Origin of the sequence: Kribbella sp. NPDC049227 (assembly GCF_043197265.1) — a bacterium.
In the GTDB taxonomy this organism is placed as follows: Bacteria; Actinomycetota; Actinomycetes; order Propionibacteriales; family Kribbellaceae; genus Kribbella.
The window spans coordinates 1-57,671 of record NZ_JBICST010000011.1 but is presented as its reverse complement, the minus strand read 5'-3'; the positions used below and the strand labels follow the sequence as shown (position 1 = coordinate 57,671).

50 protein-coding genes (1 of these 50 running past the window's edge) are annotated in these 57,671 nt (G+C 68.5%); 24 read left to right on the top strand and 26 right to left on the bottom strand.

Annotated elements, in window-relative coordinates:
• The 3 genes from ACGFH6_RS41195 to ACGFH6_RS41185 all read left to right on the top strand — a co-directional run.
• A protein-coding gene (locus ACGFH6_RS41195; protein ID WP_393396120.1) for a zinc-dependent metalloprotease crosses the window boundary here: on the top strand, positions 1-791 show its 3' portion. Its footprint begins 526 nt before the window's first position; 791 of the gene's 1,317 nt are visible here — the last part of the coding sequence; the start codon falls outside the window, past its left edge; the stop codon is at positions 789-791.
• Between the two features lie 141 nt (positions 792-932).
• A complete protein-coding gene (locus ACGFH6_RS41190; protein WP_393396117.1) occupies positions 933-1,514 on the top strand; it encodes an NUDIX hydrolase in 582 nt (193 codons plus the stop codon).
• A gap of 168 nt (positions 1,515-1,682) precedes the next feature.
• Positions 1,683-2,480: a ferritin-like domain-containing protein gene (locus tag ACGFH6_RS41185; protein ID WP_393396114.1), complete on the top strand. Its 798-nt coding sequence runs from the start codon at positions 1,683-1,685 to the stop codon at positions 2,478-2,480.
• A 1,756-nt stretch (positions 2,481-4,236) separates the two neighbouring features.
• Here ACGFH6_RS41185 and ACGFH6_RS41180 read toward each other — a convergent pair.
• Complete coding sequence (locus tag ACGFH6_RS41180) at positions 4,237-4,764, bottom strand: DUF2064 domain-containing protein (RefSeq protein WP_393396111.1); 528 nt, start codon at positions 4,762-4,764, stop codon at positions 4,237-4,239.
• An 80-nt stretch (positions 4,765-4,844) separates the two neighbouring features.
• Positions 4,845-5,252, bottom strand: a complete 408-nt coding sequence (locus ACGFH6_RS41175) for a winged helix-turn-helix transcriptional regulator (RefSeq protein ID WP_393396108.1) — start codon at positions 5,250-5,252, stop codon at positions 4,845-4,847.
• Positions 5,253-5,366: 114 nt separating this feature from the next.
• On the opposite strand from ACGFH6_RS41175, the gene ACGFH6_RS41170 reads away from it, so the two are divergent.
• The gene (locus tag ACGFH6_RS41170; RefSeq protein WP_393396105.1) at positions 5,367-6,299 is read left to right on the top strand and encodes an NADP-dependent oxidoreductase; all 933 of its coding nucleotides are present in this window, start codon (positions 5,367-5,369) and stop codon (positions 6,297-6,299) included.
• Between the two features lie 71 nt (positions 6,300-6,370).
• Here ACGFH6_RS41170 and ACGFH6_RS41165 read toward each other — a convergent pair whose 3' ends face one another.
• Genes ACGFH6_RS41165 through ACGFH6_RS41155 form a run of 3 tightly spaced genes read right to left on the bottom strand, consistent with a single transcriptional unit; the run spans position 6,371 to position 10,234 of the window.
• Positions 6,371-8,140 carry a helix-turn-helix domain-containing protein gene (locus ACGFH6_RS41165; RefSeq protein ID WP_393396102.1) on the bottom strand — a complete coding sequence of 590 codons (1,770 nt, stop codon included), beginning with the start codon at positions 8,138-8,140 and terminating at the stop codon, positions 6,371-6,373.
• 17 nt (positions 8,141-8,157) lie between these two features.
• Positions 8,158-9,459, bottom strand: a complete 1,302-nt coding sequence (locus tag ACGFH6_RS41160) for an MFS transporter (RefSeq protein WP_393396099.1) — start codon at positions 9,457-9,459, stop codon at positions 8,158-8,160.
• A gap of 40 nt (positions 9,460-9,499) precedes the next feature.
• On the bottom strand, positions 9,500-10,234 hold the full coding sequence (locus ACGFH6_RS41155) for a 3-hydroxybutyrate dehydrogenase (protein ID WP_393396096.1): 735 nt from the start codon (positions 10,232-10,234) through the stop codon (positions 9,500-9,502).
• A gap of 146 nt (positions 10,235-10,380) precedes the next feature.
• Between ACGFH6_RS41155 and ACGFH6_RS41150 the strand changes: the two genes are divergently transcribed.
• Positions 10,381-12,642, top strand: a complete 2,262-nt coding sequence (locus tag ACGFH6_RS41150; protein ID WP_393396093.1) for an FdhF/YdeP family oxidoreductase — start codon at positions 10,381-10,383, stop codon at positions 12,640-12,642.
• Here ACGFH6_RS41150 and ACGFH6_RS41145 read toward each other — a convergent pair.
• Entirely contained in the window at positions 12,611-13,786 is a 1,176-nt protein-coding gene (locus ACGFH6_RS41145) for an MFS transporter (protein WP_393396090.1), read from the bottom strand. The two genes, ACGFH6_RS41150 and ACGFH6_RS41145, sit on opposite strands and share 32 nt — an antisense overlap.
• A 67-nt stretch (positions 13,787-13,853) precedes the next feature.
• On the opposite strand from ACGFH6_RS41145, the gene ACGFH6_RS41140 reads away from it, so the two are divergent.
• Positions 13,854-14,435 carry a CGNR zinc finger domain-containing protein gene (locus tag ACGFH6_RS41140; protein ID WP_393396087.1) on the top strand — a complete coding sequence of 194 codons (582 nt, stop codon included), beginning with the start codon at positions 13,854-13,856 and terminating at the stop codon, positions 14,433-14,435.
• Here the strand turns inward: ACGFH6_RS41140 and ACGFH6_RS41135 are convergent.
• The 3 genes from ACGFH6_RS41135 to ACGFH6_RS41125 all read right to left on the bottom strand — a co-directional run bounded on the left by ACGFH6_RS41135 (position 14,428) and on the right by ACGFH6_RS41125 (position 18,109).
• Positions 14,428-15,090: a uridine kinase gene (locus tag ACGFH6_RS41135; RefSeq protein ID WP_393396084.1), complete on the bottom strand. Its 663-nt coding sequence runs from the start codon at positions 15,088-15,090 to the stop codon at positions 14,428-14,430. The genes ACGFH6_RS41140 and ACGFH6_RS41135 overlap by 8 nt on opposite strands.
• Before the next feature lie 69 nt (positions 15,091-15,159).
• Positions 15,160-17,352 carry an MMPL family transporter gene (locus ACGFH6_RS41130; protein WP_393396081.1) on the bottom strand — a complete coding sequence of 731 codons (2,193 nt, stop codon included), beginning with the start codon at positions 17,350-17,352 and terminating at the stop codon, positions 15,160-15,162.
• A 208-nt stretch (positions 17,353-17,560) separates the two neighbouring features.
• Positions 17,561-18,109 carry a YgjP-like metallopeptidase domain-containing protein gene (locus ACGFH6_RS41125; RefSeq protein WP_393396078.1) on the bottom strand — a complete coding sequence of 183 codons (549 nt, stop codon included), beginning with the start codon at positions 18,107-18,109 and terminating at the stop codon, positions 17,561-17,563.
• Between the two features lie 522 nt (positions 18,110-18,631).
• On the opposite strand from ACGFH6_RS41125, the gene ACGFH6_RS41120 reads away from it, so the two are divergent.
• Complete coding sequence (locus tag ACGFH6_RS41120; protein WP_012922897.1) at positions 18,632-18,790, top strand: DUF5679 domain-containing protein; 159 nt, start codon at positions 18,632-18,634, stop codon at positions 18,788-18,790.
• Between the two features lie 93 nt (positions 18,791-18,883).
• Positions 18,884-20,197, top strand: coding sequence for an ABC1 kinase family protein (locus ACGFH6_RS41115; RefSeq protein WP_393396075.1), 1,314 nt, complete (start codon positions 18,884-18,886; stop codon positions 20,195-20,197).
• 1 nt (position 20,198) lies between these two features.
• Here the strand turns inward: ACGFH6_RS41115 and ACGFH6_RS41110 are convergent, their stop codons facing one another.
• The 5 genes from ACGFH6_RS41110 to ACGFH6_RS41090 form a co-directional block, all read right to left on the bottom strand.
• Entirely contained in the window at positions 20,199-21,674 is a 1,476-nt protein-coding gene (locus tag ACGFH6_RS41110) for an MFS transporter (RefSeq protein ID WP_393396073.1), read from the bottom strand.
• 82 nt (positions 21,675-21,756) lie between these two features.
• Positions 21,757-21,924: a hypothetical protein gene (locus tag ACGFH6_RS41105; protein ID WP_393396070.1), complete on the bottom strand. Its 168-nt coding sequence runs from the start codon at positions 21,922-21,924 to the stop codon at positions 21,757-21,759.
• A 402-nt stretch (positions 21,925-22,326) separates the two neighbouring features.
• Positions 22,327-22,614, bottom strand: a complete 288-nt coding sequence (locus ACGFH6_RS41100) for a WhiB family transcriptional regulator (protein ID WP_131285495.1) — start codon at positions 22,612-22,614, stop codon at positions 22,327-22,329.
• 160 nt (positions 22,615-22,774) lie between these two features.
• Positions 22,775-22,975 (bottom strand): hypothetical protein, encoded by a 201-nt coding sequence (locus ACGFH6_RS41095; RefSeq protein ID WP_393396066.1) that lies wholly within the window; start codon positions 22,973-22,975, stop codon positions 22,775-22,777.
• 386 nt (positions 22,976-23,361) lie between these two features.
• Positions 23,362-25,482 carry an ATP-dependent DNA helicase UvrD2 gene (locus tag ACGFH6_RS41090; protein WP_393396063.1) on the bottom strand — a complete coding sequence of 707 codons (2,121 nt, stop codon included), beginning with the start codon at positions 25,480-25,482 and terminating at the stop codon, positions 23,362-23,364.
• A 101-nt stretch (positions 25,483-25,583) separates the two neighbouring features.
• Here ACGFH6_RS41090 and ACGFH6_RS41085 point away from each other — a divergent pair, with 101 nt between their 5' ends.
• Entirely contained in the window at positions 25,584-25,823 is a 240-nt protein-coding gene (locus ACGFH6_RS41085) for a mycoredoxin (RefSeq protein WP_131516319.1), read from the top strand.
• 134 nt (positions 25,824-25,957) lie between these two features.
• On the top strand, positions 25,958-28,333 hold the full coding sequence (locus ACGFH6_RS41080) for a PQQ-binding-like beta-propeller repeat protein (protein ID WP_393396059.1): 2,376 nt from the start codon (positions 25,958-25,960) through the stop codon (positions 28,331-28,333).
• On the opposite strand, the gene nudC is transcribed toward ACGFH6_RS41080, so the two are convergent.
• On the bottom strand, positions 28,334-29,257 hold the full coding sequence (gene nudC, locus ACGFH6_RS41075; protein WP_393396056.1) for an NAD(+) diphosphatase: 924 nt from the start codon (positions 29,255-29,257) through the stop codon (positions 28,334-28,336).
• Positions 29,258-29,297: 40 nt separating this feature from the next.
• Between nudC and deoD the strand changes: the two genes are divergently transcribed.
• A complete protein-coding gene (deoD, locus tag ACGFH6_RS41070) occupies positions 29,298-30,011 on the top strand; it encodes a purine-nucleoside phosphorylase (protein WP_393396053.1) in 714 nt (237 codons plus the stop codon).
• A 137-nt stretch (positions 30,012-30,148) separates the two neighbouring features.
• The gene (locus ACGFH6_RS41065; RefSeq protein ID WP_393396050.1) at positions 30,149-30,553 is read left to right on the top strand and encodes a hypothetical protein; all 405 of its coding nucleotides are present in this window, start codon (positions 30,149-30,151) and stop codon (positions 30,551-30,553) included.
• Between the two features lie 7 nt (positions 30,554-30,560).
• Here the strand turns inward: ACGFH6_RS41065 and ACGFH6_RS41060 are convergent, their stop codons facing one another.
• A complete protein-coding gene (locus tag ACGFH6_RS41060) occupies positions 30,561-31,199 on the bottom strand; it encodes a TetR/AcrR family transcriptional regulator (protein ID WP_393396047.1) in 639 nt (212 codons plus the stop codon).
• 173 nt (positions 31,200-31,372) lie between these two features.
• Between ACGFH6_RS41060 and ACGFH6_RS41055 the strand changes: the two genes are divergently transcribed.
• Genes ACGFH6_RS41055 through ACGFH6_RS41045 form a run of 3 tightly spaced genes read left to right on the top strand, consistent with a single transcriptional unit; the run spans position 31,373 to position 34,892 of the window.
• On the top strand, positions 31,373-32,179 hold the full coding sequence (locus ACGFH6_RS41055; protein ID WP_393396044.1) for an SDR family NAD(P)-dependent oxidoreductase: 807 nt from the start codon (positions 31,373-31,375) through the stop codon (positions 32,177-32,179).
• A gap of 6 nt (positions 32,180-32,185) precedes the next feature.
• Positions 32,186-33,310 (top strand): DUF5938 domain-containing protein, encoded by a 1,125-nt coding sequence (locus ACGFH6_RS41050; protein WP_393396041.1) that lies wholly within the window; start codon positions 32,186-32,188, stop codon positions 33,308-33,310.
• A gap of 10 nt (positions 33,311-33,320) precedes the next feature.
• Positions 33,321-34,892 (top strand): long-chain fatty acid--CoA ligase, encoded by a 1,572-nt coding sequence (locus tag ACGFH6_RS41045; protein ID WP_393396038.1) that lies wholly within the window; start codon positions 33,321-33,323, stop codon positions 34,890-34,892.
• Here ACGFH6_RS41045 and ACGFH6_RS41040 read toward each other — a convergent pair.
• Positions 34,889-35,563 (bottom strand): GPP34 family phosphoprotein, encoded by a 675-nt coding sequence (locus ACGFH6_RS41040; protein WP_393396035.1) that lies wholly within the window; start codon positions 35,561-35,563, stop codon positions 34,889-34,891. The two genes, ACGFH6_RS41045 and ACGFH6_RS41040, sit on opposite strands and share 4 nt — an antisense overlap.
• Positions 35,564-35,630: 67 nt before the next feature.
• Complete coding sequence (locus ACGFH6_RS41035; protein WP_393396032.1) at positions 35,631-36,560, bottom strand: sigma-70 family RNA polymerase sigma factor; 930 nt, start codon at positions 36,558-36,560, stop codon at positions 35,631-35,633.
• A 124-nt stretch (positions 36,561-36,684) separates the two neighbouring features.
• Between ACGFH6_RS41035 and ACGFH6_RS41030 the strand changes: the two genes are divergently transcribed.
• From ACGFH6_RS41030 to ACGFH6_RS41015, 4 genes are all read left to right on the top strand, one after another.
• On the top strand, positions 36,685-37,272 hold the full coding sequence (locus ACGFH6_RS41030; RefSeq protein WP_393396029.1) for a GNAT family N-acetyltransferase: 588 nt from the start codon (positions 36,685-36,687) through the stop codon (positions 37,270-37,272).
• A gap of 1 nt (position 37,273) precedes the next feature.
• Complete coding sequence (locus ACGFH6_RS41025) at positions 37,274-38,995, top strand: IucA/IucC family protein (RefSeq protein WP_393396026.1); 1,722 nt, start codon at positions 37,274-37,276, stop codon at positions 38,993-38,995.
• Between the two features lie 50 nt (positions 38,996-39,045).
• Complete coding sequence (locus tag ACGFH6_RS41020) at positions 39,046-39,546, top strand: Uma2 family endonuclease (RefSeq protein ID WP_393396023.1); 501 nt, start codon at positions 39,046-39,048, stop codon at positions 39,544-39,546.
• Between the two features lie 97 nt (positions 39,547-39,643).
• Positions 39,644-40,189, top strand: a complete 546-nt coding sequence (locus ACGFH6_RS41015; protein WP_393396020.1) for a Uma2 family endonuclease — start codon at positions 39,644-39,646, stop codon at positions 40,187-40,189.
• Here ACGFH6_RS41015 and ACGFH6_RS41010 read toward each other — a convergent pair.
• From ACGFH6_RS41010 to ACGFH6_RS40990, 5 genes are all read right to left on the bottom strand, one after another.
• On the bottom strand, positions 40,186-43,449 hold the full coding sequence (locus ACGFH6_RS41010) for a UvrD-helicase domain-containing protein (protein ID WP_393396017.1): 3,264 nt from the start codon (positions 43,447-43,449) through the stop codon (positions 40,186-40,188). The two genes, ACGFH6_RS41015 and ACGFH6_RS41010, sit on opposite strands and share 4 nt — an antisense overlap.
• 28 nt (positions 43,450-43,477) lie before the next feature.
• Entirely contained in the window at positions 43,478-46,600 is a 3,123-nt protein-coding gene (locus ACGFH6_RS41005) for an ATP-dependent helicase (protein WP_393396014.1), read from the bottom strand.
• Positions 46,601-46,852: 252 nt separating this feature from the next.
• On the bottom strand, positions 46,853-47,149 hold the full coding sequence (locus ACGFH6_RS41000) for an MGMT family protein (RefSeq protein WP_393396011.1): 297 nt from the start codon (positions 47,147-47,149) through the stop codon (positions 46,853-46,855).
• A 31-nt stretch (positions 47,150-47,180) separates the two neighbouring features.
• The gene (locus ACGFH6_RS40995; protein ID WP_393396007.1) at positions 47,181-48,020 is read right to left on the bottom strand and encodes a TIGR03560 family F420-dependent LLM class oxidoreductase; all 840 of its coding nucleotides are present in this window, start codon (positions 48,018-48,020) and stop codon (positions 47,181-47,183) included.
• A gap of 79 nt (positions 48,021-48,099) precedes the next feature.
• Positions 48,100-48,366: a DUF2277 domain-containing protein gene (locus ACGFH6_RS40990; protein ID WP_131516337.1), complete on the bottom strand. Its 267-nt coding sequence runs from the start codon at positions 48,364-48,366 to the stop codon at positions 48,100-48,102.
• 88 nt (positions 48,367-48,454) lie between these two features.
• Between ACGFH6_RS40990 and ACGFH6_RS40985 the strand changes: the two genes are divergently transcribed.
• Together ACGFH6_RS40985 and ACGFH6_RS40980 are read left to right on the top strand one after the other, a co-directional pair.
• Positions 48,455-49,096, top strand: coding sequence for a TetR/AcrR family transcriptional regulator (locus ACGFH6_RS40985; RefSeq protein ID WP_393396003.1), 642 nt, complete (start codon positions 48,455-48,457; stop codon positions 49,094-49,096).
• Positions 49,093-49,884: a maleylpyruvate isomerase family mycothiol-dependent enzyme gene (locus ACGFH6_RS40980; protein ID WP_393396000.1), complete on the top strand. Its 792-nt coding sequence runs from the start codon at positions 49,093-49,095 to the stop codon at positions 49,882-49,884. Before ACGFH6_RS40985 ends, ACGFH6_RS40980 begins: the two co-directional genes overlap by 4 nt.
• Here ACGFH6_RS40980 and moeZ read toward each other — a convergent pair.
• The 3 genes from moeZ to ACGFH6_RS40965 form a co-directional block, all read right to left on the bottom strand.
• Complete coding sequence (gene moeZ, locus ACGFH6_RS40975) at positions 49,881-51,071, bottom strand: adenylyltransferase/sulfurtransferase MoeZ (protein ID WP_131516340.1); 1,191 nt, start codon at positions 51,069-51,071, stop codon at positions 49,881-49,883. The two genes, ACGFH6_RS40980 and moeZ, sit on opposite strands and share 4 nt — an antisense overlap.
• A gap of 438 nt (positions 51,072-51,509) precedes the next feature.
• Entirely contained in the window at positions 51,510-54,260 is a 2,751-nt protein-coding gene (locus ACGFH6_RS40970; protein ID WP_393395996.1) for a Calx-beta domain-containing protein, read from the bottom strand.
• 191 nt (positions 54,261-54,451) lie between these two features.
• Positions 54,452-55,366 (bottom strand): alpha/beta fold hydrolase, encoded by a 915-nt coding sequence (locus tag ACGFH6_RS40965; protein WP_393395993.1) that lies wholly within the window; start codon positions 55,364-55,366, stop codon positions 54,452-54,454.
• A 120-nt stretch (positions 55,367-55,486) separates the two neighbouring features.
• Between ACGFH6_RS40965 and ligD the strand changes: the two genes are divergently transcribed.
• From ligD to ACGFH6_RS40950, 3 genes are all read left to right on the top strand, one after another.
• Positions 55,487-56,422 (top strand): non-homologous end-joining DNA ligase, encoded by a 936-nt coding sequence (ligD, locus tag ACGFH6_RS40960; protein WP_393395990.1) that lies wholly within the window; start codon positions 55,487-55,489, stop codon positions 56,420-56,422.
• Positions 56,423-56,452: 30 nt separating this feature from the next.
• On the top strand, positions 56,453-56,659 hold the full coding sequence (locus tag ACGFH6_RS40955; protein ID WP_393395988.1) for a hypothetical protein: 207 nt from the start codon (positions 56,453-56,455) through the stop codon (positions 56,657-56,659).
• 126 nt (positions 56,660-56,785) lie between these two features.
• Positions 56,786-57,415: a TetR/AcrR family transcriptional regulator gene (locus ACGFH6_RS40950; RefSeq protein WP_393395985.1), complete on the top strand. Its 630-nt coding sequence runs from the start codon at positions 56,786-56,788 to the stop codon at positions 57,413-57,415.
• Positions 57,416-57,671 lie beyond the last annotated feature (256 nt).

The following is a 57,671-nucleotide window of genomic DNA, read 5'->3' as shown; positions in this document are numbered from 1 at the left end:
CCGGCGAGGTCGTGAGCTCGTCCGACATCGGACTGCCGCTCGGACCGACCGGCCAGGCTGTATTACTACCGGACAACGTCGCCAAGTTCGCTGAGGGCCTCGGACTGACCGACGAGGACGTCCGGCTGTACCTCGCGCTCCGCGAGGTCGCGCACCAGCGGCTGTACGCCGGCGTCCCGTGGCTGCGGCAGCATCTGCTGGCCGCGGTGGCGGATTACGCGGCGGGCATCGAGGTCGACACTGGCAAGATCGAGCGAGCCATGGCGGACATTGACCCGCAGAATCCCGAGGCCATGCAGGAAGCGCTCGCGGGCGGCCTGTTCGAGCCGGAGGACTCGGAGCAGCAGAAGGCCGCGCTCGTCCGGCTCGAGACTGCGCTCGCGCTCGTCGAGGGCTGGGTCGACGACGTTGTACGGCAGGCGACCAAGGAGCGGATGCCGGCCGCGGTTCAGCTCGCGGAGACGGTACGCCGGCGTCGGGCGGCCGGTGGACCGGCAGAGCAGACGTTCGCCACGCTGGTCGGTCTCCAGCTTCGCCCGCGGCGGCTGCGCGACGCGGCGAACCTGTGGGCGGCTGTCCGCGACGCTCGTGGCGTCGACGGCCGTGACGAACTCTGGTCGCATCCGGACCTGCTTCCGAGTGCCGGCGACCTGGACGACCCGATCGGGTTCGCTCAGCACGCAGGCGAGCTGGCCGACATCGACATCACCGATTTCCTTCCCGACGACGACTCGTCGGACACGCCGAAGCAAGAAGGTGACGAGGGCAACGACCCCGGCACCACCAAGTAGTCCGCACCGAACGGCATACGACAGCACGACCCCGCGGGACGAAGCCACTCGGCACGCTCCAGCGGGGTCGCGTTGTGTCTGCCTGTCCGAGTACGGCGCTGTGATGATCTGGGGCGCGCGATGAGTATTGGGGGTGGCGTCATGGAGACTGACCGGGTGCTTCACGACGATGCGGTGATGACGTTGGACGGGTGGAGTGCGCCCGACGGTACGCAGGCAGAGCTCCGGGAGCACTACCTGCGATGGCTGGCAGAGCATCCGGACGCGATGTGGCGCAGTTGCCGGCCGGAGCACCTGACAGCGAGCGCACTGGTGGTGGACGCGACGGGCAGCCGGGCGCTGCTCACGCTGCACAAGACTGTCGGGCGATGGCTGCAACTCGGCGGACACTGCGAGAACGGCGACAGCACACTGGCCGGAGCCGCGCTGCGCGAGGCCACGGAAGAGTCTGGGCTGACGGACCTGTCGATCGATCCGTCACCGCTTCAACTGTCCCGTCACGAGATCCTCGCCGGCGGGTATGCGGGGACGTTCCATCTGGACGTGCAGTTCCTCGTGACCGCGACTGTTGGTACTGACTACGTGGTCAGCGAGGAGTCCCACGACCTCGCGTGGTTCCCGATCGACGCGCTTCCCGAGAGCGCGGATCACGTGGTCGAAGAGCTCGCAGCGAGAGCGACGCGGCGAGTTGCTCACTGCGCTGGGAGCGCTTCCTCCGGGTGATTTCTGGAACTGCCTGGGGGGCGCGAATCAGGTGTGTCCGACGGGTGGTGTGAATGGCAGGACGCTGCCGGGCAACTTTGATGGCGGACTGTCGGGCGGAGATCGTACGCTCGTTGTCATTCGTCGGATCGCGGCCATCCGGTCGCCCGAGTGTGCCGAAGGACGTCCGTGAGCTTCGACATCGATCACTACGCCCAGACTTCGACCCGCATCCGCTGGGACGACCTCGACATGTCCACATTCGAGACCCAGCCGCTGTCCGATGACGCGCTGCGTTGCCTCAGCTATATGAGCGATGTGGAGACGCACACCGTCTGCTACCTGCGCGATCTGCTCGTCACACCGTCGCACGCCGATCCCGAGGTCACCGTCTTCCTGACGATGTGGAACCTCGAGGAGTACTGGCACGGCGAAGTACTGGACGAGGTGCTCAGGCGGCACGGCGTCCCGACCGGGCCCGACCACACCCGCGCGGTTCGCTCCCGGCTCGGTTGGCGTGACCGGCTCGCGCCGATTCGGCAGTCGTTGCTGGCGAACATCATCGGCGAGGACTTCATCGCCACGCACATGGCGTGGGGCGCGATCAACGAGTGGTGCGCACATTCGGCGTACACACGGCTGATCCAGTCCGAGGATCACCCGGTCCTGACCGAGATCCTCAGGCGGATCGCGAAGCAGGAGACCCGGCACGTCGCGTTCTACAACAGCCAGGCACGCGACCGCCTGCTCCGCAGCAAGAAGGCTCAGAAGATCGCCCGCTTCGCACTCTCCAAGGGATGGGGCATCGTCGGCTCGACGATCATGCCGCCGGCCGAGGTGAAGCACATGCTCACCTACCTGTACGGCGGCGAACACGGCCTGGCCGAAGTCCGCAAAGTAGACGCCAAGATCGACGCCCTCCCCGGCCAGCACTCCCTCCACCTAGTAGAAAAAGAACTAACCAAATACAACATCCACCCCGGCTAACCCGCGCCTTCCCCACCCGTCCCCAGCCGCCCGCCCGCCGACCTATGGGCCGCCTACCAAACTCATCCACCCACCACCCACGACGCATCTGGATCCCCCGGGCTCCCCCAACCGCCCACCGCAACCCCACAGCCGTGCGCCGAATCCCCCACCACCAGATGCTCTCCGCGCCTCCGCCCACCCGCGTGCGATTCCCGTCCTACACGTTGGCAGTCCTCCACTGTCCTTCCTTCGCACACTCCCCCGACCGCACCCCGCGCAGCCCCGATCCCGCTACCCCGTGCGACCCGCGCCCCGCTCACCCGCAGCCGATCCCCCACGACCGGGTGTTCTCCGCCTCCCTACCCGCGCGCGATTCCGTCCTGCACGCTGGCAGGCCGCCGCTGTGCTTCCTTCACATATTCCCGCCGACCGCACCCCGCGAAGACGGTCCGGTCCCGCCATCCACTGCGATCCGCGCCCCCGCTTACCCGCACGCGGTCCCGTCCCCGCCGCCGCGCGATCCGCACATCCGGCTTACCCGCGCGCGATTCCACCCGCACCTCTGCGAGCCCCGCAGTCCCCTCCGCGTACTCTCGCCGACTGCTCCCCCGAGCAGTCCCCGTCGAGCTCCCCCCGTGCGATCCGTGTCCAGCTTGCCTGCACGCGATCCCCGTCCTCGCCACCGCGTGATCCGCACCTCGCTTTACCCGCGTGAGATTCCATCCCGCACCTCTGCGAGCCCCGCAGTCCCGCCTCGTACACTCGACGACCGCTCCCCTGAGCAGTCTCCGTCCCGCTACCCCGTGCGATCCCCGCTCCTGCATTTCCGTAAGTTCATCGCTGTCCTGCCCCCGGCGTACGTCCGCTGGCCGGCTTCCCGATGCACTTGCTGTTCCTGCGTTGCCCCGTGCGTCCGCGCGTCCGCACGATGCCTCGGTCATCCACCTAAGTGCGCAGATGCCCCTCAGCTGCCGCAATCCTGCTTCCCGCGAACGCAGTGCCCCGCTGTCGTGCTCCGCTGCTCTCTCGTGCTTCCCGTGCATTCCCGCAATCTGCGACCCCTCCCCCGTGGAACCCCCCGATTCCCCGCTCCCTCATACGAACCAGTTCGCTGCACTCCCCCGAGGAGTCCCTGCTCTCCCACGCGATCCCCCGTCGTCTGACCCGCGTGCGTGCAGGTCTCGCCGTCGCACGTTCCCGGTGCATCCCCACAGCCGTACTTCCCCCGCTACCCCGTTCCCCCGCTCGCCCCGTTCCCGCGACCCCCGTTGATCTCAACCGCGGACAGCCCCACGGTCGTACTTCCCCCGTGCATCCCCACAGCCGCACATCCCCGTGGAACCCCCGGATCCCTGCTACCCCACGCGTTCCCGTTGAGCTCAGGCGCGAACAGCCCTCAGCCGCCGTGCCTCGCTCGTGTATGTCCCCGCCCTGCATTCGCCGTGGGCCCCCCGTTCCCCGCTAACCCGGGCGATCCCCTTGATCTCGCCCCGGTACAGGTCCCTTGCACAGCCCCCGCTGTTGTGCATCCGTGCAGTCCCCCGCTGGTAGGCGCCCCGCTTCAGTCCTGCCACCGTGCAGGACCTACGTCCCCCGTGATCCCCCGGCTTCCATCGGTCGTGCGCCGCACCCCCCGGTGCGGTGGTGGTGCGTCACTTGCTGGTGGTCGATGACCGCCCCTGAACGGCATCGACGGGGCCAGCGGGTGACGGCCGGGCTTCCCCCCAGAAGCCCTGCTGCATGGTGAACGAGCCGGGAGCAAGAAGGTGACGGGTCAGGCGTGACGAAGTAGGGAACGAGTTGCATCCCAGCCCTCGAGGCCCGGATCCAGTCGCGCAATGTCAGCATTCGATCGCAGACGGTGCCATCCAGGACCGATTCCGACCGCATGCCGGCGGGGCTTCACCGCCTCGAGCTCGGCGAGAGGCGTGTCGAACGTCGGAGCGGCGGCGGAGACCCAATCGGCGGTCGGCAGACGTACGCCGATGGCCGCGAGCGTGCCGTCCTCGGAGGGAGTGACGGCGATGTCCGCGGTGCTAAGGGATCGGAAGAGCTTCCCGATCAGCAGACCGGGGAGATCAGGTACGTCGTGGCTAACGGCGACCACAGCGGCAGCCGGACCGGCGAGTTCCACCGCATCGAGTACGGGTCGCGCGGCGTCGACGGCGTACACCGGTGTGCCGGGCCAGGTCAGCGCACTCACCGACTCCAGCGCGGACTCGTCAGCGCCGACCACCGCCACGGCGACCTCCACCCGGTCCAGCGCGGCCAGGACCTCGTAGGTGTCCTCAGCCAACGCCATGCGCCACGCCTCGGGATCACGACCCGGCGGGGCCCAACTACCAGTGGCAGGTACGACGAGAACCACCACACGCCGGTCGGTCATGCGGATGCGCTCACGTCGTCGTACTGGGACCGGGCGGCGTTGACCTCGGTCATGTGGGTCTCGGCCCAGCCCTTGATCGAGGCGATGAGCGGCATCAGCGTCTCGCCGAGCGTCGTGAGTTCGTAGTCGACGCGGACCGGTACGGACGGAGTCACCGAGCGGCTGAGCAGACCGTCACGTTCGAGCGAGCGCAGCGTCTGCGTGAGCATCTTCTGACTGACGCCGGCGATGCGACGGGACAGGTCCGAGTAACGCAGCGGGCCGTCAGCCAGAGCGGACAGGATGAGCGTCACCCACTTGTCGCTGATGCGGTCCAGCAGTTGTCGCGCCGGGCAGGTCGCCAGGAACGCGTCGTACTCGCGGGCGGCTTCTTCGCGGAGCTGAGCGGCGGTGCGGGTCGGCATGGCTCTCCTCGTCGTGCGATACGCACTACGAAGTGCGTACTTCCCGGCAGAGAGTAACTCTCCGAAAGTGGTGTTCGCCAACGAAAAACGCAGCACCACAAGGAGAGAGACGATATGCGCGCATTGGTCGCCCGCCGGCTCGACGGGCCGGACGCACTCGAGCTGATCGAGACCCCGGTACCCGAACCGGGCCACGGTCAGGTCCGGATCAAAGTGGCAGCCGCCGCGGTCAACCCGGTCGACCTCGCGGTCAGCACCGGCGGAGCGGTTCAGTACGGCGTCACCGCGGCGCGGGAACAGTTCGGCCTCGGGTGGGACGTCGCCGGCACGATCGACGCGGCGGGACCGGGGGTCGACCTGGTTGAAGGTACGGCGGTGATCGGGCTGGCAGACCTGCTCGGGCGGCCGCTCAAGACACATGCGGAGTACGTCGTACTCAACGCCGACGCGGTCGCGCCGGCTCCAAGGAATCTGGATCTGACGGCGGCGTCGACGATCCCGTTGAACGCGCTGACCGCGTTGCAGGCTCTGAAAACCGTCCGACTTACTCTCGGTAAGTTCGTGCTCGTCACCGGCGCGGCAGGCGGGGTCGGTGGGTACGCCGTCGAGATCGCTAAGCACTTCGGGCTGACGGTGATCGCCAGCGCTGCTGCGGAGGACGAGGAGCTGGTACGACGCCTTGGCGCGGACCACTTTGTGTCGCGGACGGAGGATCTGACTGCCGGGGTGCAGGCGATCGTTCCGGCCGGTGTGGACGGTCTGGTGGATGCGGCGGTCATTGGCGTCGGGGCGCAGGAGGCGGTTCGCAACGGTGGTCAGCACGCGCATGTCCAGGCAGGTCCGACGCCGCCTCATCTCCGCGACATCACGGTGCATCAGATCTTCAACCACGCGAATCGCGCAGACCTGACGGAGCTCGTGGTGTTGGCCGAAGCGGGGGCCATCACCACCCGGGTAGCGGACACCTATCCACTGCAAGAGGCCGCACAGGCTTACAAGCGCCTCGCCAACGGCGGCGTCCGAGGAAGGCTCGTCCTCATCCCCTAAGGCAACGAGACGTCCCTAAAGCAACAAGGCGTCCCTAAGGCAGCGAGGCGTTCCCCAAAGCAGCGAGGTGTTCAGCCCTTGATGGCTTGGTGGAGTCGGAGTGCGACCTGGATGTCCAGGGCGCGCTCCGGCGCCTGCCACCCATCGGCCAGCAATGCCCCGATCCGGTCCAAGCGCTGCTGCACTGTGTTCGGGTGGATGTGCAACGCGGTGGCGGCTCGGGTCGGGCTCTGGCCTGCCGCGAAGTACGCCCGGAGCGTCCCGATCAGGTCGGTACCGCGCTGGGCGTCGTACTCGAGTACGGCGCCCAGGACGTGCTGCACATGGGCCTGCACGTCGACGTCCGCCGCGCCGACCAGGCCGGCGACACCAAGGTCGTCCGGAGTCGCAGCCTCACCAGTGCGGCCGAGCCGCAGCATCGTCCCGACCAGACGGACCGCTTGGCGATGCGAGTCGACGAGCGGATCGCCCCACGCTGCCGGACCAGTCACCCCGATCGTGGCGCCGGTGCGCTTCGCGACCTCAACCAACTCCCGCGCAGCAGCCGTAGCGTCCGCACGGGAGAACAGCAGCACCAAGTCGCCGCCGTAGGGGCCAGAGAGCACCAGCTTGTCCTCCAGCGGCGCCGACAGCCGAGCGCGTACGGCGGCCTGGTCGCCACGGCAGACAGCCACCACCAGACGGTCGTGCCGGCGATTCGGCGCAAGCAGTCGGAGTCGGTCGGTCAGCGTCCTCGGGTCGGCGGCGCCACTGAGTACATCTGCCAGCAGATCAGCTTGAGCACGCTGCGACTGCTCCGCAGCCTGCCGACGGAACAGCAGAACGAGAGCAGTGACAACGGCGGCCCGCTCCACGATCCGCTGGTCCGCGCCAGAGAGCTCATCGACGCCGCCGATCACGAGCGCACCGAGCCGCTCCCCCTTCGCCGTTGCTGCAACCACCCAGCAGTCACCGACCCTCGTCAACCGCCCGGACTCGGACTCCTGCCACCGCACCACAGCACCGTGCGTGTCCCCGGCCACGGCCAACTCATTGCCCACGGCATCGACCAGCACGACCCACACGTCCAGCAGCTCGGCCAGCGCAGCGGCGATCGCATCCACATCGCCACCAGACAACACGATCCCGGCGAACCGGTCGTGCGCCGCGGCGGCATGCTCCGTACCGGCGTGCGCGGCAGACAGTTGATCCAGAGCGGCAGCAGTCTCGGCGGCCGCCCGCACCTGCACGATGGTCACAGCCGCCAGCGCTGCCAGCGACCCCAGCAACGACACTTCGTCCTGGCCGAACGGCCGCCGTGTGCGGTTGGAGGCGAACAGCACCCCGACGAACGCTCCGTCGACGACGAGCGGCGTACCGCAGATGGCGACCAGTCCCTCCTCTCCGACCGCGTGGTCGATCGAAGAGGTGTGCCGGAAGCGCCGGTCCGACGGGTAGTCGGCAGTCCAATAGGGCTTGTACGTCTTCGCGACCAGACCGCCGAGGCCGGCGCCCAGAGGAAGCCGGACCTGCTGGAAAGCCGCCGACACGGACCCGTCGGTCGCCCGCATGTACGTGTCGCCGCGGGCGTCGTCGTACAAGGTCAGATAGGCGACGTCCGCACCGAGGAGGGTGCGCGCACGGTGCACGATGGTGTCGAGTACGCCGCCCGGGTCGCGGGCCGAGGCGAGTTCGCGGGCGACGTCGACCAGGGCGGACAGTTCGGCCTCACGCTTCTTGCTGGCGTCGATGCCGGCCCGGATCCGCAGGGCGAGGTCGCGCGCCACGGCGTCCTCGCCTGCCGCCCGGGCCAACTCGCTCCCGGACGCATCCTCGGCCAGCAGCCGCAGAAGCTCCTCCATCTTCGCGATGATGCCACCTACAGAGCAGTGAGGTCCCGCTTGCGGGTTTCGGAGTACGACGTGACCGCGACGATCGAGATGACCGCGCACACTGCGACGTACACGGCGATCGCATAGCCGGAGTCGTACGCCTTCAGCAGTGCCACCGCGATGAAGGGCGCCAGACCGCCCGCGATGATCGACGCCAACTGATAGCCCACCGACACACCGGAGTACCGGACGCGAGTGCCGAACAGCTCGGTGAAGAAGGATGCCTGCGGCCCGTACATCGCACCGTGCAACACCAGCCCGACAGTCACCGCCAGCGTCGCCAGAGCGAAGTTCTTGGTATCGACCAGCGCCACGAACAAGAAACCCCAGACACCGACCCCAACCGCACCGATCAGATACACCGGCTTGCGACCGACACGGTCGGACAGCGCACCCCACATCGGGATCGCGAAGAAGTGCACCGCGGCACCGATGAGTACGGCGTTCAGCGCGAACGACTTGTCCATCCCCAGGTGTTCCTTGGCGTACGTCGCGATCACGATCGTGAAGATGTAGTAGCTGACGTTCTCCGCCATCCGGGCGCCCATCGCGGTCAGCACCTCACGCGGGTAGCGGGTGAGCACCTCGACCAGCGGCAGCTTGTCCTCCGGCTGCTGCTTGGCCCGCGCCTCCTTGAACACCGGCGACTCCTCGATCCGCAGCCGCACCCACAGTCCGACGAGCACCAGTACGGCGGACAGCAGGAACGGAATGCGCCAGCCCCACGAGTCGAAGGCGGAGTCCGACTGGAACGCCGCCAGCCCAGCCAGTACGCCGTTCGCGATCAGCTGACCCGCCGGCGCGCCCGCCTGCGGCCAGGAGGCCCAGAAGCCACGCCGCGCGGGGTCACCGTGTTCGGACACGATCAGTACGGCGCCGCCCCACTCACCACCCAGCGCGAAGCCCTGGATGAGCCGCAGCACGGTCAGCAGGATCGGAGCGAGCGCACCGACCTGTGCGTACGTCGGCAGCAGGCCGATGGCGAAGGTGGCGAGGCCCATCATCAACAGTGACAGCACCAGCAGGTTCTTGCGGCCCAAGCGGTCGCCGTAGTGGCCGAACACCACTCCGCCGATCGGGCGGGCGAAGAACCCGACCGCGAAGGTGGCGAAGCTCAGCAGCGTGCCGGTGAGTTCCTCACCCTTGGGGAAGAACAGATCGCCGAACACCACCGACGCGGCCACGCCGTAGAGGAAGAAGTCGTACCACTCGACGGTGGTGCCGACGAGACTCGCGCCGACCACCCGGGCGATCGGCGTCCGGGTGCGGACCGGTTCTGTTGCTGTCATGGCGGGCTCCAACACTGCTAGTGGGCGGTCCAGAACACTGCTAGTGGGCGGTCCAGCCGCCGTCGAGTACGAATGAGCTCCCCGTGATGGAGGCGGAGGCCGGACCGCACAGCAGCGCGACCAGCTCCGCCACTTCGGCCGGCTCGATCAGCCGCTTCACCGCGACCGGCTCGAGCATGACCTTCTCCAGCACCTCTGCCTCGGACAGTCCGTGGGTCGCCGCCTGGTCCGCGAGCTGCGCGGTGACGAGCGGCGTACGCACGTAGGCCGGGTTCACACAGTTGCTGGTGACCCCATGGGCCGCACCTTCCAGTGCGACGACCTTGCTGAGTCCTTCCAGTCCGTGCTTGGCAGCGACGTACGCCGCCTTGAACGGGCTGGCCCGGAGTCCGTGCACCGAGCTGATGTTGATGACCCGCCCCCAGCCGGCGCCGTACATGTGCGGAAGGGTCTGGCGGATCAAACGGAACGGCGACTCGAGCATGAGCCGCAGGATGTAGCTGAACCGCTCCGGTGGGAACTGCTCGACCGGAGCGACCTGCTGGACCCCGGCGTTGTTGACCAGGATGTCCACGTCCGTCGGGAGATCGGCCAGACGGTCCAGCTCGGCCAGATCGGCGACCACCGGCTCCACACCGTCGGAGGCGAGCTTGTCCAGTGCGCTAGCGTCGTAGTCGACTGCCAGTACGTGTACTCCGTCGGCCGCGAGCCGCCGTGCACAGGCGGCGCCGATGCCGGACGCGGCTCCGGTGATCAGGGCTCGACGGGTCTCCATGGCCGATGACTGTAGGAATCCGCCCCCGGCCGCACTATGGGATCGCGCCACACAACATTGCGGATCGATGTGGATTCAGGCGCTACTTGTCCACAGTCACAGCTATCAAACCTGCCGATAGTGATAGATCGAACTATCGTGGAAGCATGGTCGATATCGAACAGCCGAAGAAGAAGGCCGCCGGCGTTCCGGCCGTGCTGTCGTCGTTCAAGTTCGGCTTCCGCGAGATGGGCCCGGCCCGGACCGGCAAGGTCTTCCTGAAGATGAACCAGGACGGCGGCTTCGACTGCCCGTCCTGCGCCTGGCCGGATCCCGACCACAAACGCAAGCACGCGGCCGAGTTCTGCGAGAACGGCGCCAAGGCGGTCGCGTGGGAGGCGACCCGCAAGCGGGTGCCGCGCAGCTTCTTCGCCGAGCACTCGATCGAGGCGCTGAACGAGATCTCCGAGTTCGATCTCGGCAAGCTCGGCCGGATCACCGAGCCGATGTTGCTGCGCGCCGGTGCCACCCACTACGAGCCGGTCGGCTGGGACGAGGCGTTCCAGGTGGTCGCGCGCCATCTGAAGGCCCTCGTCGACCCGAACGACGCCGTCTTCTACACCTCCGGCCGCACCAGCAACGAGGCCGCGTTCCTCTACCAGCTTCTGGTCCGTGCCTACGGCACCAACAACCTCCCCGACTGCTCGAACATGTGCCACGAGTCGTCCGGTACGGCGCTGTCCCGGGTGATCGGCAGCGGCAAGGGCGCCGTCACGCTCGAGATGCTCGAAGAGGCCGAGCTGATCGTCGTCGTCGGGCAGAACCCGGGCACCAACGCGCCGCGGATGCTCAGCCACCTGGAGATCGCCAAGCGCAACGGCGGGTCGATCGTCTCGGTGAACCCGCTGCCCGAGCCCGGGCTGATGAACTTCAAGAACCCGCAGCGCCCGCTTGGCTGGGTCGGCAAGGGTACGACGCTGGCCGACCAGCACCTGCAGATCCGGCTCGGTGGCGACCAGGCGCTGTTCCTTGCCGTCGGCCACCTTCTCATCGAGGCCGAGGCAGCCAACCCCGGCACCGTGCTGGACAAGTCCTTCATCGACAGCCACACCAGCGGCTTCGAGCTGTACTCCAAGCACAACGCCGAGCTCGACTGGGCTGCGGTCGAGCAGGCCACCGGCCTGCGTCGGGCCGAGATCGAGGAGTTCACCCAGCGGTTCATCGCCTCCAAGGCGACGGTGATCTGCTGGGCGATGGGCCTGACGCAGCAGCGCGAGGCGGTCGCCACGATCAGTGAGATCGTCAACGTGCTGCTCCTGCAGGGGAACATCGGCAAGCCCGGCGCGGGACCGTGCCCGGTGCGCGGGCACTCGAACGTCCAGGGCGACCGCAGCATGGGCATCTGGGAGAAGATGCCGGACGCGTTCCTGGACAGGCTCGACGCCGAGTTCGCGTTCACCTCGCCGCGCGAGCACGGCATCGACGCGGCCGACACAGTGAAACGGCTGCGGGAGGGCACGGTCCGGGTCTTCTTCGCGATGGGCGGCAACTTCGCGTCCGCGACACCCGACACCGAGGTCGTCCACCGCGGCCTGCGGCACTGCGATCTGACGGTGCACGTGTCCACGAAGCTGAACCGGTCCCACACCGTCACCGGGCGCGAGGCGCTGATCCTGCCGACACTAGGCCGGACCGACCACGACCACACCGCGGCCGGCCCGCAGTCGGTGACCGTGGAGGACTCGCAGGGCGCCGTACACCTGTCCACCGGGAACCTGATGCCGCCAGGCCCGGAGCTGAAGTCGGAGATCGGCATCGTCGCCGGGCTGGCGCAGGCCCTGGTTCCTGAGGTCGGGGAGATCCCGTGGCGGGACTTCGCCGACGACTACAGCCTGATCCGGCAACGGATCGGCCGGGTCGCGGACGGGTACGAGGACTTCGAGGCGCGGTTGCGAGCCAACGAGGGCGGCTTCCTGCTGGCCCATGCCGCGCGCGACCGGCGCGAGTTCCACACCTCCGACGCGAAGGCGCAGTTCACCGCGAACGACCTGAGTTGGTTGCCGACGGCACCGGGTCGGTTGCTGCTGCAGACGCTGCGCAGCCACGACCAGTTCAACACCACGATCTACGGGCTGGAGGACCGCTACCGCGGCGTGGACGGCACCCGTGAGGTGGTCTTCGTGAACCCGGACGACCTGGCCGAGCTGGGCCTGGAGGACGGCGCGTACGTCGACATCATCAGCGAGTTCCAGGGTGTCGAGCGACGGGCCAACGGGTTCCGTCTCGTCTCGTACCCGACCGCGCGAGGCTGCGTGGCGGCGTACTACCCGGAGACCAACGTGCTGATGGCCGCCGACGACGTGGCCAAGGGCAGCAACACCCCGGTCGCCAAGGGCCTCACGGTGCGGCTGGAGCCAGCCTCCTCCTGAACCAAGGCTGCAGCACAGCCAGTACGGCGGCCACCGCGGCGCTGGACAGCCACAGCCCCTCGGGGCCGGCGGACTCGAGAAGCTGGGTCACCGTCAGCGGCGCGATGGCGGTCGCGATGCCCCAGCTCAGGCCGAACACGGCCAGGTACCGGCCGCGGGCGTGGTCGGGCGCCAACCCGGACGCCTGCGTGAGGTAGCGGGTGAGCAGGAACAGATCACCCACGCTCCAGAGCACCGTGGCGAGCAGGAAGACGGCGAGAGTCTGCGCGAAGGCGCAGACGACGAGGCCGGCAGCGAGCAGGACGTAGCCGACCGCGATCGATCGGAAATCGTCGAGCTTCCGCACGCGAAGCAGGCGCTGGGTGACGATCAGAGTCACCGCCGACACGGCGAGGATGAAGCCAGTGCCGGACTCCGGCAGCCCTTGCTCGAGCAGGGTGAGCGGCACTCCGATCACCAACTGCATGTAGATCGTGGCGAAGACCGTGCCGCTGACCAGCAGCAACACCAGCCGGCGATCCCGCCACACCGCCACCGCGGTCGCCGGCACGTGCTCCCGCCGTACGTCGGCCGGAAGCGCAAGCGCGACGAGGACGGCGCAGGACAGGCAGGTGATCGCGTCGGCGACGAACAGCCACCGCAGATCCCAGTGACTGACCGCCGCCGCAAGCAGTCCGGCGAGGACTCCAGCCGCGGCCATCGCCGCGCCGAGCAGCCCGTACGCCGCTGGGCGGTCGGACGGATCGGTGACGTCGGCGATCGTCGCCTGACTGGGTGGTTCATAGATCTCGAAGGCGAGGCCCAGCAGGATCGCGGCCAGTACCGCGGACAGGAGAGTGCTGCTGAGCGCGATCCACAGCTGAGCGACGGCGCAGCCGGTCAGGCCGAGCACGATCGTGCGACGGCGGCCGAGGCGGTCCGCCAACTGCCCGCCGAGCAACCGGGACGGGATGGTGGCGACGCCGAAGACGGCCAGGATCAGCCCGGTCTCGCCGAGCGACGCACCGAACTCGACGGTGAGCACCACGCCCAGGAACGGCAGCGTGAACGCGCCGATCCGGTTGACCGCCCGAGCCACCACGAGGATCCAGACCGCGCGGGACAACCCACGCCAGGGCGCGGTCAGGGTCGCAGCAGCACTCATTGTGGACTCCATGACTATCTAAGTGGATATGATCGGTCACGCAACCCCGAGCCTACGGAGCGATCTCGTGACTGGTCAAGTCTCTTTTGATAGTCATACCCGGAACGTGCTGGCGGCGTCCGTCGAGTACGTGAACCGGCTGACGCCCGGGTTCTCCGGCGGTACGGCGTTCCCCGGGCCTGCGGATGCCGCGCAGGCAGTCGCCGAGGCGTTGGCCGCGATCGGCTATCCGCAGCCTTCCGTCCGGCAGGACGACGCGCGCCGGCTCACGGAGTTGGCCGGGCGGATGCGGATCGTCTTCGAGTCGGCGCACTCGGGCGATCTCGACCGGGCTGCCGACGAGGTCAACGCGCTGCTGTTGGACACCAACGCACGACCGCAACTGGACCGCAGGGACAAGGGCTGGAGCCTGCACTTCCACGGTCCGGACGACGGGCTGGTCAACGGCTGGGCAGCAGGCTGCGCGGCCGGCCTCGCACTCGCGCTGGGCAGTGACCTGGCCGGCCGCCTCGGCGTCTGCGCGGCTCCTCACTGCGACCGCGTCTTCATCGACGTCTCCCGCAACGGCCAACGCCGCTTCTGCTCACCGCAGTGCCAGAGCCGGGTGAAAGCCGCCGCCCACCGAGCCCGCCAAGGCTCGCCTAGTTGACGGTGAGCATCGGGTTGGCCGGATCCTCGTTGTCCACGACGATCTGTGCACGGGACCGCGGCTGGATCTGGTCGACGTACATCCGCTCCCCCGGGATGTAGCGATTGCGGTAGCGCTCCTCGGCCGCCGCGGCGGAATCCATCCACGCCTGGTCGCGCGCGGTGCCGCGACGCAGAACCGTGTCGAAGCTGACGTACACGTAGATCCGCAGGTCCCAGCAGTCGTCGAGCGCCGGCACCTGCAGGAATCCCCCGTCGGCCACCAGCACGGCGTCCGGGGCGGTCGTCCGAACAGGTGTTTCGGACAGGGCCCTCGCGCCGGGGTCTCTGATGGCAGCGGTGTACCGGCGGTCGCCGCCCGGACCGAGCGGCAGCAGGAGCCGCTCGCGGATCGCGTCGTGGTCCCAGGTGCCGAGGTAGTAGCTCTCCGGTGATTCGATCGGGTACGCCGTACGCAACTCGGGAGCACGCTTGAAGTAGTCGATCCCGACGCGGACGATCTCGCGATCGGTGCGGGCCTGCACAACGTCGGCCAACTCGTCCGCGAGCGTCGTCTTGCCTGCCGCGGAGCATCCGTCGATCGCGACGCGCACCGGATGCGGGCGCTCGACGGCCAGGACGATCTCGGCCAGTTCGGTCAGAGCCTCGGTGTGCACGACGCCATCCTTGCGCACCAACGGACGACGCCCCACCCGTTTTCCGGGTGGGGCGTCGTACCGCCTGGATCAGCCGACGGGGGTCAGTTCGCGCTCCTCCTCCGGGGCCGCGGGCGGCTGGATCGCGTGCTTGCCGGGCTTGCGGCGCAGCCACTTCGGCGCCCACCAGTTCGCGTCGCCGAGCAGGATCATCACACTCGGCAGGACGACCGCCCGGATGATCGTGGCGTCGAGCAGGATCGCGACGGCCAGGCCGACGCCGAGCTGCTTCATGTCGAGCGTGCTCAGCGTCGCGAAGACCGCGAACACCCCGATCATCACTGCCGCCGCGCTGGTGACCACACCGGCCGATCCGGTGATGCCCTCGGCCACCGCCTGCCTCGTCGGTACGCCGCGCAGTACCGCCTCACGGATCCGGCTGACGACGAACACGTGGTAGTCCATCGACAGACCGAACAGCACCACGAAGAGGAACAGCGGCAACCAGGACACGACCGCACCGTTCGACCGGAAGTCGAGGATCCCCTCGGCCCAGGTGTTCTGGAAGACCGCGGTCACCACACCGTACGCCGCGGCCGCGCTCAACAGGTTCAGCCCGATCGCGGTGACCGCGACCACCACGGACCGGAACGTCACCATCATCACGATCAGTGTCAGCAACAGCACGAACCCGATCACGAGCGGCAGCTTGGCCCGGGTGTGTGCGGCGTAGTCGACGTCCGCGGCGACGAACCCGCCGACGGCGTACTCGGCTCCCGGCACCTTGCCGACCGTCTCCGGCATCAGTTCCTTGCGCAGCTTGGTCAGCGAGTCACGCGCCTCCTGGCTTCCACCCTCGTACGGCGTGGCGACCTCGAGCGTGGTCACGGTCCCGTCCTTGGAGACCCGCGGCTCCTCCAGACCGTCCTGCGCGAAGAGCTTGTCGTCCTGCGTGCGCTTCACCAGGTCAGCCAATGCGGCCTTGACCGCGGGCGCCTGGTTGGCCGGCGCACGGACGGCGACCTCGTGGCTCGTCCCGGTGCTCGGGAAGGCCGCGGTGAGCCGGTCGTACGCCTTCATCACCGCGGTGTCGCGCGGCAGGTCCTCGGTCCCGGGGAACTTCAGCGTCATCCCCAGCGCCGGCGACGCGACCGCGAGCAGTGCGACGACGGCGATCATCAGCGTGGCGACCGGGTGCTTCAGCGCCGGCTTCAGCACGGCCGGCCAGAACCGCGGCTTGGCCTTGCTCGCGGTCAACCGCCAGACGAGGGGGATCCGCGGCCGGTCCACCCAACGACCGAGCTTCGCCAGTACGGCGGGCAGCACGGTCAGCGAACCGACGACAGCCACCGCGACGACCAGGATCGAGCCGACAGCGAACGACGAGAACACCGCGTCCCGGGCCAGGAACAACCCGGCCATCGAGATGATGACCGCCGTACCGGAGACGACGACGGCGTGGCCTGACGTCGCTGCCGCGATCTCGACCGCGTCGACGTGCCCGCGGCCCTTCGCGCGTTCCTCACGTTCGCGACGCAGGTAGAAGAGTGAGTAGTCGACGCCGACCGCCATACCGATCAGCAGGATGACGCTGTTCACCGCGTCGACGGCCGGGATCAGCTGGGACGCCGCCGCCGACAGGCCGATCGCCGCTGCGACGGCTGACAGCGCGAGCAGGAGCGGTACGGACGCCGCGATGAGTGCGCCGAAGGCGATCAAGAGGATCGCCAGTGTCACCGGCAGGCTGAACATCTCGGCGCGCTTGAAGTCCTTGCCGAGCGTCTCGTTCAGCGCCTTGTCGATCGACAATCCACCGACCTCTTCGATCCGCAGCGTCGGGTACTGCTGCTGGATCTGGGCGGTGGTGTCCTGCAGCGGCTGGACCCGGTCGTCCCCGTCGCCGTCCTTCAGGGTCACCTGGACGATCAGCGCGTCCTTCTTCGGCGACGGCATCGGCTGAGCGACCTCCGCGACCCCACCGAGGGCGCGCATCCGCTGGATCACCACGCCGGCGGCCTTGGTCGCCTCCGCCTGGTCGAGCGTTCCGGACGGCGAGGTGATCAGCACGCTCTCCACGTCCGGGTCGGCGAAGTTGCCGGACTTGACGATGTTGTCGGCCCGGGTCACCTCGCCGATGTCGCCCTCGTTCTCGGACTCCTTGGTCCCGGTCATCGAGCCGACGGCGAAACAGGCGATCACGACGACCACCCACATCGCCATCGCCCGCCACGGATGGGTGGCGCTCCATCGCGCCGCCCGGACCGTGATCTGTCCCCTGGCCATAGCTTCCCTGCCCCTCTGCGCCCCCTCAGGCGCCCCGCCCCAGCGCTCCCTGGCGTGGGCGCTGGCTGCACGTCAAAAGCCTGGCTGGGACAGCGGGGTCACCACTATGGAGGAAGCCACCGAGTGCACCCTGAAGCCAGCCCCACCCCGGCCCCTGAGTGGCCCTTGGGGGGCTGCCGGGGCGTGATCGGACGGGTGCGGGCCGGAGTCAGAACTCGTCGAGATTGAGCGAGGAAGCGGCTGAAACGCCCTCCAGATACCCCTCCGCACGCTCAGCCTTGGGGTAGCGGTGCACGAGCTCCCAGAAGGCCGCGTTGTGGGCCGGTTCGACCAGATGGGCCAGCTCGTGGATGAGGACGTAGTCGACCACCCAGGCGGGCATCGCCTGCAGCCGGGTGGACAAACGGATCGATCTGTCCGCCGGAGTGCAGGATCCCCACCGTCTGTTTTGGTTCGAAACCCACCTCACAGACGCAGGTTCGGGCACTTCTGGAAGATGACGACACGCGAGTTCGTGTGCTCTGGACAACAATTTTTCGTCCGACACGCGGGATCTGCTGCGCTGCTTGTCCAGCCGCGCCAGCATGGTCTCGACCCAGCGCGCCTCCTCCGCGGCGGACAGCCGGTCGGGCATCAGCACGACCACCCGCTCCCCGTCCCGGTAGGCGCTGACGGTCCGCTTGCGCCGCTTGCTGCGGCGGATGTCGACGTACGGCGGGATCGGGCCTGGGGTCGAGCGCGGTGGAGAGTCGGCCATGCGTCAAAACGTACCCCCAGAATCCGACAACTTTCTTCTGTCCACATCCTGTGCATCAGTGTTTCCGCAGGTCAGACGCCAGATCTTGGGCCGGCTGATTCCGGTTGTTCACACCCTGTTCCCCCGCCCGTCCACAGCACCTGGCGGCGCGTCCCACAGGTTGCACACAGAGTTATCCACAGGCGTGGACAACCGGGGCTTGCCTGCGCGGCGCCCGCCTCCTAGCGTCATGGTCAGCAGGCTCCCGGACCGCCTCCGGGGCCGTTCGGAGGGGAAGCCGAGCGGTTCCGAAGGCGAACCACCGGGAGCCTGTTCCGTTGCTGCCACGCGGCTTGGAAAAGGCTTTCCTCGGGGCGTCCGAGCGGCACGCGGGCCGGCAGGTGCGCTTGAGCCTGCTCCCGCCTGCCGTAGGGTGAATCCCGACTGGGCCGAACGGCCTACGGCAGGACGGTCTGCCGTTAGCATCCACGACGGCCTGGGGCGAGAGCCCCGGCTGGTATTCAGAGCAAGGAGAGGGCCCTCATGGCAGAGACCTGGAGCGGCGAGTTCTACTGCGTCAAGTGCAAGGCCAAGCGCACCGCCGACGGCGAGGTCAAGGTCAACGACAAGGGCACGCGCATGGCCAAGGCCAAGTGCCCCGAGTGCGGTACGAACCTGAACCGGATCCTCGGCAAGGCCTGACGCACCAAGTCGTAGGGGCGGTGGAACGACACGCAACGTGTCGTCCACCGCCCCTCCGTCGTCCCGGCTTGGGCGACCCGACAGAATGGGTACGTGTCGGACCTCCCCCGCAAGGCGCTGAGCCGGACCGCGAAGCTCGCCAGCCTGCCGCTCGGTGCCGCCGGCCGGGCCACGGTCGGACTCGGCAAGCGGATCGGCGGTGCGCCGGCCGAGGCCGTGTACGCCGAGTTCCAGCGCCGGACCGCCGACCAGTTGTTCTCCGTCCTGGGCGAGCTCAAGGGCGGCGCGATGAAGTTCGGGCAGATGCTGAGCCTGATGGAGTCGGCGATGCCGGAGGAGCTGGCGGCGCCGTACCGGGCCACCCTGACCAAGCTGCAGGACTCCGCCCCGCCGATGCCGGCCTCGACCGTGCACACGATCCTGTCGCGCGAGCTGGGCAGGCGCTGGCGGGACCGGTTCGAGGAGTTCGACGACCTGCCCGCGGCGGCCGCGTCGATCGGCCAGGTGCATCGCGGCATCCTGAAGGACGGCCGCGAGGTCGCGGTCAAGCTGCAGTACCCGGGTGCCGCCGAGGCGCTGCGCGCGGACCTGCGCCAGCTCGGCCGGTTCGCCCGCACCTTCGGCACGCTGGTCCCCGGCCTGGACATGAAGCCGCTCGTCACCGAGTTGCAGGAGCGGATCGGCGAGGAGCTGGACTACGACCGCGAGGCCCAGGCCCAGCAGCAGTACGCCGACGCGTTCAAGGACCACGACGAGTTCGTCGTTCCCCGGGTCATCAAGCACTCCCCCTCGGTCATCGTGTCCGAGTGGCTCGAGGGCCGGCCGCTGTCGTCGATCATCACCGACGGCACCAAGAAGGAGCGCAACACGATCGGGCTGAAGTACGTCCGGTTCATGTTCAGCGGCCCGAAGTACGCCGGTCTGCTGCACTCGGACCCGCATCCGGGGAACTTCCGGGTGATGCCGGACGGACGGCTCGGAGTGGTCGATTTCGGGCTGTGCGCGCGGCTTCCGGACGGTCTGCCGCCGGCGATCGGGCGGCTGCTGCGGATCTCGCTCGACGGTGACGGTGTCGCCGTACGGGACGGACTGCGGGCCGAGGGCTTCATCAAGCCGCGGATGGAGATCGACCCGGACCTGCTGATGGACTACCTGGCGCCGTTCGCGGAGCCGGCCCGGGAGGAGACGTTCCAGTTCAGCCGGGCCTGGATGCGCGCTCAGGCGAACCGGACCGGGGACTTCCGGTCGCCCAGCGCGACGCTTGCCCTCAAGCTCAACATGCCGCCCTCGTACCTGCTCATCCACCGGGTCTGGATCGGCGGCATGGCCGTCCTGTCCCAGCTCGAGGCGAAAGCCCCGTTTCGCGCCGTCCTGGAGGAGCTCCTCCCCGGCTTCACCGAGGACTGACTCAGTGCTCGTCGTGGCTCAGGACCGGCACCGACCGCAGGGTGATCGCCAGCGCGGTGGCGACCAGGGTCAGGACCACAGCGGTGATGCCGGCGGCCAGGTGCAGTCCTGCGGTGAACGCGTCCTCCGCCTGGGCCAGTACGTCGCCAGGCACGCCCTGAGCGATCGCCTCGGCCAATGAGTTGCCGCCGCGGCCGTTCATCTGGCGCCGGTACGCCGCGGTGACCACGCTGCCCAGGATCGCGATGCCCAGCGCGTAGCCGAACTCGTTACCGGTCTGCGTCAGCGCGCCGGCGGATCCGGCCTTCTCCGGCGGGACGGAGCCGATCACCAGGTTCGTGCCCAGCGTGACCAGCGGAGCGGGGCCGACGCACTGGACCGCGAAGGCGATGACCAGGACGGCGGTCGACGTCGCCTGCGTCATCACGGCCATTCCGACCACCGTAAAGGCGATGCCGGCCGGAATCAGCACGCCCGGGCGGATCCGCTGCGCCAGCCGCGGCGCCACCTGGAAGGCGACGGTCGTGGTGATCATGCCCGGGACCAGCGCGACCCCGGCGGCCAGCGGCGACATGCCCTGGACCAGCTGGAAGTACTGCGCGACGAACACCATCACGCCGCCGGACAGCATCGAGAAGCACAACATGCTGCCGAGCGTGACCGTGAAGGTCATCCGGGTGAACAGGCGTACGTCGACCAGCGGGTCGGCCAGCCGCTGCTGGCGTCGTACGAAGATCCAGCCGAAGACTCCGCCGGCCACCAGCGCGCCGGCCGCCGTCGCGCTCGCACCGTGGGCGGCGAGCTGCTTCAGGCCGTGGATCGCCGGCAGGATCGCGGCCAGGGACAGCAGCACGCTCGGGAGATCGATCCGGCCCGCCTTCTCGTCGCGGTACTCCGGCAGCAGGAACGGCCCGACCGCGACCAGCACTGCCATCGCCGGTACGCCGATCAGGAACGCCGAGCCCCACCAGAAGTGGTTCAGCAGGACGCCGCCGACGATCGGGCCGATGACAGCGCCGACGGTGAAGCAGCCGGCCCAGATCCCCAGCGCCTTGGCCCGCTGCTGCGCGTTCGGGAACAGGGTGCTGATCAGCGACAGCGTGCACGGAGCGATCGCCGCACCCGCGATGCCGAGTACCGCGCGGGTCACGATCAGCATCTCGGGGCTCGTCGAGTACGCCGCTGCCACCGAGGCGACACCGAACAGCGCGGCGGACGCGAGCAGCAGCCGGCGGCGGCCGATCCGGTCACCGATGTTGCCCATCGTGATCATCAGGCCGGCCACCATGAAGCCGTACACGTCCAGGATCCACAGCTGCTGGCTGCTGGTGGCGCCCAGCGCCTCGGTCACCGCGGGCACGGCCAGCAGCATGACGAACAGGTCCAGTGACACCAGTAGCGTCGCGAGCGACAGAACTCCCAGTCCGATCCACTGCCGCCGGCTGGTCGTCGCTGGCACGCTCTCGGTGAGGGTCATGATCCGGTTCCTTCCGCTGGAGTGCTTTCACCCCTGCGTCGGGCGGATCAGGCCGGATTCGACACCCGGTTCAGAACTTTTTTCACCAGTAGACGGGGTCCAGCTTCCCCTCGATGCTGCGGACGTTCTCCCGGGCGCACCGGTCGCAATACACCAGCTTGCGACCGTCCTCCACCGAGGTCATCCAGGTCAGCGGCACGTCCTCCGACTCCGCCTGCTGACCACACAACGCACAACTCACTCTCACCATGCGCTCAGTCTGCACCTTCCCGCGTCCGGGCATGGCCGAGGGGCGGCATCCGGTGGATGCCGCCCCTCGGTGATTCAGCTGGTCAGGCTTGAGTGCCTGCCGGCCGGTCCTCCCTTTCGGACCGGCCCGCGGGCGATCTGTTCTTTTCTGGTGGTCAGACCAGGCGTGCGAGTGCGAGGCGCGCCCTTGCGCTGGCCCTCTCAGCTCGCCGGCCGGCCCGCTCGGCTCGCTTCTGCGCCCGCTCGATCTTCCGAGCAAGGTGGAAGCGCCGGTTCTGCTCTGCGTCGTTCAATGTAGAACGACAATGAGCACGAGCAAGATCTTCGTTCATTAGATGCATTTCCATTCTCCTGCGTGAAGTCTGTGTCGTCATGGCTCGGTTTCTCGATTCGGGTTGGTTCGTCAGGCTGCGGTTACGGTGTCACTCTTGCGGGGACGCCCACGGGGCCGCTTGCGCGGAACCACCACTCCCTGGACGAACAGTTCGCCGCCCCACACTCCCCACGGCTCGGAACGCTCGAGCGCTCCGGCCAGGCACTCGGCCTTCAGCGGGCAGGTGGTGCACAGCGACTTTGCGTACTCGACGTCCGCCGGCGATTCGGCGAAGAAGAGTTCTGGCGCGTAGGACCGACAGGGCAGGTCCTGCGACGTTGCCACCTCGGTGAAGACATCGAGGAAGCTCACGCTCATTCCGGTCACCTCCCAGTGACTTGATGCTGATCTCTTGTCGTCGGTGACGACCTCCGGGCGAAGGCCGCCAAATCTGTGGACAAACACTGGCTGATCAAACAGAAAGGCCGCGGGACCCTTTTCGGGTTCCGCGGCCTTGGAGGTGCCGGGCTGACGTCTGTCAGACCGGTGGACTCCATGCTCGAGAACCCGAACCGCCGTACTTCGCATCGCCGACAGCTCCGCCCTGGATCGGGGCAGCGCCGGAAGCCATGAGCACAACGGCCGCGAGGTGCGTGCGCGGGAAGGCACCCAGGATCTGGGCGCACGGCAGCGCTACAGCGTCGCTGAACGGCTTCTTGACGATGTTGATCGTGATCATTTCCAGGGCACCTCCTCTCGTTGTGGCGAAGCGGGCGGTTAGCTCGATCGCTATGGTTGTTTGAAGTTTTCGGCCAGGCTTCGACCGCAGAAAGAACAGTACGCCGTCCCCGTCGGAGCCCGCAAACTATTTATCGCCAGTTCGCGAAGTTGGCCGGAAGTTGCCGCCTCGGCGTCCGAATCTGGCTGCCTCGACGGTCTTCCGGCACGCTCCGGGACGTCATCCGCACGCTCCGGGATCGTTGCCTGTGTCACCTAATTGCCACGTCTGCCAGGAGCAGAACACGGCCTGTCCTCCAGGGTGCGCCCCACTCCCCCTGCCTGGCAACACATTTCCGGCCAGTAGCCATGGTCTGCCCGGAAGGGCAAGTCATCGGCAGGACGGGATCAGCGCGTGCAGAGGGTCAGGATGTGGGCGCCGTACTTGGTGAGTTTGGTGTGGCCGATACCCGGGATCCGGCGGAGGGCCTGTTCGTCGGCGGGACGAGTCTCGGCGATCGCGGTCAGGGTGGCGTCGGTCAGGATGACGAAGGCCGGCATGCTCTCGGACTCCGCCTGCTCGGTGCGCCAGGCGACCAGGGCGTCGTACAGATCCTGGTCGATCGTGGAGGGGCAGTCCTCGCAGCGGCCGAGTTTGCGGGCACCGGGATCGAGCAGGCCGCGGCCGCAGACGCGGCACTTCGGGATCGGCCGGCCGGCCCGGGCGGCACGCTCGGAGCGGTCCGTGGACGGCTCCCACGCTGTCGGTGGCCGGGACGTACGGACGCCGATCGGGTCGAGGAACCGGGTCGGACCCCGCTGACCGCGCCCACCTGGGGAGCGTGACGTCGACCAACTGATGAAGAGCTGGTCCTTCGCCCGCGTCACCCCGACGTAGAACAGCCGCCGCTCCTCCTCGACCTGTGCCGGCGTCTGGGCGTAGCTGATCGGCAGTGTCCCCTCGTGCGCGCCCACGATGAAGACGCAGTTCCACTCCAGGCCCTTGGCCGCGTGCAGCGTGGCCAGCGTGACCCCTTCGGCCAGCGGCGCGTGCTGGATCGAGGCCCGCCGGTCGAGCTCCGCCATCAGATCCAGCAACTTCGCCGACGGATTCTCGGCGGCGAAGTCCGAAGTCATCGTCACCAGCGCGCTGAGCGACTCCCACCGGTCCCGGACCGCACCGGTCCCGGTCGGCGGCTCCGGCGTCCACCCCGCTCCGCCGAGCACCCCGGTCACCACCTCGACCAGATCGTCCGAGACGTCCCCGGCCTTGGCCTGTCCCCGCAGCAGTACGGCGGCCTGCCGAATCTCGGCGCGCTCGAAGAACCGCTCGGCACCCTTCAGCACCGCCGGGATCTTCCGCTCGGCCAGTGCCTGCTCGAAGTTCTCCGACTGGGCGTTGGTCCGGAACAGTACGGCGATGTCCCGCAGCTGAGTCCCCTCGTCGCGGAGCCGGGCGATCGCCCGCGCCACCGCGTCGGCCTCGGCGACCTCGTCGGAGTACTCGCGGTAGACCGGCACCGGACCGGCGTCGCGCTGGGAGCGCAGTGTCACCCGGCCGGGCAGTCCGGACGGCCCGGCCGCGTCGAGGATCTTGTTCGCGACATCGACGATCTGGGGAGTGGACCGGTAGTCGCGGACCAGCTTGATCACGTTCGCCGACGGGTGCCGGGAGGCGAAGCGCACCAGGTTCTCCGGCTCGGCGCCGGCCCAGGAGTAGATCGTCTGCGCCGGGTCACCAACCACGCAGACGTCCTCACGGCCGCCGAGCCACAGGTCGAGCAGGCTCTGCTGCAGCGGGCTGACGTCCTGGTACTCGTCGACCACGAACGTCCGGTACTGCCGGCGGATCTCCGCCGCCACCCGCTCGTCCTCCGCGAGCAGCGCGACCGCACAGAGCAGCACGTCCTCCAGATCGATCCGGCCGCGCTCCAGCTTCACGTCCTCGTACGCCGCGAAGATCCGCGCGATGGTCGCCGGGTCGAAGGCGGCCAGCGTCCGGCCCGAGCGGGGCGCCAGCTTCGCGTAGTCGTCCGGTCGGACGTTGCTCACCTTGGCCCACTCGACCTCACCGGCCAGGTCGCGCAGCGCGGGCGTGTCCACCCGGACCCGGCAGCGCGACGCCGCCTCGGTGAGCAGCGGGAACTTGCGATCCACGATCATCGGCAGCTCACCGCCGTACACCTTGGGCCAGAACCATCTGGCCTGCCGCAGCGCGGCGGAGTGGAACGTGCGCGCCTGGACACCCTCGACGCCGAGCTGAGCGAGCCGGCCGCGCATCTCCCCCGCGGCGCGCTGGGTGAACGTCACCGCGAGCACCCGCAGTGGGTCGAACGTCCCGGTCCGCACGCCGTACGCGATCCGGTGGGTGATCGCCCGGGTCTTCCCGGTGCCTGCTCCGGCCATCACCACGACCGGTCCGTGCAGCGAGGTCGCGACCGCTCGCTGCTCGGGATCAAGCGCCTCGAGCAGACTGTCCGCGGAACCCACGGCAACGGATTGTGTGAGATCGCTCACGGGCTGGGACATGCGGGAAGAGCACCACCTGCGGCGTGGTTCGGGTAGGACGAGAGCAACCCTAGACGGGTCGCCGGACAGAATCCGCGCCCACTTGCAGAAGGAGACAGCCGATGGCGGCTTTCACGATGTACTCGACCCCCTGGTGTGGCTACTGCCACCGCCTCAAGGGCCAGCTGAAGCGGGCCGGGATCGAGTTCACCGAGGTCGACATCGAGCAGGTCCCGGAGGCCGCGCAGATCGTCGAGAAGGTCAACAACGGCAACCAGACGGTGCCGACGGTGGTCTTCCCGGACGGGACCGCGATGACGAACCCGTCGCTGGCCCAGGTCGCCGAGAAGCTGGCCGCCTGACCCGGCACCACCAGTACGACGCGCGCGGCGCCGGCCCTCATGGGTCGGCGCCGCGAGTCATAGGGCGCGAGTTATGGACTTTACGGTCATGACCGTTATACCGTCGCGGGACCCACCTCGCAGGGAGCCCGCCCATGATCCCGCGCAGTTCAATCCGCCATGCCCTCCTCCGCATCGCTCTGGTCCTGGCTGTCGTGCTGGGACTGCTCGTCACCGGCGGCCCAGCCGCCACCGCCGGTCAGGACCCGCACCGGCCACCGCCTGATCTCTTCCCCTCCGAGAACGGTCCGCTCACCCCGGACCGCGGCCGGACCAGCAAGGCCGCCGACGTCATCCAGGATCTCGGCGCACCGATCAGCTCCCTCACGATCATGGAGGGTGCCATCGGGCGCACACCGGACGGCCGCGACGTCGTGTACGCCGTACCCGCCGGTGAGAACGCACTCCTCAACGTCGTCGACCTGCACTCCCGCCAACTGCTCAACACAGTGACGCTCAACGGAGCCGCCGGCGCGTGGGCGATCGTGGTGGCCGCGGACGGCCGCGTGTACGTCGGCACGTACCCGAACGCGCACCTCTATCGCTACGACCCGGCCGACGGCACGCTCAGCGACCTCGGCCAGCCGATCCCTGGCGAGTCACAGATCTACGGCCTCACCGCCGACCAGAACGGCAACGTGTACGCGGGCACCTACCCGACCGCACACGCCTTCAAGTACGACGGCAGCACCGGACAGGTCACCGACTACGGCTCACTCGACCCGGTGCAGCAGTACGCACGGTCGACGGTGTACGACCCGGACCACAACGCGCTGTTCGTGGGCATCTCCACTCCGAACGCGAGACTGCTCCGCATCGACCTGGCGACCAGTGCCGTCGAGGACATCACCCCACCGGGTCTGCCGGCCAAGGACTTCATCGACCTCGACTACGCAGGTGGCCGGGTCTTCGCCAACGCCAGCAGCCGTCTGATCGTGGTCGACGCGGTCACAGGTGAGCAGCTCGAGTTCACCGACTCCGAGACCGGCAGTCAGGTCACGGACTACGCGATCGCAGCCCGCGGTGTGTCCGCGGCCGGTCCAGGTGGCGTGTACTTCACCACCAGCACGCTCGCTCTCACCCACTACGACCTCGACACCAACACGATCGGCCCGGTGTCGCCAACGGTCCGGCTGACCCGTGGCGCTTCGATCGGCTACGGCTGGGTCACCGAGAACGGCGTACCGGTGCTCTACGGTCTGGCCGGCAACTACTCCGGCGGGACGTTCCGGTACGACCCGCAGACCAGAACGCTTGCGCAGTGGAGCTCACCGTTCCAGTACGTGCCGGTGCCACTCATGCACGCGCTCTCGGACCCGTCCGACGGCAAGGTCTTCGTCAACGCGTACCTGAACGGGTCCACGTCGGTCTACGACCCACCAACGGGCAAGTCCACGGTCACCACGCGACTGGGCCAGGTCGAAGGCTGGGCGTGGGACACCACCGGCAAGATGTACGTCGGCGTCTACCCGTACGGCCGCCTGTCGCTCTGGGATCCGCACGCACCGGAGAGCCCGACGAACCCCCGTGAGCTGTTCAGTCTGGTCGACAGCCACCACCAGAACAGGCCCATCGCGGTGGTCCCGTCCGGCGACCATGTGTACGTCGGCACCACTCCCGGGTACGGCGAGTACGGCGGAGCCATCACGGTGTACGACGTACCGACCGGTGCGTTCACGGTGTACCGCGATGTGGTGGTGGACCAGACGATCGCCTCGATCCTGCCGATGGGAACAACCCTCTGGGCGGGCTCCGGTATCGAAGGCGGCCAGGGCACCGAGCCGCGCGCGACCGAGGCCCACCTGGTCAAGGTCGATCCGGCGACCGGCTCCGTCAGCACAGACGTCGTCCCCGTGCCCGGCGCAGCCAGCATCAACGAACTCAGCATCGGACCGGACGGCAACCTGTGGGGCCTCGCGGACGGCACTGTGTTCGTCGCCAACCCCACCACAGGCCAGGTACTGCGGACCATCCCGGTGTTCACCGGCAGGACCGGAGCCAACGACGGAGCACTGTCCTGGCGCGACGGCTACCTGTACGGCGTGACCGGCGGCCGCCTGTTCGTCGTCGACAGCCTCAACGGCGATGCCACCGTACTGCGCGACCACGGCCTCAACCGGCTCACGCAGACAACGGACGGCACCTACTACACGTTGCTGCGCCCGGACGGCTGGACCAACCCGACCAATCTGGCGTCCTACACCCCACCGGCCGACCCGTGTCCCCGGTCGGACCTCCGGACCACCGTGTGGACCGGGAACGTCAACAGCTACGTGATCAACCGCAACGTGCGCTACGGCTGCACGCTGACCGACGAGCTACCGGACGCGTCAGCCGACTGGCCGAACCACGCCGCCTACGTTCGCGCCGTGGACAAGACAGTCGGGCAACTGGAGTCCGATGGCACGGTGGAGCGCTGGGAAGGAGTCCTCATCCGGGTCTCCGCGTCCCGCTCCGACGTCGGCCGGTGATCACCAGCTACCGGTGAGGTCCTCTCCGTACCAGCCCTCGATCAGGCGGCGGGAGATGGAGATGCTGCCGGGGAGGGCCATCGTGCCGGCTTCGACCAGTGCACGAAGGTCCTCCCTGGTGAACCACCTGGCCTCGGCGATCTCGTCGTCGTCGACCTCGATGTCGGTGCTCGCCGCCTTCGCGTAGAACCCGAGCATCAGGCTGGATGGAAGTGGCCACGGCTGGCTGCCGGCGTACTCGATCTCGGCCCCCACGACCACTCCGCTCTCCTCGAGCACCTCACGCCGTACGGCGGCCTCCAGCGACTCGCCGGGCTCGACGAAGCCGGCCAGCGTCGAGTACCGGCCCTCGGGCCAGGCGCCGTTGCGGCCGAGGAGTGCGCGGTCCTGGTCGTCGGTGACCAGCACGATGATCGCCGGATCGCTCCGGGGGAAGTGGTGCGTGCCGCACGCGGGGCAGTCCCGCACGTGGCCGGCTTCGACCACGACGGTGTGCTCACCGCAGTTGGCGCAGTGCGTGTGGACGGCGTGCCAGTTGGCCAGACCGATCACGTGCACCGCGATGCCGGCCTCACGGTTGTCCAGGACCACGCCCATCTCGCGCAGACCGGCGTACGACTCGTCCGGCTCGCCCTCGGCCAGGACCGCGAACACCGCGCGGCCGTCGGCGGTCTGACCGGCGCCCGACTCGCGGTCGATGCCCAGGAAGACCCGGGTGCCCTCCGGCGCCTCGGCGGGAGCGAGCAACCGCAGTTCGGTCCGTTCGGGGTTCACCAGCATCTTGTCGCCGATCACCACCGCCACCTGTGTGTCGGGAGCGGCCCAGGCCTTGTCCAGCCAGTCGGCGTCTCGTCTGCGGTCGGCCGCACGGTCCAGCACGGACCGGGACAGGGCTAGGGAACCAGGAGCGATGGAGTAGGCCACGTGACTCAACATATCCCGGCACCGTGAGAGCATCCCTCGCATGAGTATTCACATCGCCGCCGAGAAGGGGCAGATCGCGCCGCGGGTGCTGTTCCCCGGCGACCCGCTGCGGGCCAAGTGGATCGCGGAGACCTACCTGTCCGACGTGACCTGCTACACCGAGATCCGGAACATGTTCGGGTTCACCGGCACCTACAAGGGTGAGCGCGTCTCCGTGCAGGGCTCGGGCATGGGCCAGCCGTCCGCGGCCATCTACGCCAACGAGCTGTTCGCGGAGTACGACGTCCAGACCCTGATCCGGGTCGGGACCTGCGGTGCGCTGACCGAGGCCGTCCGGGTCCGCGACGTCATCGTGGCGATGTCCGCGAGCACCGACTCGCAGATGAACCGGCTGCGCTTCCACGGCATCGAGTACGCACCGACCGCGGACTACCAACTGCTCCGCGCCGCGGTGGACGCGGCCGAGGCGGCCGGCCTGAACGTGCACGTCGGTCAGGTGTTCTCCGGCGACCTGTTCTACAACGACCGCCCCGATCTGGTGGCGCGGACCGCGGAGTACGGCGTACTGGGCATCGAGATGGAGGCTGCCGCGCTCTACACGCTGGCGGCGAAGTTCGGCCGCCGGGCGCTCGGCATCATGACGGTGTCGGACCACCTGATCACCAAGGAGGAGACGACCGCCGAGGAGCGGCAGACCACGTTCTCCGAGATGATCACGATCGCCCTCGACGCGGCGATCGAGGTGCCGGTCTGAACCGGGTCGCCACCGCCCTGGCCGCCCTGCTCCTGCTGACCGCCTGCTCGTCCGGCTCCTCCAGCACAACACCAGAGGCAGACAAGCCCGAGGCGAGTGGCACGACCAGTACGACGCCGACCGCGGCAGCGACCGTGATGGCGCCCATCAAGGCGACCGCGGTCGTCGCAGGCCTGTCCGACGCCGGCTACAAGTGCAGCAACGACGGCGCCTACAGCATCTGTACGTCGGGAGCCGCGACGGTGTGGGTCCTCATGGGCGGCCACCCACGCCCACCGGTGGTGTCGCTGCACTCCGCCGGACCGGCGGACGTCGCGTCGGCCGAGATCGCCAAGGTCCTGCCGAAGACGCTCGAGATCGCCCACATCAACCAGGGTCAGCAGATCGTGGACTGGTTCGGGCAGCAGGAAGGCAAGACCACCGCCCAGCTCACCGTCGGCGACTGGCTGGTGGAGTACTCGGTCGAGGTCGACACCGAAGAGCCCGGTGCGCACCTCACCCTCACCGACAAGCTCTGCAAGTCGAACTGCCAAGCAGAGTAGGGACCGGCTACGCCGCGACCAGCTTCGGCAGGACCTGACGGACCCGGTCGGCCAGCAGGTCCGGGACCTTGTCCGGGTCCGCGGCGTAGCCGACCACTGCCTGCTCGAAGAGTCCGTCGACGAGCGCGTACGCGGTGGGTGAGTCGACAGTCGGCGAGCCACCGGCCAGATCGGCGTACCGGTTGAGGATGCGCCAGATCATCTGCTCCAGCAGCTCGTCGATCGCGGTGACGTCGGCGCGCAGTTGCTCCTCGAACATGCTCTGGGCACGCAGGTCGTACCAGAGCCGGTGCATCGCGGTCTCCTCGACCAGCGTCTGCGTCATCTTGCCGAGGAAGCCGACGGCCAGCTCGTCCGCCGACTCCGCGGTCTCCACGACCTCGTCGTACCGCTGTGCGCACTTGGTCTTGTAGTACCGCACGCAGTAGCTGATCAGGTCGATCTTGTCCCGGAAGTAGTAATGCACGACGCCGTGCGTGAACTCGGAGTTGTTCGCGATCTCGCGCAGGCTGGTCCGGGCGTACCCGAGCTCGCCGAGCGTCTTCAGCGCCGACTCCGCCAGCGCGATCCGGCGGCGCTCGACCTTGTCGATCCCGGACACCCGGGCAGACCGGGTCGGCTCCGCGGCATCCGCCGTCACACTCATCGCCACTCCCTTCCGCAGCCGGGATCGTCGGCGTCAGAGTACCCCGCCACGGGCCAGGCGCGTCCCGTGGCGGGGAGATTTCTTGACAAGTGTCAAACAAAGTCTTGACGACTGTCAAAAGGCTGGCCAGAGTGTGAAACGACCACGGTGCGCTTCGAGCAAAGGAGCTTCAGATGGGCGGACTCGATCTCTCCGGCCGCAAGGCCCTCGTGACCGGCGGGGCCCAGGGGCTCGGCGAAGGGATGGCGAAGGCCCTCGCGGCGGCCGGCGCCAAGGTCGTGATCAGCGATCTGCAGAAGGACCTCGGCGAGTCCGTCGCCGATGCGCTCGACAGCGAGTACGGCGGGGGCCACGGCTTCGTCGCACACGACATCACCGACGAGGGCGACTGGGAGAACGCGGTCGTCGCCGCCAACGACATCCTCGGCGGTCTCGACATCCTGGTGAACAACGCGGGCGTGGAGATCACCAGCCTGCTCACCGAGGTGACCGCGGATCAGATCCGCAAGATGCTCGACGTGAACGTGCTCGGCACCACGCTCGGGGTCAAGTGGGGCCTGCGGACGATGCGGCCGGGCGGCCTGGCCGGCAACGGCGGCGCGATCATCAACGTCGCCTCGGTCGCCGCCACGATCGCCTTCCCCGGCATCGCGGTCTACTCCGCGACCAAGTCCGCGGTGGACCGGCTCACCCGCGTCGCCGCGATGGAGTCCGGCAAGCTCGGGTACGGCGTTCGCGTCAACTGCATCTACCCCGGTCTGGTGCCGACTGCGATGGGTGCGGGGCTGGCCAACGACTGCGCGGAGCTCGGACTGTTCGAGTCGCCTGAGGCCGCGGTCGCGGCAGTGATCGGCCTGACCCCGGCCGGCCGGCTCGGTGAGGTTGCCGACATCGCCGACGCGGTCGTCTTCCTCGCGTCGGACGAGTCGAGGTTCATCACTGGCATCGGGCTGCCGGTCGACGGCGGCATGGGGATGTGATCGCGGATGACCACGAAGCCCGTCGTCGTGTACGGCGCCTCCGGCTACACCGGCCGGCTGGTGTGTGAGTACCTGCGCCAGTACCACGTCCCCTTCGTGGCCGCGGGCCGCGACGAGGGCAAGCTCAAGAAGTCGATGGACTCGCACGTGGCCGGGATCGAGACCGCCGACTACGAGATCGCCGCCGTCGAGCACGACGTCACCGCACTGACCGACCTCTTCAAGGGCGCCTCCGTGGTACTCAACACGGTCGGACCGTTCAGTGAGCTCGGCCCGGCAGCGGTCGAAGCGGCTCTCGCGGCCGGAGCGCACTACACCGACACCACCGGTGAGCAGAACTGGCTGATGACCTGCGACGAGACGTACGGCCGCAAGTTCGCCGACGCCGGTCTGGTGCTGGCTCCCGGGATCGCGCAGATGTACACCACCAGCGAGATCGCCGCGCAGCTGTGTCTCGAGGAGCCCGGCCTGGACACCCTGGACATCGCGGTGTTCTGGGGCGGCAGTCCGACGATCGCGTCCACCCGCAGCATCCTGGTCAACGCAGCCACGTCCAAGCCGCACTACCTGGAGCGGAACGAGTACGTCGAGTTCCCCGAGCAAGGCGTCGTACCGCTGGTGGTGCCAGGGCAGCACGAGCTGGCGCTGTCACTGCCCTGGGGTGGCATGTCGCATCCGGTCTGGTTCAAGCGCGACCCGCGGGTCGCCAACTGCAAGGCGCAGGGCGGTGTCTTCAACGTCGCACTGATGAACGGCGTACCGCAGATCGTCGCCGGCGCACTCGAAGCCACCAAGGACATGGCTCCGGACGAGCGCAGTGCGGCGCTGGGCGAGACCGCGCGCCAGGTGATGAACCAGATGCCGCCCCGGGAGAACCCGCGGGTGAACAAGACCCTGGACTCCGTGCACGCCTCCGGTCCGCTCGGCCGGGCGCACTGTGTCATCCACGGCAACAGCAACTACCAGCAGACCGGTCTGTTGCAGGCGTACGCGGCGTACTCGCTGCTGCAGATGCCGCCGAAGCGGGTCGGGTTCGCCAGTGGTTGCCAGGCGTTCGGTCACCGCGAGCTGCTCGGCGTACTGCGCAGCTTCGGGCTGGTGTCCGAGCCACAGCTCACGGTGCTGCACTAGGGAGATTGCAGTGCGACTGGTCGACTACCTCGACAAGGGCGCCTCGCTCGGTCCGGACGCACCCTGCCTGACCACGGACGGCGAGACACTCTCGTACGCCGAGGTCCAGCAGCTGTCCTACCGGATCGCAGCCGGCCTCGCGGCGAGTGGTGTCGAGCCGGGCGGCAAGGTGGCGATCCTGGCGGCGAACGATCCGATCGCGTTCAGCTGCGTGTTCGGGATCAGCCGCGCCGGCGCCGTCTGGTGCCCGATCAACCCGCGCAACGAAGCGGCGGAGAACCGCGAGTTGCTCGACCAGTTCGACTGTGAAGTGCTGATCTACCAAGCCGCGTTCGCGCCGCTGGTGGATCGGATCCGGGACGCGCTGCCGAAGATCCGTACCTTCGTCTGCGTGGACCAGGATCCAGGCTCCGGTCAAGACCCCCACCTCATCGGCCGGAGCCGAACCGTCGGCTGGGACGCGTTCTGCGGGGGCGTGTCCCAGCCGGCACCTGATCTCACCGGTCCCGACGATCTGGCGTTGATCGTCGGTACCGGTGGGACCACAGGTCGCCCGAAGGGGGTGATGCTGAGCAACGGCAACCTCGAGACGATGACGGCGCTGACCCTGATGGGTTATCCGTTCGGCGACCGGCCCGTGTACCTCGCACTGGCGCCGTTGACGCACGCGGCCGGCGTCCTGTGCTTCCCCGTCCTGGCGTCCGGCGGCGAGATCGTCATCATGCGGACGCCCGACGTCCATGCCTTCCTCCGGCTGATCCCGCGGCATCGCGTCACCCACACATTCCTGCCGCCGACGCTGATCTACATGGTGCTCGCCGCGGCCGAGCTCGACAGCACGGACCTCTCGTCGCTGCGCTGCTTCTGGTACGGCGCCGCGCCGATGTCGGTGGCGCGACTCGAGGAAGCGCTGCGGCGGATCGGCCCGGTGATGGCGCAACTGTTCGGCCAGACCGAGGCGCCGATGATGATCTCGGTCATGCCGCCGTCCGCGCATTTCGATGCCGACGGCAACATCGCGCGATCGCGGCTGTCGTCGGCCGGGCAGCCGTCGCCGCTGGTGACCACCGCGATCATGGCCCCGGACGGGACCCTGGTCCAACGCGGCGAACGCGGTGAGATCGTGGTCCGCGGCTCGCTGGTGATGAAGGGGTACTACCGCAATCCCGAGGCCACCGCGGCCGCGTCGCGGTACGGCTGGCACCACACCGGCGACATCGGCTACCTGGACGAGGACAACTACCTCTACATCGTGGACCGGGCCAAGGACATGATCATCACCGGCGGCTTCAACGTGTACTCGACCGAGGTCGAACAGGCGTTGATGGCGCACCCCGCCGTCCAGGACTGCGCCGTGATCGGCCGCCCGGACGACAAGTGGGGCGAGCGGGTCGTGGCTGTGGTCCAACTCCAGTCCGGCACCACGATCGACCCCGGCGAACTGATCGCGTTCGCCAAGCAACGCATCGGCAGCGTCAAGGCCCCCAAGGAGATCCTCGTCTGGCCCGACCTGCCCCGCTCCAAGGTCGGCAAGGTCCTCAAGCCCGACATCAAGGCCCGCCTCGCCGCCGAGGTCGGCTAGCTGGCGGTCGCCGCGGTCGAGGCGACGATGATCGTGGCGGTGACCGCGGCCTGCATCTCGGTGACCGCCTTCTTCACCGCGTCCGCGGCCCAGTCCGAGTCGGCCAACTGCTTCGCCCGCTGCTTCAGCGCCTTCTTGTCCACCGCATCGGTGACGACCTTCGGTACGACGTTCAGCGCGCTCAGCAACGCGATCAGGGCACCGGTGCGCTCGTTCGGAGTCGTACCCACCTTCAAGGCGCTGTCCAGAGCCGTCCGCACCTCAGCCTCGTGCCGCGCGTCCTTGGCCGGCCAGCGCGTGACCGGGAACAGACCGAGCACCTTGTCTTCGTCCGCCTGCAACACGCCGCGCCCTGCGAGCTGCATGAGCAACCGATCCCGCAGCTTCTTCGACAGCCGGCCGATCCGGTCCTTCGGCCGCTTGCCAGGCTTGTCGGCGATGAAGGCGAGCCGCTCGTCCAGGATCGCGTCACCGGTCGGACTCGGGTCGAGCACCTTCAGGCGACCGGGCTTCACTCCGTCGCCCGCGGTGGTGATGTCGATCTTCCCGAGCAGCGTCAGTTCGATCAGGACCGCGCCCGCCAGCGCGTAGTCCAGACCCGGTGACCCGGCGATCGGCTTCCCGGTCTCGTCGTCGTACAGCAGTAACAAGAGATCCTCGGCAATCAACATGCCTCCAACGTAGGCAGGCCGATCGGCCATCCGCATCCGCCGCGCGGGTTACCCGCCGTATCCGCCTTCAGTAGTGGTGGCCGTTGAGTTCCACCGGCTCGCCCAGCTCCGCGGCGAGCTCGCTGAGGAAGTCGGGCGAGAAGTAGTACCAGTGGATCGAGCGCACCTTGCCGTCTTCGGTGCGGACACGCATCATGTCGTTCACCGCGGTACTGCCGTCGCGGACGATCCGGATGACCACCACGGTCTCGCCCCACAGGTCCCGGACCTCAGCGGTGTAGCGGTACGGCTTGGACAGGTCGAGCGTGTGCTCGATGGACCCGTCGCGCATCTGGTCGGCGCCGTACTCGGTGAGGACGCCCATGATCTCGCTGTGCGCGTCGGCCAGGAGCAAAGCAGTCAGCCGGGGTACGTCGTACGCGTTGAACGCTGCGGCGACAGCGTCGAGCAGGCGGCGGTCCGGCGCCTCGCGCACCTTGAGGGACTGCTCCCGCTCCGGTGAGTCCAGTCGGCCGCGCCCACGGTGCAGCGCGGCCTTGACGGCGCCCACGGACGTCCGCAGTACGTCGGCCACCTCGGCGAGCGTGAACCCGAACAGGTCTTTCAGCGCGAGTGCCGCCCGCTCCTGCGGCGGCAGCAGCGTCACGAGCTCAGCCCAGGCGTCCCGTACCTCAGCGGGATCCGCTGTGGTCGGTGCGACCTGCTCCACGGCGTCCACCAGGACCGGCTTCTGCCGGCGGTAGCTGTCGACGTACGCATTGGTCGCCACGCGAAACAGCCACGCCCGCGGGTTCGCGATCGGGCTGTGCGCCTGCGCAGCCTGGGTGAACGCTCGCGCCAGCGACTCCTGGACCAGGTCCTCGGCGTCGAAGGCGTTGCCGGTCAGGCGGCGGCAGTAGGCGTACAGGTCGGAGCGCAGCGGCTCCAGCCGGTCGAGGAAGTCCCTGCGCGCCTGCCGCGCGGCTCGGAGCTCGGGCAGGTCGAGTGCGTCAGTCATGGTCATACCAGTCTGGACGGCTGCGGGCGCCGCCAGGATACGGGCCGGTTTCGATGCACAGTCAGCTATCAAGTAAGGTAAGCCTTAGCTAAGCAGGTTCGCCCACCTCGAAAGCAGATCCGCCATGACCAGAGCACTGCCCGAGCCGACGTACCGGCGCTTCGCCGCCGGCATCGGCACCCTCAGCCTCCGGCCGTTCGACCTGACCGAGGACATCACCACCCTGCACGGCTGGGTCACCCAGCCCTACGCCCGCTACTGGGGTCTGCTGACCGCGTCCCGTGCGGACGTGCACGCGGAGTACCTCCGGATCGAACAGTCGGGCCACCACCGCGCGTTCCTCGGCGAGCACGACGGCCGGCCCGCGTTCCTGATGGAGCGCTACGAGCCGTCGTACGACGCGGTCGGCGGGATGTACGACGTGGCGCCGGGCGACATCGGGATGCACGTGCTGGTCGCACCGCCGGTCGCACGCATCCCGGGCTTCACGGGCGCCGTCTTCGAGACGATCCTGGACAGCCTGTTCAGTGACCCCCTGGTGGACCGGATCGTGGTCGAACCGGACGTCCGCAACACCAAGATCCAGGCGCTCAACGAGCGGATGGGATTCCGCAAGCACAGCATCGTGGACCTGCCGGACAAGCAGGCCTGGCTGAGCTTCTGCACCCGCGACCAGTACGCCGAGGCGACCCGGATGAACGAGGCGGGCTGACATGACCGATCACCTGAACCCTGAGGCGTGGGTCGTCGTCAACCGTGCGCTGGTGCGTAAGGCTCTGGCGGAATTCGTCCACGAGCGGATTCTCGAACCCGTTGCCACGGACAACGGTTATGCGGTCGGCGCCTATGAGTTCTCGGCGCAGCTGTATCCCTTGAACCATTGGGAGATCGACGCCGCGAGCATCACACGCTCCGATGGGGGTGTGGTAGACGCACTGGACTTCATCACGGAGTTCCACCAGCGGCTCGGGATCGGCGCCGACATGTTGCCGGTGTATCTCGAGGAGATCAGCAGCACGCTCGCGAGTGCGGCGTACAAGCTGTCCAAGCCGGATCTGACCGCGGCCGACCTGGTCACCGCGGACTTCCAGACGATCGAGGCCGCGATGACCGAGGGGCACCCTTGCTTCGTCGCGAACAACGGGCGGCTCGGGTTCGGCGTGACCGACTACATCGCGTTCGCGCCGGAGACGGGTGCGGCGGTGCGGCTCACGTGGATCGCCGTACGCAAGGATCGGGCCACGGTCTCGCACAGCAGTTCCATCACCTACGACGAGCTGTTGCGGGACGAACTCGGGGACGATCTGCTGCTTGAGTTCGGGGCGCGGATCGTGGCGGCCGGGTGTGCGCCGGAGGACTACGTTTATCTGCCGGTGCATCCGTGGCAGTGGGAGAACAAGACGTCGATCACGTTCGCCGCCGACATCGCGCAGCGACACATCATCCTGGTCGGGTCGAGCGAGGATGAATACCAGCCGCAGCAGTCGATCCGGACCTTCTTCAACCGGTCGCAGCCGTCGCGGCACTACGTGAAGACGGCACTGTCGGTGCTGAACATGGGCTTCATGCGCGGGCTGTCCCCGACGTACATGGCCGCGACGCCGGCGATCAACGACTGGGTGTTCGACCTGGTCGAGAACGATCTTGTCCTGAAGCGCTACGGCTTCTCAGTGCTGCGCGAGATCGCGGCGGCCGGATATCACAACCGGTACTACGAGGCCGCGACACAAAGGACGTCGCCGTACCGGAAGATGCTGTCGGCGTTGTGGCGCGAGAGTCCGGTGCCGGCGCTGGAGTCGGGCGAACGGCTGGCCACGATGGCGAGCCTGCTGCACGTCGACCGGCATGGTTCGTCGCTGGCGGCGGCTCTGATCCGCGCGTCGGGGCTGGCGCCGGCGGACTGGCTGCGGGCGTACGTCGATGCGTACCTGATCCCGCTGGTGCACAGCTTCTACGCGTACGAACTGGTGTTCATGCCGCACGGCGAGAACCTCATCCTGGTACTGCGGGACGCGGTGCCGATCCGGGTCATCATGAAGGACATCGCCGAGGAGATCGCGGTGATGGACTCGGCGACCCCGCTGCCGGCCGAGGCCGAACGTGTCCGTGCCGAGGTCCCCGACGACGAGAAGCTCCTGTCGATCTTCACCGACATCTTCGACTGCATCTTCCGGTTCCTGTCCCCGCTGCTGGACCGCGAAGGCCTGCTGACGCCTGCCGAGTTCTGGTCCGTGGTCGGCGACTCCCTCCGCGACTACCAGGCCGCGACCCCCGAGTTGGCGGCGGCGTTCGCGAAGTACGACATCTTCGCCCCGACCTTCGCCCTGTCCTGCCTGAACCGTCTCCAGCTCCGCAACAACCAGCAGATGGTCGACCTCACCGACGTCGCCGGCTCCCTCCAGTTCGCCGGCACCCTGGACAACCCGATCAGCTGAACTGTGGATAACTTCCGCGGCGGTACGGCGGAATCCGTCACGCTGGTGGGGTGATCAGCCAACAGCCGGCCGAGACGCCTCGCGACGGGAGGCGCTACGAGATAGTCGCTGGGCGCCTGCTGACGACAGGCGCCCAACCGCCCGCGCACCACGCCGCCGTCGTGGGCCTGATGGTCCACCTCAAGGCATCTTGTCCGCCCGACCTGATGGTCGCCGTCGGCTCCCTCGCCTTCCGCCCTACCCCGACCACCACCCTCCGCCCCGACGTTGTCGTGTGCCCCCGCGGCTACACGGGAGTACATCCACCACTCCTGGCCGTCGAGGTCGTCTCCCCCGACACCCGAACCACCGACGTCGTCCTCAAACGCGCCCTCTACGAGACCCACCACATCCCGTCGTACTGGCTCCTCGACCCCACCCACCAAGAACTCACCATCCTGACCCTCACCCCCACCGGCTACACCTGCCAAACAGTCCTCCAATCCGAAGAGACCTTCCACACGACCCAACCGTTCCCCGTCTCCCTGACCCCGTCGCAACTCCTGGGATGACAGGGCATTCCGGGGCAACCCCGGGCAGATCGGCGACATGGCACCAACCACCCACCGGAGACGACCATGCTGGTCGTGTGACCGAGAAGGAGGCACCATGGGGTACGTGGAAACCATCGAGCCGGGGGCGTTCACACTGGCTGACCTCGACGCGCTACCCGACGACGGGATGCGGCACGAATTGGTCGACGGGGTGTTGCTGGTGACACCTGCGCCGCTCCCGATCCACCAGACCGCAGTAGTTGAGCTCACTTTCCTGCTCCGGAGCCAGTGCCCTGACGATCTCAAGGTGTTCGTCGCGCCCCTTGACTTCCAGCCGAGTCCCGGCCGATCGCTCCAGCCGGATGTTCTCGTCTGCCGACGTGCCGATGTCGGCCCGAAGGCGATCGAGAAACCGCTGCTGCTTGCGGTGGAGGTTCTCTCGCCGGCCACTCGATCAACAGATCTCGTTCTGAAGCGACGGCTCTACGAGGAGGCCGGCGTCACCTCGTACTGGATCTTCGATCCCGCGAAGGAAGAACTGACGGTCCTCGAACTGGTCGGTGGGACCTTCGACGAGCGGGCTGTGATCACCGGCAAGGATGCCTTCGACGCCGAGCGCCCTTTCCCGGTCTGTGTGGTGCCTGCCGACCTCGTGAACTAGCCGTTCAGGAGGTTGATCAGTTCTTGTTTGGTGGGGAGGTTCGGTGGGCGGACTATGTCGGCTTGGCGGACGTAGTAGAAGGCGGCGGTGACCTGGTCGAGGGGGATGTTCATGAGTTCGGACCAGGCGACTCGGTAGATGGCGAGTTGGAGCGGGTCGGCGGTCTCGTTGCGGGTGGTCTTCCAGTCGATGACGTCGTAGCCGCGGGATCCGTCCGGGCGGACGACCTGGTAGACAGCGTCGATGCGGCCGCGGACGACCCGGCCGCCGATGGCCAGTGCGAACGGCGCCTCGATCTCGTACGGCGTTGTCTCGCCGTACGGCCCGACGCGGAACGCGTCCATCAGTTCGGTGAGGTCGGTGTCGTCGACGATGTCCTCGTCCGCGGCGCCGGGCAGGTCGTCGGGGTCGAGCAGGAGTTGCTGCCCGAAGTAGCTCTCCACCCAGGCGTGGAAGCGAGTGCCGAAACGCGCCGCCCGGTTGGGTTTGCGCGGCATCGGCCGGGCCAGCTCCGACGCCAGCCCGTCCGGGTCCTTCGCCAGCCGCATCACCTGGGTCGCCGACAGCGCGGCCGGCAGCTCGACGTCGTACGCCTTCCGGCTCCGGCTCTCCCTTGCCTCTGACAACAATCGCTCGATCTCGGAGTCCCAGCGCGCGACTGTCGCCTGCTCGTCCAGCAGCAGCGACTCCTCCGCCTCGATCGACGGACCCTCCGCACGCGAACGCTGCACCAACTCCACGGCATCCAGACGGCGCTGGTACGACTCCGTGTCGTACGGCGTCGGCCACGGCGCCTGCGTCTGCTCGGCGAGCTCTGGGTTCTCCTCAGTTAGCTCCGGCTGCTCCGCCCACGCGATCACCCGCTCACCCGCATGCTTCTTCAGAGTCTCCAGGTACGACGACGGGCCGCGCGGGCGCTTCTGCGTCGGCCCCCACCAGTGTCCGGTGGCGACCAGGATCTCCTTCGCGCGCGTGAAAGCGACGTACCCGAGACGCCTTTCCTCCAGCGCGTTCACGCCCTTGCACTCGTCGGTGAACGCCTTCAGGCCGGCGTTGGACAGGTCGTGGATGTCGGGCAACGTGTCGGCGTCACCGCGCAGCGGCCACGGCAGCACCTTGGCGTTCGTCGTCCACTTGTCCCGGCCACGGTCCGACGGGAACACCTTCTGCACCAGCGTCGGCACGAACACGACCGGCCACTCCAGGCCCTTCGACCGGTGCGTGGTGAGCAGCTTCACCGAGTCCGCCTCACTCGGTACGGCGAGGTCCAGGCCCGCGGCGTACTCCTCCTCGGCGGCGAGATAGGCGAGCAGGCCGTCCAGCGAGCCGTCCGACTCGGTCGACACGAAGTTGCCGACGGCATCCAGGAACGCGGCGAGATGGTCGCGACGGCCCGAGTCGACGTGGTCGGGGGTCGCCGTCAGCTCGACGTCGAGGCCGATGGTGCTGATCACGCGTCGTACCAGGTCGAGCAGCGGCTCCCCGGCGTGGGCCCGCAGCTCGCGCAACTCGACGGAGAGCTCCTTGAAGCGAACCAAGGCCTCCGGCGAGTAGCCCCAGGCGTCCGGACCTGGATCGTCGACTGCCTCGGCCAGCGAGATCACCTCGGTCGAGTCCATCCCGGCGACGGCCGCGTCGAGTGCGGCGAGCAGGTCGTCAGCGTCCGGGCGGTCGCCGGTGTCTGCGAGAGCACGCGAGCGATTCGCCAGCAGGGCAAGGTCGCGATGCCCGATCCGGTAGCGCGGGCCGGTCAGGATCCGGAGCATCGCGGCGTTCGCGGTCAGATCGTTGACCGCCTGCAGCGTGGCGACGACGTCGACGACCTCGGGCAGCGCGAGGAGACCACCGAGGCCGACGACCTCGACCGGGACCTTGCGTGAGATCAGTGCTTCGTGCACCGCGCTCAGGTCGACGTTCGTGCGCATCAGGATGCCGATGTCCTTCCATCGGCGGTTCGTGGTGCGGTGCGCGGCGACGATCGCGTCGGCGACCCACTCGATCTCCTGGGAGCGCGTCTCGAACAGGCCGACGGTGATCGCGCCCTCGGGTGCGTTCTCCGGGGCTTCGAGCGGGATGACACCGGGGTGCTGCTCATACAGCTCGGTGGCGTGCTGGTTCGCGGCGGCCAGGATGCGGCTGCCACAGCGGCGGTTGACGCTCAGCACGTACCGCCGGGCGGGCGTGCCGTCCGCGTTCGGGAAGTGCTCGGGGAACTCGTCCAGGTTGGCAACGGACGCGCCACGCCAGCCGTAGATCGCCTGGCACGGGTCGCCGACCGCGGTGACCGGGTGACCACGACCGTGCTCGACATCCGGGCCGGCGAACAACGCGGTCAGCATCCGGCGCTGCGAGACCGAGGTGTCCTGGTACTCGTCCAGAAGGACGACCTTGTACCGCGAGCGCTCCGCGACCGCGACCTCCGGGCACTCCTCCGCCAGCCGCGCACCGAGCGCCATCTGATCGGCGAAGTCGACGACGCCGCGCTCTGCCTTGTAGGCCTGGTACTCCTCGACCAACTGCAGGATCTCGCCACGCTTCAGCGCGGTCTCCGCGAGCTTGCGAACCTCGACTGTCTGCTTCCGCGCCGCCGCGACCTCCTGTCGCACCGCCTCGTCATGCTCGCGTACGTCGTCCGCCCGGAGCAGGTGGTCCGCGAGTTCACCGTCGAGCGCGAGCAGGCTGTTGACGAGCGTGGGCACGTGGTGCGAGGCGAACCGGATCGGACCGGCAGATCGTCGGACGACGCGGCCCGCGAGCTGGAACCGGGTCGCGTCGGCGAGGACCCGGGCGTCGGGCTCGAGACCGAGACGGAGTCCGTGCTCGGCGATCAGCGTGCCCGCGAAGGCGTGGTAGGTCGAGACGACCGGCTCGCCAGGCTCCTCGGGCTCCCAGTTCGGGATGTTGCTGCGGAGGTGGGCGGCGAGGATCGGGGGCTGGCCCTTGGGCAGGGTCGATCCGAGCACGCCGGCCTTGGTCAGGTCGTCGCGAATCCTCACGTCGAGCTCGTTCGCCGCCTTCTTCGTGAACGTCAGCCCGAGCACTTCCTCCGGCAGCACCTGCCCGGTGCAGATCAACCACACCACGCGAGCCGCCATCGCCGTCGTCTTCCCGGACCCGGCGCCCGCCACGATCACCCCAGGCGCCAACGGCGCCGTGATGGCCGCCAGCTGCTGATCACTGAACGGAATCCCCAGCAGCTCACACAGCCGGGCCGTCGAGTTCAGCTGAGCGCGCATCAGCAGGCCCACACGTCGGAGCAAGTGGAGCCAGGGTCGGGATGGGCGAACATCAGACGATCTCCCGGCCTTCGGGTTGGATGGGGCAGAGCGGGCGGGCCTCGCAGCGACTGCAGCCGTCGTTGCGTTTGGCAATGAATTCTTCGGAGCGGACCATCGCCTCGGCGTCTTCGACCGCCACGTCGAGCCAGGTCTTGCCGTCGTCGCCGGCCTCGAGCGGACCCTGGTGCTGCACCTTCGGGAAGCCGCTGTCGTCGTGGCGGAGCTGGACGAGCTCAGCGCCGCCCGCGACCGGGTCCTCGCCGAGATCCTTCAGCTGACGGGACGCGATCGCGCGCTGGTAGATCGCGAGCTGCACATGCCGCGCCAGCGCAGGCTTGGTCGGCATCGAACGGCCGGTCTTCAGGTCGACCACCCGGATCATCCCCTCACCGTCCTGCTCGATCCGGTCCATCCGCCCCTTCACCCGCACCGCCGGCTTGTCCGTGTCCGGCAGCAGTACGTCGAAGTCCACCTCGGTGCCCACCAGCGTCCGATCCGGCCGCCCCTGGTGCCAGGCGACGAACCGCCGCAGCGCGTCCTCCGCCTCGACCCGCTCCCGGTCCGAGATCCAGGTCGACTCGAAGTCGAGCTGCGTCCACACCTTGTCGAGCCAACCGGTCAGCTCGACGACCGAAGGCGGCAGCGTCCCGGTCGCGACCGCATCCGCCAGCGTGTGCAACACCATGCCGAACCCGATCGCCGACGTACTGGGCGTCTCTCCACCCGCACGCCGCTGCAGGAACCACCGCAGCGGACAGTCCACGATCGTCGTCAGCGCGCTCCCCGACAACGGCACCGGCAGATCCGGATCCGCGATCGGCCGCTCGGACCGGGTCCGCTCCCGCACTCCCCACCACCGGGACGGATCAGCCGTCGGCACCAACGAGTACTCCCGCTCGTCGACGGCGTCGGCCAGCAACGCCAGCCGATCCGCCGCGACCCGCTTCAGCGCCGGCGACGAGGAGGGATCCGACAGCACGCAGCGCAGATCGGCGACCAGACCGTGGAGCGACAACGGCCGCCGCGGCCGCCCCGCGACCAGTTTCAAAGGAATGTCGAGCTCGGCAAGAAATCTGGAGGGCTGGTCCCCGTCCGCCTCGGGCGCCTGGACCGCCGTCACGATCAACCGCTCCCGAGCCCGCGTGATCGCGACGTAGAACAACCGTCTCTCCTCGGCCAGCAACGCACCGGCCGACAACGGATCGATGAGCCCGTCGGGGCCGAGCCGATCCGGCTCCAGCAACGAACCGCGCCGCCGCAGATCCGGCCACTGTCCTTCCTGCACACTCGCGACGACGACGAGCCGCCACTGCAGACCCTTCGACCGGTGCGCAGTCATCAGCTGCACCCCGGCCTCGCGGTACGTCGCGTCGAACCGGTTGTCGCCCGCGATGTCCAGGGATTCGAGCTCCGACAGGAACGCCGACACGCCCTTGAACCCGACCTGCTCCTCGGCCCGGCTCGCCGCGTCGAACAAGGCACACAAGGAATCCAGGTCCCGGTTCGCCGCGCGCGCCGGCTCCCCACCCGAATTGGCCTGACCGCGCAGCCGCCGCAACCACGGCGACTCCGACCACAGCGACCACATCACCTCGTCCGGCGCGGCGCCGGCGGTCACGATGTTTCTTGCCTTGAGCAACCTCTCCCCCAGCGCGACGAACCGGGCCTCGGCCGGCGACGCCTCCTGGTCGAGGAGCAGCGGGTTCATCAAGGCGTCGCGCAGCAACTCGTCCGACGACCGCGGCAACCGCCGGCCGCCCGCGGCCTCCCTGTCCCGCCGCCGCAACACCCGCGCCAGCCGCCGCAACTGTCCCGCATCCATCGCGCCCAACGGCGACAACGCCAACGCCCGGACGACGTCAACGGTCAACGTCGACGGGTCCGCGACCGCACGCAACGCCAGCAGCATCGGACGTACGGCGGGCTCCCGCGACAACGGGAGCTCGTCACCGGCCACGTCGACCGGGATCCCCGCGGCCGCGAGCGCGCGACGCAACGGCGGGATCGAGCGACTGCCGGACCGGACCAGCACCGCCATCTCGTGCCAGCCGACTCCGTCCTGGACATGCGCCCGCCGCAGCAGGTCGGCGATGTGCTCGAGCTCGGCGCCGCTGGTCGAGTACAGGTTCGCCTCGACTTTGCCGGCGCCGTAGACACAGGCGCTCGCATCCGGGTTCCGGAAGCGGTCGAAGGTGTCGCGGTCCAGGGTCCCCGGAACACCGAGCCGGCTGACGACATTGCGAGACACGCGCTGCAGCGTCGTACCGAACCGGCGCGTCGTGCCGAGCGCGATCTGGGCCGCCTCAGCGCCTTCCGCCGTACGGAACTCGTCGGTGAAGCGCAGCAGACCGCGAACGTCGGCGCCGCGGAAGGTGTAGATGGACTGATCCGGGTCACCGACGACGACCAGGTCGCGGCCGTCGCCGGCGATCGCCTGGAGCAGCTTGGTCTGGCCGGGGTCGGTGTCCTGGTACTCGTCGACGAAGACGGCCTTGAACTCGGTGCGGAGTTTGGCCTGGACCTGCGGCTGCTGGGCCAGGATCACCGCGCGGTGGATGAGCTCGGAGTAGTCCAGCACCTGCTCGTGGTCGAGGATCTGCAGGTACTCCTCGAAGAAGTCGCCGACCGCGACCCACTCGGCCCGCTCGGCGGACCGCCCGATCGCGGACAGGTCCTCCGGGTCGAGTCCGAGTTGCCGTGCCTTGCCGATCACGGCCTGCACCTCGTCGGTGAACCCGCGGGTCTTCAGCGCCGGATGCAGACTGCTCGGCCACCGCACCGCACCGACCTCACGACTGCCGGACAGCGCCTCGGTCAGCCGCAACGACTGCTCCGGTCCGGAAGGAAGCCGCAGTGGTACGTCGAACGCGTCGGCCGGGGTGAAGCGTCGCAGCAACGCGTAGCAGAAGGAATGGAACGTCATCGACGGCATAACGCGCGTGGTCCGCCCGAGCCGTCCGGTGATCCGGTCTCTCAGCTCGGTCGCGGCCTTGCGGCCGAACGTGAGCACGAGCACTTCGTCCGGACTCAGACCGCGGTTGCGGACCCGGTCGACGACGGCCTCGACCAGAGTTGTCGTCTTCCCGGTCCCCGGGCCGGCCAGCACCAGCAAGGGTCCGCTTCGGTGGTCCACGACCGCCTGCTGATCAACATCCAGAACCGGGGCTTCAGCACTCCGCCCCGCGGCCCGGATCAATCGATACCGGGACCCCTGTCTGCTGACCATCGCACCATCCCAGCAGACCCCACCGACAAATCCTCACGCCCACCCCGAGCGCTCGTCGAATAGCCGGAAACCGGACGCGCCAACTTTCCGCGCACCCCCGGCATCAACAAGACACCGGCGGCGCGAAGGCTCGGGGCGGAGCAGTCGCGCCGCCGGCATCTATTGCTCGGGATCCCAGCGAACGTCGCGCAGATTCACCCGGCCGTTGGTCACCCGGACGCCATCGGACCGCAGGTTGTGCAGTTGCTCATCGCCGACCTCATCAGCAGGCACACCGGAAGCACGAATCACCCGCCACCACGGCACACTCCCGCCGTACTCCCGCATGATCGCCCCGACCTGCCGGGGGCCGCCCTGCCCGACGTACTCCGCGATGTCCCCGTACGTCGCAACGCTGCCGGGCGGGATCGACTCCACTGCCCGCAGCACCGCCTCGACGTACTCCTCCCTGTCCACGAAGCCCAACCTAGCGGGCAGAGCGGACAGTTCAGGCCAGCGGGGCGACCGCCTTCGCGAGCGGCTCGAGGACGGACGGCGGTGCGTCCAGCGGGAGGTTCAGGACGACCATGTCGACGCCCGCTTCGCCGTACGCCGCCGCGGCCGCGACCGCGCTGTCGAGAGGCTCGTCGGGATCGATCCGGACGTTGACCGAGCAGGTGATCTCGTCGACGTCGCGGCCGACGTCCTCGCAGTGCTTCACGAGGATGTCCTTGAGGGGCTTCCACTCCTCCGGGTTCGCGACGATGACGTTCCAGTGCTGGGCCCAGCGGGCGACCGCGCGCAGAGTGCGCTTCGGGCCCTTGCCACCGATGGCGATCGGCGGGTGCGGGGTCTGCACGGCCTTCGGCTCGCAGTACGCGTCGGTGAGCTTCACGTACTTGCCGTCGAAGTTCGCGACCTTCTCGGTGAGCAGCGCGACGATCGCCTGCATGCCCTCGTCGAACCGGTCGAAGCGCTCCTTCAACCCGTACAGCTCGATGCCGTACGCCGTGGTCTCCATCTCGTTCCAGCCCGCACCGAGGCCGAGTTCGAGCCGGCCGCCGGAGATGATGTCGGTGGTCGCGGCCATGTTCGCCGTGACGGCGGGATGCCGGTAGATCATGCCGTTCACCTGGCAACCGATCCGGATCCGCTTCGTCGCCTGCGCCAGTGCGGCGAGCGTGGTCCAGGCCTCCAGGTTCGGGCCGGCCATGTCACCGCTCAGCGGGTAGAAGTGGTCCCAGTGCCAGGCCGACTCGAAGATCTCGAACTCGTCCGCGGCGATCCACACGTCCCGCAGTTGCTGCCACGTGGTGTGCTCCGGCCTGGTCTTGATCGCAAACCGCATTCCCGGCCTCCCTAGGTAACCGTTTCCCAGGTGGGACACTACCTCGCCATCGCACCGGCCAGCACGCGCCGAAGCCGCCCTAGTCGAGGCCGAGTCTTGCGCGCACCTCGGGCCGGCGCAGTGGCGGCACGGTCTGCGGTGGGTTGCGGCGCTCGGGCATCTCCGCGAGCAACTGCTGGGTGATCTTGGCGACCTCGGTCGCGGCCCGCTCGATCGGACCACGGGTGGTCGAGCTCAGCGAGCCGACGCCGGACACCTTGCGCGCGTACTGCAGTGCCGCCGCGTAGATCTCCTCAGAGGTCGCGGCCGGCTCGAGTCCCCGGAGGACGGTGATGTTTCTGCACATGCCAAGACAGTAGTCGGCCGCGGGGACAAACCAACGGAATTCCTATGGGGTATTGACTTCCCTAATGGTCGTAGGTTTTCCTCAGCGTATGAGCACAGCTGGTCTGGACCGCCGTACCCGCCGCCGTCAGGCGACCATCGAAGAGATCCTCGACGTCGCCATCGAACTGATGGAGGCCGAGGGTGTCGCGGCGCTCAGCCTGTCCGCGGTGGCTCGCCGGCTCGGCATGCAACCGCCGTCGCTCTACCAATACTTCCCGTCCAAGATGGCCATCTACAACGCCCTCTACCAGCGCGGCAACGAGTTGCTGCGCGACGCCTACCGGTCCGCGCGGCTGACCGCGGACAGCGACGACCAGCTCGAGATCAACCTGATCGTGGCGACCGCGTTCTGCCGCTGGTGCTTGGAGCACCAGGTGTACGCCCAGCTGATGTTCTGGCGCACGATCCCCGGCTTCGAGCCGAGCCCGGAGGCCTACGCACCGGCCCTGGAATCGATCGAGGACCTCCGCGGCCATCTGCAGGCGACGGTCGACGCCGGGCACCTGCACCCCGACGCGGCGAGCGAGGAGGGGATCGCCCTGCAGACGTCGATGATGGCCGGCCTGATCTCGCAGCAGATCGCGAACGAGCCGGACGCCTCGTTCGAGGACGGACGCTTCATCCGGCTGCTGCCGACCGTCCTCGAGATGTTCTACCAGCACTATTCACCAACCAGGGGGAAAGCATGAGCGCACTAGTCGCGGAGCAGATCGGACGCGCCGATCGGCCGCGGTGCAAGGTCCACCGGGACGCCGAGATCCAGGTGTGGCACGACCTGCTGGCGTCGATCGAGGGGACCGACTGGCAGCGCCGTACGGTGTGCGACGAGTGGGACGTCGCGGACATCGCCGGGCACCTGATCGGCCAGGCGGAGGACGTGTTGCGGCCGTGGACGTTCCCACGCCGCTACCTCAAGGCGAAACGGGTCTATCCCGGCATTCCGCGGCTCGACGCGCACATGATGGTGCAGGCCGACGAGCATCGCGGTACGCCGCCGGCCGAGCTGCGGACCCGGTTCGACCGGGTGTGGGGGAAGGCGACCCGGACGATCAGCCGCTACCCCGAGCTCCTGCGCCGGCCGTCGCTCAAGGTCGAGGGCATCCCCGGCTACGACCGGCTCGCGCTCGGCTATGTGCACGACATCCTGCTGGCACGGGACCTGTGGATGCATCGCGACGACGTGTGCCAGGCACTCGGGCGGTCCTTCGACGCCGGACCGTACGCCGGGGAGATCGTCGGACAGGTGATGTACGACGTGGTCGACGGACCGTTCTGGGGTGACCGGCCGACCGTCGTACTGGAACTCACGGGCCAGGGAGGTGGGACGTACCGGCTCGGGAGGGATGAGCCGGTCGGCCGCGCCGCCGTGGACGCAGTCGGCTACATGCGAACGCTGTCGGGCCGCGACGACGCACCTGTGGTCTCAGGTGACGCCGCCGCGGTCGACGCGGTCAGTTCGTGCCGGATGCCGTTCTAGTACGACGGCTGGCTCGGGTCGATCTGGTCGACCCAGGCCACCACTCCGCCACCGACGTGGACGGCGTCGGAGAAGCCCGCGCCCTTCGCGATCGCCAGCACCTCGGCGGACCGGACGCCGGACTTGCAGTGGAACACCAACTGCTTGTCCTGCGGCAGCTTCTCCAGCGCCACACCGGTCTGGAAGTCCGCCTTCGGGATCAGCACCGAGCCCGGGATCTTGTTGATCTCGTACTCGTTCGGCTCGCGGACGTCGATCAGGACGAAGTCCTTCTCGCCGTTGTCCTTGAGCTTGATCCACTCGCTCAACTGCTTCACCGAGATGGTCGAGCCGACGGCCGCGTCGGCCGCCTCCTCGGTCAGGGCGCCACAGAAGCTCTCGTAGTCGATCAGCTCGGTGACGGTCGGGTTCTCACCGCAGATGGCGCAGTTCGGGTCCTTGCGGACCTTCAGCGAACGCCAGTTGAGGTCGAGCGCCTCGTAGATGTTCAGCCGGCCGAGCGACGGGTCGCCGATACCGGTGAGCAGCTTGATCGCCTCGGTGACCTGGGCCGCGCCGACGGACGCGCAGAGCACGCCGAGTACGCCGCCTTCCGCGCAGGACGGGACCATGCCGGGGGGCGGCGGCTCCGGGTACAGGCAGCGGTAGCACGGGCCGTGCTCGGCCCAGAACACGCTGATCTGGCCGTCGAAGCGGAAGATCGAACCCCAGACGTACGGCTTGCCGAGCAGCACCGCGGCGTCGTTCACCAGGTACCGGGTGGCGAAGTTGTCGGTGCCGTCGACGATCAGGTCGTACTGCTCGAAGATCTCGAAGACGTTGTCGTTGTCCAGCCGGGTCTCGTGCAGGACGACGTTCGTGTTCGGGTTGGTCTCGAGAATCGACTCCTTGGCCGACTGGGCCTTGGACTTGCCGACGTCGGACTGGCCGTGGATGATCTGGCGCTGCAGGTTGGACTCGTCGACCGTGTCGAACTCGACGATGCCGAGGGTGCCGACGCCGGCCGCGGCCAGGTAGAGCAGCGCCGGGCTGCCCAGGCCGCCGGCGCCGATGACCAGCACCTTGGAGTTCTTCAGCCGCTTCTGTCCGGCCATCCCGACCTCGGGGATGATCAGGTGACGCGAATACCGGCGCACCTCGTCGATGGTCAGCTCGTCGGCTGGTTCGACCAGCGGTGGCAGTGACACGTGTCGGCTCCTCGTGAAGATGTCGGACGGGATCTCCGGTTTTCAACCATCCGTCCCACCTCCATGTTCCCGCACAACCAAACCCACCCCCGCCCCGGTCCGAATCCCGGACCCTCCGTCTCACTCCCACCACATCCCGTGGTGAAGCAACAACCACGCACCCCACTCACGGGGAGCAAGAGCAGAAGTCGCGAAGCGGAGGTGGCAGGTGGGAGGTGGGAGGTGGGAGGTGGAGCGCACCAGCACCCACCAGTCGGGGCCGCCCGCACCCGCCGGCCGGGCCGGCACGACCACATCCCGGCGACCACGGGTAGGAGGTGGAGCGCACCAGCACCCACCAGTCGGGGCGGCACGACCACTCCTTCCGGCAACCGCCGGTCCGGGCTTGGGGTGGGTTCGCCGGTCCGGGCGCCCCCAGGGCGCCCGGACCGGCTGGTCCTAGTCGTTGTCGGTGATCGTGGCCTGCAGCGTCTTCGGGAGCTTGACCTCAGCCCCGTCGACCGCCCCGACGACAACGGAGAACGTCTCGCCCGGCTCCTTCACTGTGTCGTCGACGAGGGTCACCGAGACCTCACCGGTCGCCTTCCCCGGCTCCACGTACCCGTCCAGCGAGCGGTTCGCGGGGTCGGACCCGTCGTCGTACGCCCCCTTGTAGTCCTTCCGGAGTACCGCCGTCCCGTCCTTCAGCTCGCCGAAGATGTTGACGATCTTGTCGCTCGGCGCGGACAGCTTGACCGGAAACTTCACTTCCCCGGCCTGCTCGGACGCCTGCGCGTTCCCGAGCGTGAGCGTCGGCGTCGGGTCGTCGTCGATCACCAGACCGTGGCCGAACGACTGGTCCAGCAGCCCGTCCCGCGGCACCGACAGCACCAGGTCGAACGGCAGGTCGTAGCTGTCCGAGGTGTTCGAGTGGATCGGCACGCTCACCTTCTGCCGGACCTGCCCGGGTTTGAACACCAGCTTCCGCGTCACATCCCCCACGGTCTCGCCCAGCTCGCCGCTCGTCTCGGCGTACACAGTCACGGGCCGGATGCTCGGCCGCGACATCGTCACCCAGAAGTCCGCCGAGTTGGTGCCCTTGTCACCCTCCTTGACCTTCACGTTCGACGCCGACAGCTTCGGCAGCAGCACAGCCGGCGCCGACAGCCCCACACCGGGCGAGGAGAACGCCAGATCGCTCACGTACGCCGACCCACGCGCCACCCGGTCGGTCCGCAACTCCACGACCCGTACGTCACGCAGGTCCACACCCTTGAGCGACCCGACCGGGATACGCACAGTCCGCAGCAGGTTCTTCGGCAGTCCGTTCGCATTACTCCCCGGCATTCGCACCAGCGCGTCGCTCACAGTTGACACCGGTACGACGGCCGCCCGTCCGTGCCCGTCGACGACCCGGACAGTCAGATCGGTCTTCGGCGTACCGGCCGGGTCCGGCGCTGCCCGGAACGACAACGCGGCAAAGCGCCGTACGTCGCGCTGCCGGGCGGGCAGGTTGAGTCGCAGTACGCCGTCGGTCCCGGTCCACGTCAGTTTGGTGACCGCAGTGGTCGGTGTCCTCGCCGCAAACCACGCCGTACTCCAATGCGGCGTGTTGCCGAAGTCAGCAGTGGACATGCAGGTCGGAATCGCCGCGCTGGCAGCGGTCCGAGCCAGATTGGTGTTCAACTCCTCAACACCCGCACACACGGTCGCGGACGCCTTTCCACTGACCGCTCCAGCAGGCAGCGGCTGGTCCAGACGATTCACATCGCGCCGCAAGGCCAGTGGCGCCTGAGCCACCACCCGTACGACGGCCCGCCCGGCCGAGGCAGCCCGGGAGTCGGACCCATCCAGGAGCGGCAAGAACTGCGTCTCATGCCCCAGTTGCAACCGGAAGAACCCCGCGATGTACGCCGTACCGACCGCCTGCTGCTCCTTGGCCGTCAGCCGGCCCGCGTACTTCGCACCGCACGGCGACTCCTTCTCCTCACCGAACCAGTCGTCGCCCGACGGCGCCTCGGACTGGCCCGGAGTCCACTCGGTGTTGAAGAAGTTGTGGTTCGCACCGAGCACCGTGACCGTCGACCGCGCCGCGGTGTCGCCGGTGACGGAGTAGCGCGTGTCGTCGTAGAACTTCTGCCCCTGCAGGTCGGACACATCGCCGTCGCAGTACGGCAGCACCACACTCATCGCGACACCCGGCACGGTGGTCCGGGCGAAGTCGGTCGGCGCAAGTGGGAGGACCGCGCGGATCCCGTACTGGCCGCCGCGGTCGGCGTTCAGCACCGCGGCCCGCGCGACTCCGTCGCCGCCACGGGAGTGACCCATCAGGCCGACGTTGCGCAGGTCGATCCTGCCGACGAACTTGCGGCCGAACGGTCCGCCGCCGAGCGTCGACCACTTCTTCCACAGCGCCAGATGATCAAGTATCAACTCGGCCCGCGCCTGCGCACCGGCGTCGTACGCCGCACCGTCCCAGGCGTTGATCGCGTTCGCGCTGATCGACACGACCTGGTAGCCGTTGCTGGCCAGCGCCGTCGCGGGACCGTCGTACCCGCGGTAGCTCGGTACCGGCTTCAGGCCCGCGGAGCACGGCCAGGGCTTGTCCTCAGGCTCCTCGCCGTCGCCGTAGCAGACCTGGTGCCGACCGTGCAGGAAGATCACCAACGGCCGCGGTCCGACGGCGCCGCGCGGCGTGTAGACCTTGCCGCGAATCTCCGATCGTTGCCCGAGGCCCGGAAGGAACACCGCCTCGTCACCGAGGTCGTACTCCGATGTCTCGACCTGATACTTGCCGACGGCACCAGGATCGTCCGTCAGCTCGGGTCCGCGCCGCGCCTTCAGCCAATCGGCGTCGGTCGGGCCGGCGGCCTGGCTCCGCTCCCGGCCCTTGCCGGCTTCCTTGCCGAGGTCACCCGACCAGATCAGCCGTACGTCGTGCGCCTTCAGCACAGCCGGGTTCGTGGTGACCAACGTCAGAGTGCGCTGATCCGGCGACTGCTTGGCCACCCCCAGCGGCACGCCGTTCACGGCCAGCAACGGCAGCGACGCGCGCATCGGCGCCGGCGCGTCCAGCCGGAGGGTGAGCTGATAGCCGGACGCGACCGGCTTCACTTCCCAGTTGTTGCCTTGAGCAAGCGATGGCGGCGCTTGCGGTGTGGCGGACGCCGGCAGCGCCGGCAGGACCCCCACCCCCAGTAGTGCGACCATCCCCAGCGACAGGCTCTTTTTGAATCTGCCGATAACCCGCACAGCGGTCCTCTCGTTCGACGAACCTTCGATGTCGGTCCGACTTCGTGGGCGAGAGGAAAGTTGACCTGACCGGCTGCTCAGCCGTGTCTCAGTCCTGCGACAGCTTCGACTCGATCAGCCGCACCCCGTCCGGGCGCGACGATTGACGATCAGGCGATCAGTTGGCGGAACGCCCGCGCGACCTGGTCCGGGTGCTCCATCTGCGCGACATGTCCGGACTTCGGCAGGTAGAGCAGCCGGGCGTTGCGGAACGCGCGCTGGGCCTTGGTCCGGATCCGCGCGTCGACCAGCCTGTCCTTCCCGCCATAGATCAGGAGGACCGGGCACTCCAGCTTCGCTGCGTCGGCCCACAGCGACCGGCGCGGCATCGCCAGCGACGACCGCAGGATGCTCCGAGCACCGTCGACCGTTGCCTGCCGCACCCACGGGTCCCCGTCGCGCCGCCGCAACTCCGCCTCGTACGCCGCCCGCACCTCGGGCGCGAGCGACCGCGGATCGCCGAACACCAGCGCCAGCGACGCCTCGAACCGCCGGTCGAACGGCAACCGCCGGGTCCGTTCCAGTACGGCGGGACCCAGCCGGGGCGTCGCGATCGCGGTGAACCACAGGGCGCTGGCCGACACCCGCGGATGCGGGAGCGCGGGCGAGATCAGGGTGAGTGACGCGACCAGGTCGGGACGCCGCCCGGCCATGGCGACCGCCGTCGCGCCACCCATCGAGTTCCCGAACAGGTGCAGCGGCCGGTCGAACTCACGCTCCACCAGCTCGATCATCAGGTCGGCCTGCTCGTAGATCCCGGCGGCGCCGGACAGCGGCGTACGTCCGAAGCCGGGGAGGTCGGGGGCGATGCCGCGGACGGTGTCGTTGAGCATCAGGCCCAGAGCGGTCCAGTTCAGCGAGGAGCCGTTCAGACCGTGCACGAACAGCGCGGGCGGCAGATCCGCTGCCGCGTCCGGCACGTCCCGCACGAGCAGATCCGCGCCTCCGACCGACACCTGCCGCGTCGGCCACTCCCGTACTTCCAGCGGGCCCTCAGCCCCGGTTACTCCCGCGTAACTCTCCACCTGACCCATGGTAGAACCCCTCAGCCGAGAGACTCTCCCGCATGACGCAGTACCGACTGCGCCCTGAATCAGTAGAGCGGTTCGTCCGTTAGGGCGCCGCCGAGGTGGAGACTGGGAGGCATGGCAGCCGCGCCGCAGCAACTGACGACCGAGGTCGACGGGCAGACGATGAAGCTCACGAACCTCGGCAAGGTGCTCTACCCGCAGACCGGCTTCACCAAGGCCGAGGTGATCGACTACTACCACCAGGTCGCCGAACTGCTGCTCCCGCACCTGTCCGACCGTCCACTCACCCGCAAGCGCTGGCCCGACGGCACAGGGGCGCAGTACTTCTTCGAGAAGAACGCACCGCGCGGTACGCCGACCTGGGTGCGGACAGTGACCCTGCCGACGCCCGGTAGCTCGACCGGCCGGGACGAGGCCGACTTCGTGGTCGCCGACGACATCCAGACCGTGGTGTGGCTGGCGAACCTGGCCGCGCTGGAGCTGCACATCCCGCAGTGGCGGATCGGTCTGTCGGACCTGGGCAAGGACCCACAGGCCGACCTGATCGTGTTCGACCTCGACCCGGGGCCGGGAGCGAGCATCGTCGAGTGCTGCGACGTCGCTCTGGCACTGCGTGAGCTGCTGGGCCACTACGGGCTGGAGGGGTGGCCGAAGACGTCCGGCAACAAGGGCATGCATCTGTACGTCCCGATCGAGCCGGCGTCGTCGCGGAGTACGAGCGCCTTCGCCAAGCTCCTGGCCGAGCAACTGGCCGAGGCACTCCCGGAGAACGTCACCGCGAACATGACCAAGGCACTGCGTCCCGGCAAGGTCTTCATCGACTGGAGCCAGAACGCCAGCGCCAAGACCACACTGGCGCCGTACTCCCTGCGCGGAGCCGAGGAGCCGCGGGTGTCCACCCCGATCGACTGGGACGAGGTGGCGTCGGCATCCGACGCGGAGGAGCTCCGCTTCCTGCCGCACGAGGTGCTGGCCCGGATCGAGGAGTACGGCGACGTCCTCGAGGGCCTGTACGACGACCCGCAGCCGCTACCGTCGATACCGTCGTAACTGTCCGTCGCCGAGCGAAGGAGCAGTCGCATGACCAGCGAGACCGACTACGAGGGTTCCGGCTTCGACAGCGTGCCCGACGACGCTCCGGAGGCCGACGTCCTCGAGCAGCGGGAGGACTCCGCCGAGGTGGACGACTTCACTCCGGACGACGACGTACCCATCGAGGCCGACCCCGTCGATGTGGAGGAGCAGCGCCGCGCGGTGGGCGACTCCGGCGAGGACGACTATCGCTGACCGCTACCACGATGGAACACCGACCGGCGGGGAAGCTACTGGCCGGGAGGACTGCTGGGTAGGATTCGGGGAACGACCCGGCGGTCGAGCCCGTGCTGCCGGTGCCGCACCATCGAAGGAGCCGACGTGTCGACGACACCCGAGACCGCGCCGAAGCGTGGCAGCCGCCTGCCGCGGCTGGCCCGCCGCGCGCAACTGCTCGAGGCGGCGCAGGAGGTCTTCGTCGCGAACGGTTACCACGCCGCCGCGATGGACGACATCGCTGACCGCGCCGGCGTCTCCAAGCCGGTCCTCTACCAGCACTTCCCCGGCAAACTCGAGCTGTACCTGGCCCTGCTGGACAGCTCCTGCGACGCGATCATCGCCTCCGTCCGGGACGCGCTGAAGTCGACCGAGGACAACAAGCTACGAGTGGCCGCCACCATGCACGCGTTCTACGACTACGTGGCGAACGCGCAGGGCGCCTTCCGGCTGGTGTTCGAGTCGGACCTCACCAACGAGACGGCGGTCCGGGAGCGCGTCGACCGGGTCACGCACAGCTGCGCCGAGGCGGTGTCCGAGGTGATCAGTGCGGACGCCGGCCTGAACCGCGAACAGTCGATGGTGCTGGCCGTCAGCCTGGTCGGCATGGCCCAGGTCAGTGCCCGCTACTGGCTGGCCTCCGACGACCCGACACTGGCCCAGCAGCAGGCGGCCGACCTGGTCGCCTCCCTGGCCTGGCGAGGCATCCGCGGTTTCCCCCGCACCGACTCCTGACCGCACCCCCGCAGTACGACGCCCCGCCCACCACTCACCCTCCACGCGCCCGCGGCTCACGGCCGCACGCCTCACTGCCGCGCGGCTCACGGCTCACGGCTCACGGCTCACGGCTCACGGCTCACGGCTCACGGCTCACGGCTCACAACACGAGGGGATATCCGGCTCTCCTGACGCATGTGTGGGTGGTTTGTGCGTGGCTGGAGTGGCGCACGCCGTTCCCTGTCTAGGTTTCTGAGCTGTCTGGGAACAGGAA

Excerpts from the sequence above, each read along its gene's own strand:
- ACGFH6_RS41030 (WP_393396029.1), top strand. The coding sequence starts at position 36,685 with ATGACCAGAGCACTGCCCGAGCCGACGTACCGGCGCTTCGCCGCCGGC.
- ACGFH6_RS41145 (WP_393396090.1), bottom strand. The coding sequence starts at position 13,786 with ATGAGTGCTGCTGCGACCCTGACCGCGCCCTGGCGTGGGTTGTCCCGC.
- ACGFH6_RS41095 (WP_393396066.1), bottom strand. The coding sequence starts at position 22,975 with ATGATCACGATCAACATCGTCAAGAAGCCGTTCAGCGACGCTGTAGCG.
- ACGFH6_RS41025 (WP_393396026.1), top strand. The coding sequence starts at position 37,274 with ATGACCGATCACCTGAACCCTGAGGCGTGGGTCGTCGTCAACCGTGCG.
- ACGFH6_RS41015 (WP_393396020.1), top strand. The coding sequence starts at position 39,644 with ATGGGGTACGTGGAAACCATCGAGCCGGGGGCGTTCACACTGGCTGAC.
- ACGFH6_RS41065 (WP_393396050.1), top strand. The coding sequence starts at position 30,149 with ATGGCGCCCATCAAGGCGACCGCGGTCGTCGCAGGCCTGTCCGACGCC.
- ACGFH6_RS41125 (WP_393396078.1), bottom strand. The coding sequence starts at position 18,109 with ATGGCCGACTCTCCACCGCGCTCGACCCCAGGCCCGATCCCGCCGTAC.
- ACGFH6_RS41035 (WP_393396032.1), bottom strand. The coding sequence starts at position 36,560 with ATGACTGACGCACTCGACCTGCCCGAGCTCCGAGCCGCGCGGCAGGCG.
- ACGFH6_RS41120 (WP_012922897.1), top strand. The coding sequence starts at position 18,632 with ATGGCAGAGACCTGGAGCGGCGAGTTCTACTGCGTCAAGTGCAAGGCC.
- ACGFH6_RS41100 (WP_131285495.1), bottom strand. The coding sequence starts at position 22,614 with ATGAGCGTGAGCTTCCTCGATGTCTTCACCGAGGTGGCAACGTCGCAG.
- ACGFH6_RS41170 (WP_393396105.1), top strand. The coding sequence starts at position 5,367 with ATGCGCGCATTGGTCGCCCGCCGGCTCGACGGGCCGGACGCACTCGAG.
- ACGFH6_RS41180 (WP_393396111.1), bottom strand. The coding sequence starts at position 4,764 with ATGGCGTTGGCTGAGGACACCTACGAGGTCCTGGCCGCGCTGGACCGG.
- ACGFH6_RS40970 (WP_393395996.1), bottom strand. The coding sequence starts at position 54,260 with ATGGTCGCACTACTGGGGGTGGGGGTCCTGCCGGCGCTGCCGGCGTCC.
- ACGFH6_RS41040 (WP_393396035.1), bottom strand. The coding sequence starts at position 35,563 with ATGTTGATTGCCGAGGATCTCTTGTTACTGCTGTACGACGACGAGACC.
- ACGFH6_RS41110 (WP_393396073.1), bottom strand. The coding sequence starts at position 21,674 with ATGACCCTCACCGAGAGCGTGCCAGCGACGACCAGCCGGCGGCAGTGG.
- ACGFH6_RS41160 (WP_393396099.1), bottom strand. The coding sequence starts at position 9,459 with ATGACAGCAACAGAACCGGTCCGCACCCGGACGCCGATCGCCCGGGTG.
- ACGFH6_RS40985 (WP_393396003.1), top strand. The coding sequence starts at position 48,455 with ATGAGCACAGCTGGTCTGGACCGCCGTACCCGCCGCCGTCAGGCGACC.
- ACGFH6_RS41060 (WP_393396047.1), bottom strand. The coding sequence starts at position 31,199 with ATGAGTGTGACGGCGGATGCCGCGGAGCCGACCCGGTCTGCCCGGGTG.
- deoD (WP_393396053.1), top strand. The coding sequence starts at position 29,298 with ATGAGTATTCACATCGCCGCCGAGAAGGGGCAGATCGCGCCGCGGGTG.
- ACGFH6_RS41050 (WP_393396041.1), top strand. The coding sequence starts at position 32,186 with ATGACCACGAAGCCCGTCGTCGTGTACGGCGCCTCCGGCTACACCGGC.
- ACGFH6_RS41080 (WP_393396059.1), top strand. The coding sequence starts at position 25,958 with ATGATCCCGCGCAGTTCAATCCGCCATGCCCTCCTCCGCATCGCTCTG.
- ACGFH6_RS41130 (WP_393396081.1), bottom strand. The coding sequence starts at position 17,352 with ATGGCCAGGGGACAGATCACGGTCCGGGCGGCGCGATGGAGCGCCACC.
- ACGFH6_RS40980 (WP_393396000.1), top strand. The coding sequence starts at position 49,093 with ATGAGCGCACTAGTCGCGGAGCAGATCGGACGCGCCGATCGGCCGCGG.
- ACGFH6_RS41165 (WP_393396102.1), bottom strand. The coding sequence starts at position 8,140 with ATGGAGGAGCTTCTGCGGCTGCTGGCCGAGGATGCGTCCGGGAGCGAG.
- ACGFH6_RS41055 (WP_393396044.1), top strand. The coding sequence starts at position 31,373 with ATGGGCGGACTCGATCTCTCCGGCCGCAAGGCCCTCGTGACCGGCGGG.
- ACGFH6_RS41090 (WP_393396063.1), bottom strand. The coding sequence starts at position 25,482 with ATGTCCCAGCCCGTGAGCGATCTCACACAATCCGTTGCCGTGGGTTCC.
- ACGFH6_RS41155 (WP_393396096.1), bottom strand. The coding sequence starts at position 10,234 with ATGGAGACCCGTCGAGCCCTGATCACCGGAGCCGCGTCCGGCATCGGC.
- ligD (WP_393395990.1), top strand. The coding sequence starts at position 55,487 with ATGGCAGCCGCGCCGCAGCAACTGACGACCGAGGTCGACGGGCAGACG.
- ACGFH6_RS41085 (WP_131516319.1), top strand. The coding sequence starts at position 25,584 with ATGGCGGCTTTCACGATGTACTCGACCCCCTGGTGTGGCTACTGCCAC.
- ACGFH6_RS41175 (WP_393396108.1), bottom strand. The coding sequence starts at position 5,252 with ATGCCGACCCGCACCGCCGCTCAGCTCCGCGAAGAAGCCGCCCGCGAG.
- ACGFH6_RS41105 (WP_393396070.1), bottom strand. The coding sequence starts at position 21,924 with ATGGTGAGAGTGAGTTGTGCGTTGTGTGGTCAGCAGGCGGAGTCGGAG.
- ACGFH6_RS40955 (WP_393395988.1), top strand. The coding sequence starts at position 56,453 with ATGACCAGCGAGACCGACTACGAGGGTTCCGGCTTCGACAGCGTGCCC.
- ACGFH6_RS40995 (WP_393396007.1), bottom strand. The coding sequence starts at position 48,020 with ATGCGGTTTGCGATCAAGACCAGGCCGGAGCACACCACGTGGCAGCAA.
- ACGFH6_RS40990 (WP_131516337.1), bottom strand. The coding sequence starts at position 48,366 with ATGTGCAGAAACATCACCGTCCTCCGGGGACTCGAGCCGGCCGCGACC.
- ACGFH6_RS41190 (WP_393396117.1), top strand. The coding sequence starts at position 933 with ATGGAGACTGACCGGGTGCTTCACGACGATGCGGTGATGACGTTGGAC.
- ACGFH6_RS41150 (WP_393396093.1), top strand. The coding sequence starts at position 10,381 with ATGGTCGATATCGAACAGCCGAAGAAGAAGGCCGCCGGCGTTCCGGCC.